Origin of the sequence: Helicobacter sp. 11S02629-2 (assembly GCF_002272875.1) — a bacterium.
Classification (GTDB): Bacteria; Campylobacterota; Campylobacteria; order Campylobacterales; family Helicobacteraceae; genus Helicobacter_I.
The window spans coordinates 115343-172001 of record NZ_MLAN01000002.1; the positions used below are offsets into that span (position 1 = coordinate 115343).

The 56659-nt window shown below is 36.4% G+C and carries 62 protein-coding genes and 1 other RNA gene (2 of these 63 cut by a window edge); 35 read left to right on the top strand and 28 right to left on the bottom strand.

Annotation, left to right across the window (positions count from 1 at the left end; translation table 11 throughout):
- The 4 genes in view from BKH40_RS01860 to BKH40_RS01875 are tightly spaced (at most 10 nt apart) and all read left to right on the top strand, a layout consistent with a single transcriptional unit that may run on beyond the window.
- Window positions 1-345 carry the 3' portion of an ABC transporter ATP-binding protein gene (locus BKH40_RS01860; RefSeq protein ID WP_095276360.1) on the top strand. 327 nt of this gene lie to the left of the window's left edge, so only the last 345 of its 672 coding nucleotides appear in the window; its start codon lies beyond the left edge, outside the window; the stop codon is at window positions 343-345.
- Complete coding sequence (locus BKH40_RS01865) at window positions 332-1135, top strand: hypothetical protein (protein WP_095276363.1); 804 nt, start codon at window positions 332-334, stop codon at window positions 1133-1135. Before BKH40_RS01860 ends, BKH40_RS01865 begins: the two co-directional genes overlap by 14 nt.
- Window positions 1132-2577, top strand: coding sequence for a peptidoglycan DD-metalloendopeptidase family protein (locus BKH40_RS01870; RefSeq protein WP_257842474.1), 1446 nt, complete (start codon window positions 1132-1134; stop codon window positions 2575-2577). The genes BKH40_RS01865 and BKH40_RS01870 overlap by 4 nt, the downstream gene beginning before the upstream one ends.
- Window positions 2578-2587: 10 nt before the next feature.
- Entirely contained in the window at window positions 2588-3076 is a 489-nt protein-coding gene (locus BKH40_RS01875) for a YhcH/YjgK/YiaL family protein (RefSeq protein ID WP_095276365.1), read from the top strand.
- A gap of 159 nt (window positions 3077-3235) precedes the next feature.
- Here BKH40_RS01875 and rpsO read toward each other — a convergent pair whose 3' ends face one another.
- Window positions 3236-3511 (bottom strand): 30S ribosomal protein S15, encoded by a 276-nt coding sequence (gene rpsO, locus BKH40_RS01880; protein WP_095276368.1) that lies wholly within the window; start codon window positions 3509-3511, stop codon window positions 3236-3238.
- Window positions 3512-3608: 97 nt separating this feature from the next.
- On the opposite strand from rpsO, the gene flhA reads away from it, so the two are divergent.
- Window positions 3609-5825, top strand: a complete 2217-nt coding sequence (flhA, locus tag BKH40_RS01885) for a flagellar biosynthesis protein FlhA (protein WP_095276371.1) — start codon at window positions 3609-3611, stop codon at window positions 5823-5825.
- 248 nt (window positions 5826-6073) lie between these two features.
- On the opposite strand, the gene BKH40_RS01890 is transcribed toward flhA, so the two are convergent.
- The 9 genes from BKH40_RS01890 to BKH40_RS01925 all read right to left on the bottom strand — a co-directional run bounded on the left by BKH40_RS01890 (window position 6074) and on the right by BKH40_RS01925 (window position 13313).
- Window positions 6074-6604: an isochorismatase family protein gene (locus BKH40_RS01890; protein ID WP_095276374.1), complete on the bottom strand. Its 531-nt coding sequence runs from the start codon at window positions 6602-6604 to the stop codon at window positions 6074-6076.
- A 1-nt stretch (window position 6605) separates the two neighbouring features.
- Window positions 6606-7052, bottom strand: coding sequence for a phosphoribosyltransferase family protein (locus BKH40_RS01895; RefSeq protein ID WP_095276377.1), 447 nt, complete (start codon window positions 7050-7052; stop codon window positions 6606-6608).
- 78 nt (window positions 7053-7130) lie between these two features.
- A complete protein-coding gene (locus BKH40_RS08930) occupies window positions 7131-7253 on the bottom strand; it encodes a hypothetical protein (RefSeq protein ID WP_257842475.1) in 123 nt (40 codons plus the stop codon).
- Window positions 7250-8536, bottom strand: coding sequence for a GntP family permease (locus tag BKH40_RS01900; RefSeq protein ID WP_095276380.1), 1287 nt, complete (start codon window positions 8534-8536; stop codon window positions 7250-7252). Before BKH40_RS01900 ends, BKH40_RS08930 begins: the two co-directional genes overlap by 4 nt.
- Window positions 8537-8555: 19 nt before the next feature.
- Window positions 8556-9344, bottom strand: a complete 789-nt coding sequence (locus BKH40_RS01905; protein WP_095276383.1) for a 3-hydroxybutyrate dehydrogenase — start codon at window positions 9342-9344, stop codon at window positions 8556-8558.
- A 23-nt stretch (window positions 9345-9367) separates the two neighbouring features.
- A complete protein-coding gene (locus tag BKH40_RS01910; protein ID WP_095276386.1) occupies window positions 9368-10009 on the bottom strand; it encodes a 3-oxoacid CoA-transferase subunit B in 642 nt (213 codons plus the stop codon).
- A gap of 1 nt (window position 10010) precedes the next feature.
- The gene (locus BKH40_RS01915) at window positions 10011-10706 is read right to left on the bottom strand and encodes a CoA transferase subunit A (RefSeq protein WP_095276389.1); all 696 of its coding nucleotides are present in this window, start codon (window positions 10704-10706) and stop codon (window positions 10011-10013) included.
- Entirely contained in the window at window positions 10703-11887 is a 1185-nt protein-coding gene (locus tag BKH40_RS01920) for an acetyl-CoA C-acetyltransferase (protein WP_095276394.1), read from the bottom strand. The genes BKH40_RS01915 and BKH40_RS01920 overlap by 4 nt, the downstream gene beginning before the upstream one ends.
- A gap of 430 nt (window positions 11888-12317) precedes the next feature.
- Window positions 12318-13313 (bottom strand): transaldolase family protein, encoded by a 996-nt coding sequence (locus BKH40_RS01925; RefSeq protein WP_095276396.1) that lies wholly within the window; start codon window positions 13311-13313, stop codon window positions 12318-12320.
- Window positions 13314-13364: 51 nt separating this feature from the next.
- Between BKH40_RS01925 and BKH40_RS01930 the strand changes: the two genes are divergently transcribed.
- From BKH40_RS01930 to BKH40_RS01955, 6 genes are all read left to right on the top strand, one after another.
- Window positions 13365-14591, top strand: a complete 1227-nt coding sequence (locus BKH40_RS01930; protein ID WP_095276400.1) for a DegT/DnrJ/EryC1/StrS family aminotransferase — start codon at window positions 13365-13367, stop codon at window positions 14589-14591.
- 15 nt (window positions 14592-14606) lie between these two features.
- On the top strand, window positions 14607-15365 hold the full coding sequence (locus tag BKH40_RS01935) for an SDR family NAD(P)-dependent oxidoreductase (protein ID WP_095276403.1): 759 nt from the start codon (window positions 14607-14609) through the stop codon (window positions 15363-15365).
- Window positions 15366-15480: 115 nt separating this feature from the next.
- Window positions 15481-16083 (top strand): hypothetical protein, encoded by a 603-nt coding sequence (locus BKH40_RS01940; RefSeq protein WP_095276405.1) that lies wholly within the window; start codon window positions 15481-15483, stop codon window positions 16081-16083.
- Window positions 16084-16175: 92 nt separating this feature from the next.
- Window positions 16176-17660 (top strand): ribosome biogenesis GTPase Der, encoded by a 1485-nt coding sequence (der, locus tag BKH40_RS01945; protein WP_257842484.1) that lies wholly within the window; start codon window positions 16176-16178, stop codon window positions 17658-17660.
- A gap of 204 nt (window positions 17661-17864) precedes the next feature.
- Entirely contained in the window at window positions 17865-18647 is a 783-nt protein-coding gene (locus BKH40_RS01950; RefSeq protein WP_095276407.1) for a histidinol-phosphatase, read from the top strand.
- 19 nt (window positions 18648-18666) lie between these two features.
- Entirely contained in the window at window positions 18667-18894 is a 228-nt protein-coding gene (locus tag BKH40_RS01955) for a MoaD/ThiS family protein (RefSeq protein ID WP_095276410.1), read from the top strand.
- Window positions 18895-18973: 79 nt separating this feature from the next.
- Here BKH40_RS01955 and BKH40_RS01960 read toward each other — a convergent pair whose 3' ends face one another.
- From BKH40_RS01960 to BKH40_RS01975, 4 genes are all read right to left on the bottom strand, one after another.
- Window positions 18974-19963, bottom strand: coding sequence for an SAM-dependent methyltransferase (locus BKH40_RS01960; protein WP_095276413.1), 990 nt, complete (start codon window positions 19961-19963; stop codon window positions 18974-18976).
- A gap of 11 nt (window positions 19964-19974) precedes the next feature.
- Window positions 19975-22341, bottom strand: coding sequence for a ribonucleoside-diphosphate reductase subunit alpha (locus BKH40_RS01965; RefSeq protein ID WP_095276416.1), 2367 nt, complete (start codon window positions 22339-22341; stop codon window positions 19975-19977).
- Window positions 22341-22970, bottom strand: a complete 630-nt coding sequence (locus BKH40_RS01970; RefSeq protein ID WP_095276419.1) for an NAD(P)H-dependent oxidoreductase — start codon at window positions 22968-22970, stop codon at window positions 22341-22343. The genes BKH40_RS01965 and BKH40_RS01970 overlap by 1 nt, the downstream gene beginning before the upstream one ends.
- A 71-nt stretch (window positions 22971-23041) precedes the next feature.
- Window positions 23042-23872, bottom strand: coding sequence for a prephenate dehydrogenase (locus tag BKH40_RS01975; RefSeq protein ID WP_095276423.1), 831 nt, complete (start codon window positions 23870-23872; stop codon window positions 23042-23044).
- 96 nt (window positions 23873-23968) lie between these two features.
- On the opposite strand from BKH40_RS01975, the gene BKH40_RS01980 reads away from it, so the two are divergent.
- Complete coding sequence (locus BKH40_RS01980; protein ID WP_095276426.1) at window positions 23969-24265, top strand: hypothetical protein; 297 nt, start codon at window positions 23969-23971, stop codon at window positions 24263-24265.
- Between the two features lie 103 nt (window positions 24266-24368).
- Here the strand turns inward: BKH40_RS01980 and BKH40_RS01985 are convergent, their stop codons facing one another.
- From BKH40_RS01985 to BKH40_RS01995, 3 genes are read right to left on the bottom strand one after another with little or no spacing between them, the layout of a single operon-like run.
- The gene (locus tag BKH40_RS01985) at window positions 24369-25217 is read right to left on the bottom strand and encodes a site-specific DNA-methyltransferase (RefSeq protein ID WP_095276429.1); all 849 of its coding nucleotides are present in this window, start codon (window positions 25215-25217) and stop codon (window positions 24369-24371) included.
- A 3-nt stretch (window positions 25218-25220) separates the two neighbouring features.
- Entirely contained in the window at window positions 25221-26480 is a 1260-nt protein-coding gene (locus tag BKH40_RS01990) for a methyl-accepting chemotaxis protein (RefSeq protein ID WP_095276433.1), read from the bottom strand.
- 3 nt (window positions 26481-26483) lie between these two features.
- On the bottom strand, window positions 26484-26981 hold the full coding sequence (locus BKH40_RS01995; RefSeq protein WP_095276436.1) for a PAS domain-containing protein: 498 nt from the start codon (window positions 26979-26981) through the stop codon (window positions 26484-26486).
- A gap of 559 nt (window positions 26982-27540) precedes the next feature.
- Here BKH40_RS01995 and BKH40_RS02000 point away from each other — a divergent pair.
- The 4 genes from BKH40_RS02000 (at window position 27541) to BKH40_RS02015 (ending at window position 31825) form a co-directional block, all read left to right on the top strand.
- Window positions 27541-27891 carry a P-II family nitrogen regulator gene (locus tag BKH40_RS02000; RefSeq protein ID WP_095276439.1) on the top strand — a complete coding sequence of 117 codons (351 nt, stop codon included), beginning with the start codon at window positions 27541-27543 and terminating at the stop codon, window positions 27889-27891.
- A 31-nt stretch (window positions 27892-27922) separates the two neighbouring features.
- Window positions 27923-29158, top strand: coding sequence for an ammonium transporter (locus BKH40_RS02005; protein ID WP_180675084.1), 1236 nt, complete (start codon window positions 27923-27925; stop codon window positions 29156-29158).
- A gap of 344 nt (window positions 29159-29502) precedes the next feature.
- Window positions 29503-30921 (top strand): glycosyltransferase family 2 protein, encoded by a 1419-nt coding sequence (locus BKH40_RS02010; protein ID WP_095276445.1) that lies wholly within the window; start codon window positions 29503-29505, stop codon window positions 30919-30921.
- A 403-nt stretch (window positions 30922-31324) separates the two neighbouring features.
- Complete coding sequence (locus tag BKH40_RS02015) at window positions 31325-31825, top strand: flavodoxin family protein (protein WP_095276448.1); 501 nt, start codon at window positions 31325-31327, stop codon at window positions 31823-31825.
- A gap of 70 nt (window positions 31826-31895) precedes the next feature.
- Here the strand turns inward: BKH40_RS02015 and BKH40_RS02020 are convergent, their stop codons facing one another.
- The 3 genes from BKH40_RS02020 to BKH40_RS02030 are packed head-to-tail and all read right to left on the bottom strand — an operon-like array spanning window position 31896 to window position 34090.
- Entirely contained in the window at window positions 31896-32417 is a 522-nt protein-coding gene (locus BKH40_RS02020; protein ID WP_095276451.1) for a shikimate kinase, read from the bottom strand.
- Window positions 32386-33003, bottom strand: coding sequence for an AMIN domain-containing protein (locus BKH40_RS02025; RefSeq protein ID WP_143428444.1), 618 nt, complete (start codon window positions 33001-33003; stop codon window positions 32386-32388). Before BKH40_RS02025 ends, BKH40_RS02020 begins: the two co-directional genes overlap by 32 nt.
- A 19-nt stretch (window positions 33004-33022) precedes the next feature.
- Window positions 33023-34090, bottom strand: a complete 1068-nt coding sequence (locus tag BKH40_RS02030) for a GDP-L-fucose synthase (protein ID WP_095276456.1) — start codon at window positions 34088-34090, stop codon at window positions 33023-33025.
- A 152-nt stretch (window positions 34091-34242) separates the two neighbouring features.
- Here BKH40_RS02030 and flgE point away from each other — a divergent pair, with 152 nt between their 5' ends.
- A complete protein-coding gene (gene flgE / locus BKH40_RS02035) occupies window positions 34243-36396 on the top strand; it encodes a flagellar hook protein FlgE (RefSeq protein WP_095276459.1) in 2154 nt (717 codons plus the stop codon).
- 41 nt (window positions 36397-36437) lie between these two features.
- On the opposite strand, the gene BKH40_RS02040 is transcribed toward flgE, so the two are convergent.
- From BKH40_RS02040 to BKH40_RS02050, 3 genes are all read right to left on the bottom strand, one after another.
- Window positions 36438-36731, bottom strand: a complete 294-nt coding sequence (locus BKH40_RS02040; protein ID WP_095276462.1) for a type II toxin-antitoxin system RelE/ParE family toxin — start codon at window positions 36729-36731, stop codon at window positions 36438-36440.
- The gene (locus tag BKH40_RS02045) at window positions 36731-36976 is read right to left on the bottom strand and encodes a hypothetical protein (protein WP_095276464.1); all 246 of its coding nucleotides are present in this window, start codon (window positions 36974-36976) and stop codon (window positions 36731-36733) included. Before BKH40_RS02045 ends, BKH40_RS02040 begins: the two co-directional genes overlap by 1 nt.
- A gap of 344 nt (window positions 36977-37320) precedes the next feature.
- Complete coding sequence (locus BKH40_RS02050) at window positions 37321-37974, bottom strand: metallophosphoesterase (RefSeq protein ID WP_095276467.1); 654 nt, start codon at window positions 37972-37974, stop codon at window positions 37321-37323.
- Window positions 37975-38091: 117 nt separating this feature from the next.
- On the opposite strand from BKH40_RS02050, the gene rimO reads away from it, so the two are divergent.
- The 11 genes from rimO to BKH40_RS02105 are packed head-to-tail and all read left to right on the top strand — an operon-like array spanning window position 38092 to window position 45846.
- Window positions 38092-39381 carry a 30S ribosomal protein S12 methylthiotransferase RimO gene (gene rimO, locus BKH40_RS02055; RefSeq protein WP_095276470.1) on the top strand — a complete coding sequence of 430 codons (1290 nt, stop codon included), beginning with the start codon at window positions 38092-38094 and terminating at the stop codon, window positions 39379-39381.
- Between the two features lie 33 nt (window positions 39382-39414).
- On the top strand, window positions 39415-39969 hold the full coding sequence (locus BKH40_RS02060) for a prepilin peptidase (protein ID WP_143428445.1): 555 nt from the start codon (window positions 39415-39417) through the stop codon (window positions 39967-39969).
- Window positions 39970-39979: 10 nt separating this feature from the next.
- A complete protein-coding gene (locus tag BKH40_RS02065) occupies window positions 39980-40993 on the top strand; it encodes an LptF/LptG family permease (protein WP_095276474.1) in 1014 nt (337 codons plus the stop codon).
- A gap of 1 nt (window position 40994) precedes the next feature.
- Window positions 40995-41762 carry a tRNA pseudouridine(38-40) synthase TruA gene (locus tag BKH40_RS02070; RefSeq protein WP_095276476.1) on the top strand — a complete coding sequence of 256 codons (768 nt, stop codon included), beginning with the start codon at window positions 40995-40997 and terminating at the stop codon, window positions 41760-41762.
- A 30-nt stretch (window positions 41763-41792) separates the two neighbouring features.
- On the top strand, window positions 41793-42521 hold the full coding sequence (locus BKH40_RS02075; RefSeq protein ID WP_095276479.1) for a hypothetical protein: 729 nt from the start codon (window positions 41793-41795) through the stop codon (window positions 42519-42521).
- 18 nt (window positions 42522-42539) lie between these two features.
- Complete coding sequence (locus BKH40_RS02080) at window positions 42540-43034, top strand: flagellar basal body-associated FliL family protein (protein WP_095276482.1); 495 nt, start codon at window positions 42540-42542, stop codon at window positions 43032-43034.
- On the top strand, window positions 43027-43602 hold the full coding sequence (locus BKH40_RS02085) for an RsmD family RNA methyltransferase (RefSeq protein WP_095276484.1): 576 nt from the start codon (window positions 43027-43029) through the stop codon (window positions 43600-43602). Before BKH40_RS02080 ends, BKH40_RS02085 begins: the two co-directional genes overlap by 8 nt.
- Before the next feature lie 9 nt (window positions 43603-43611).
- Window positions 43612-44166: a flagellar basal body-associated FliL family protein gene (locus BKH40_RS02090; protein ID WP_095276486.1), complete on the top strand. Its 555-nt coding sequence runs from the start codon at window positions 43612-43614 to the stop codon at window positions 44164-44166.
- 21 nt (window positions 44167-44187) lie between these two features.
- Window positions 44188-44667: a pantetheine-phosphate adenylyltransferase gene (gene coaD, locus BKH40_RS02095; protein WP_095276489.1), complete on the top strand. Its 480-nt coding sequence runs from the start codon at window positions 44188-44190 to the stop codon at window positions 44665-44667.
- A 3-nt stretch (window positions 44668-44670) separates the two neighbouring features.
- Window positions 44671-45243 carry a dTMP kinase gene (tmk, locus tag BKH40_RS02100; RefSeq protein ID WP_095276492.1) on the top strand — a complete coding sequence of 191 codons (573 nt, stop codon included), beginning with the start codon at window positions 44671-44673 and terminating at the stop codon, window positions 45241-45243.
- Window positions 45244-45255: 12 nt separating this feature from the next.
- A complete protein-coding gene (locus BKH40_RS02105; RefSeq protein ID WP_095276495.1) occupies window positions 45256-45846 on the top strand; it encodes a phosphoribosyltransferase family protein in 591 nt (196 codons plus the stop codon).
- A gap of 91 nt (window positions 45847-45937) precedes the next feature.
- Here BKH40_RS02105 and BKH40_RS02110 read toward each other — a convergent pair whose 3' ends face one another.
- From BKH40_RS02110 to ssrA, 3 genes are all read right to left on the bottom strand, one after another.
- Window positions 45938-46318 carry a hypothetical protein gene (locus BKH40_RS02110; RefSeq protein WP_095276498.1) on the bottom strand — a complete coding sequence of 127 codons (381 nt, stop codon included), beginning with the start codon at window positions 46316-46318 and terminating at the stop codon, window positions 45938-45940.
- Between the two features lie 178 nt (window positions 46319-46496).
- Complete coding sequence (locus BKH40_RS02115) at window positions 46497-46700, bottom strand: hypothetical protein (protein WP_095276500.1); 204 nt, start codon at window positions 46698-46700, stop codon at window positions 46497-46499.
- A 197-nt stretch (window positions 46701-46897) separates the two neighbouring features.
- Window positions 46898-47279, bottom strand: a transfer-messenger RNA (tmRNA) gene (gene ssrA, locus BKH40_RS02120).
- A gap of 307 nt (window positions 47280-47586) precedes the next feature.
- Between ssrA and BKH40_RS02125 the strand changes: the two genes are divergently transcribed.
- Together BKH40_RS02125 and BKH40_RS02130 are read left to right on the top strand one after the other, a co-directional pair.
- Entirely contained in the window at window positions 47587-48081 is a 495-nt protein-coding gene (locus BKH40_RS02125) for a ferritin (protein WP_095276502.1), read from the top strand.
- Between the two features lie 222 nt (window positions 48082-48303).
- Window positions 48304-49473 (top strand): glutathionylspermidine synthase family protein, encoded by a 1170-nt coding sequence (locus BKH40_RS02130; protein ID WP_095276504.1) that lies wholly within the window; start codon window positions 48304-48306, stop codon window positions 49471-49473.
- 196 nt (window positions 49474-49669) lie between these two features.
- Here BKH40_RS02130 and BKH40_RS02135 read toward each other — a convergent pair whose 3' ends face one another.
- Window positions 49670-50653, bottom strand: a complete 984-nt coding sequence (locus tag BKH40_RS02135; RefSeq protein WP_143428446.1) for a HoxN/HupN/NixA family nickel/cobalt transporter — start codon at window positions 50651-50653, stop codon at window positions 49670-49672.
- A 576-nt stretch (window positions 50654-51229) separates the two neighbouring features.
- Window positions 51230-52528, bottom strand: coding sequence for an O-acetylhomoserine aminocarboxypropyltransferase/cysteine synthase family protein (locus BKH40_RS02140; RefSeq protein ID WP_095276509.1), 1299 nt, complete (start codon window positions 52526-52528; stop codon window positions 51230-51232).
- A 178-nt stretch (window positions 52529-52706) separates the two neighbouring features.
- On the opposite strand from BKH40_RS02140, the gene BKH40_RS02145 reads away from it, so the two are divergent.
- The 5 genes from BKH40_RS02145 to BKH40_RS02165 all read left to right on the top strand — a co-directional run.
- Window positions 52707-53624: a DnaJ C-terminal domain-containing protein gene (locus BKH40_RS02145; RefSeq protein ID WP_095276511.1), complete on the top strand. Its 918-nt coding sequence runs from the start codon at window positions 52707-52709 to the stop codon at window positions 53622-53624.
- 3 nt (window positions 53625-53627) lie between these two features.
- Window positions 53628-53987, top strand: coding sequence for a helix-turn-helix transcriptional regulator (locus BKH40_RS02150; RefSeq protein ID WP_095276514.1), 360 nt, complete (start codon window positions 53628-53630; stop codon window positions 53985-53987).
- Window positions 53988-54007: 20 nt separating this feature from the next.
- Entirely contained in the window at window positions 54008-55210 is a 1203-nt protein-coding gene (locus tag BKH40_RS02155; protein WP_095276516.1) for a replication-associated recombination protein A, read from the top strand.
- A gap of 100 nt (window positions 55211-55310) precedes the next feature.
- Window positions 55311-56045 carry a cytochrome c biogenesis protein CcdA gene (locus tag BKH40_RS02160; protein WP_257842476.1) on the top strand — a complete coding sequence of 245 codons (735 nt, stop codon included), beginning with the start codon at window positions 55311-55313 and terminating at the stop codon, window positions 56043-56045.
- A gap of 1 nt (window position 56046) precedes the next feature.
- Window positions 56047-56659: the 5' portion of an amidohydrolase family protein gene (locus BKH40_RS02165; protein ID WP_095276522.1), read on the top strand. Its footprint extends 587 nt past the window's final position; only the first 613 of its 1200 coding nucleotides appear in the window; its start codon is at window positions 56047-56049; its stop codon lies beyond the right edge, outside the window.

The following is a 56659-nucleotide window of genomic DNA, read 5'->3' on the forward strand; positions in this document are numbered from 1 at the left end:
AATGGCTTTTCAAAAAACGAAACTAAGCAAACTGTAGAGATGCTTCTTTCTCATATAAATCTTCTCCATAAAGCTAATAAGTACCCACCTGAATTAAGTGGAGGAGAGCAGCAGCGTATAGCACTTGCACGTGCACTTTCCCACCGCCCAAAACTTATACTTTGTGATGAACCAACAGGCAATCTTGATGACTACTCAAGTGATATGATTTGGGGACTACTAAAAAGCTCTAATGAGCAACTTGGCATAACTATAGTAGTAGTTACTCACAGACTACCAACCCACCTAAACATAAGACATAGAAAGATAGAAATCATTGAAGGAGAGGTCAATGAAAGAACTTAGATCACATATTTCATTACTTATACCACTTATCGCCCTACTATTTGGAATCCAAATAATAATGCTAGTGCAAAGAAGCCTAGACACCCAAGAAAGCCACCTAGTCCAAGACTACTCAATAATGATAGCTTCAAAGCAGCCTCTAACTATAGAATCTTTGCAAGATAAGATAGTAGAAGCTAAAAGCCTTGATACTATAGACCCAGAACCTCAGCTTGATAGATTAAAGCAAAGCATAGGCGATATCTCTATCTTTAAAAAAGACCTTCCCTACTTTTACTCACTTAACCTAGAGTACTTTCCTAATAAAGCAAGGCTTGATGCCATAACTTCTATACTTAAAAAAGTGCCTAATGTTATAAGGGTTGAAAGCTTTGCTAAAAGCTATACTCAAGTCTATGGGCTTTTAACTTTTATCAAGTTTAGTATAAGTATCTTTGCTGTTGTTGTGTTTATAGTAAGTGTGCTTTTAATGTTAAAACAAATTGCCATTTGGAAGTATCAGCATGCAGCTAAGATGGAAGTTATGGACATCTTAGGGGCAAGTGTTTGGATAAGAAATAGGCACCTTTTTAAACTAGCTTTTATAGATAGCTTCATAGCAAGTATCATTACCATCTTGATAGTTTACTACCTCTCAGATACAGACTTTATACGTACTATCTTAGAATCTCTAGGCATAGGTCAGGGTGTCTTTGAGGGCGTGCTTGACTTTATAAGACTAGTAGTTATAGCCTTGATAGTTAGTAATATCTGCGTTATCTTAGTCATCTTTTCAAAGAGCAAAAATTGAAACCATCTAGACTTATACTGCCACTAGCCTTGCTTGCTTTGATGCCTAGCTTGCTAAATGCAACTGATATTAGCGATATTAATAAAAATATAAATCAAAACAAAGCCAAGCTTAACTCAGTCTCTAAGCAAAAAGATTCCATAAACTCTAAGCTTGATAGTTTAGGGCTAAGGATAAATCAAAGATTAAAGCAGATAAAACTACTAGATAAAGAGATACTCTCGCTTAATCAAAACATACAAGATAATAGAAGCCAAAATCAAGATAAGATAGATGAGCTTTCTTCTTTAAAGGCAAGATTCCAAGATATGCAAGTTAGAGTTGCTAAGATACAAACTGAGTTAGCAAGTATCATCATGCAAGACCTCATCTTTTCTGATATCTTGCAAAGTCGCGAGTTTAACACTAAAGAAGATGTAGTTATACAAGAGACTTTTAAAGTCTTGCGTAAAAAAAGTCTAGGGCAGATAAAAGACTTAAAGCAACAAGCTAGCACGCTAGATAAGCAAATAGCTAGCACTCAAGCAAGCATCGCTAAAGTAAGTGCACTTATAAACACCCAAGTTACTAAGCAGCAAAACCTAACTAATATGCTTAAAAATCAAAAAACGCTAATTGCCAGTATGCAAAATGAAGTAGCAGACTATAACTCCCAGCTAAAAGACATAGATGCTAAACGTCAAAGCCTAGATGACTTATTAACTAAGCTAAATATTTTAAAGAAAAACAAGCAAGAAGAGCTAAAGCGTGAGGCTGAAAGAAAGCGTCTAGCAGAGCTTGAAAGACAAAGAATCTTAAAAGAGCAAAAAGAAAAAGAGCGTAAGTTAGCCTTAGAAAAAGCACGCCTTGCAAAACTTGAGGCTGAGAAAAAGGCACTTGAAGCAAAGGCAAAACAAGCCAATGGCAAAGATATAGATTCTATAAATAAAAACATAGCAAGGCAAAACGATAAGATCCTAACTCAAAACCTTATAGATAGTGCAAGTCAAAGGGACTTAAACGCACCAATAGATGTTAAGCAGATAGCCTCAAGCTATCAGATAGCCCAGACTATAAGATATAAAGGCCCTAAGACCATAGCCCCACTAACTAACTATACAGTAGAACAAAACTATGGCACTTACTATGACCCAGTCTATAAACTAAAAGTCTTTAATGAAGGTGTCATACTAAAAAGCAAAGAAAATGACGCTATGGTTAGGGCTGTGATGGATGGAAAAGTTATCTATGCACAAGAGATGCCAGTGCTTAAAAAAGTAGTCATTATAGAGCATGCTAACTCGCTTCATACTATCTACTCTCAGCTTGATAAGATAGCCCCTACTTTAAGACCGGGCTTTATAGTGAAAAAAGGCTATGTCATAGGCAGGGTTAATAAGTCTTTAAGCTTTGAAGTCACACAAAAAGATAAGCACATAGACCCTATGGACTTAATCAAATAAAGGAGTAAATATGTTTAGTGCTAACTTGCAAGATATTGCCAATATGTTTAAAAAGACAAGTGAGCTAGAAGCGATGCTAGCTTTTTTTAATGAGTGCATAGATGGAATCTATAAGATAGAAGACTATGAGGCAAAGAGAAAAGTAGAGCTAGTTAATGGTCTTTTTGGCATCCTTCAAACTTATAGCTTAAAAGATGAAAAAGATGCCTACTTTGAAAGCCATAAGCGCTATATAGACTTTCAGCTAACCTTAAAAGGAAGTGAAAAGTTTTTGGTTGGGAATCTAAAAGACTTTGAAGTAAAAGCCCCTTATGATGAGACTAAAGACGTTATAGAGTATAAGCCTAATCTTAAAGTATCGCGTATAGTTTCAAAAGAGCTTGATTTAAATGTCTTTTTACCTTATGACGTACATGCTGGTGGAATCTATCATGAAGATAACACTATAGTAAAGGTTGTAGTAAAAGCCCCAAAAGAGCTTATAAAGCTAAAGTTTTAGAGTTTTGCTGCATTAGTCACTGTAAGATCTGGTTTAGTAGGTATAAATATTATGTGCCTATAAAATGTAGTTTATGATGTGTAGAAATATAAAATAAATAAAAGTTTAAAAAGAAGATATGGAATCTAAAAGATTCCATATTTAAAAAAGCATAAAAGACTATATCTTGTCTTTTATGCCTAAAGCTTTGATAGTTTCTATGTACTTAGGGTAGTTCACTCTTTTTAGGTATCTAAGTAAACTTTTTCTTTGACCGACTAGTTTTAAAAGACCTAGTCTGCTTGAGTGGTCTTTTTTGTTAGTTTTTAAGTGCTCTGTTAGAGTGCTTATCCTGTGACTTAAAAGTGCTATCTGCACCTCGCTGCTTCCTGTGTCTTGTTCATTTCTGCAAAATTTAGAGATTATCTCTTTCTTTTTCGCCAGATCCATAGCCATAATTGACTCCTTATTAGATTGGTATAAAGTGAGGGAGTATAACATATCTAGCTTTATTTTGTTAAAATAAGCCTTATCTTTCAAAGGCAAATCTAATATGGCAAAAAAGGACTTTATAAAAAGAACGCTCCCTTTCTTTAAGTTTATAGGGCGTTCAAGAGACTTAAGTGTGGTTGTATTCATCATAGCCATACTTGCTGTCATCATAGTACCCCTGCCTGCTAGTATCCTAGATCTGCTTTTAATAGTTTCGCTTGCTTTGTCCATACTTATCATCCTAATAGCTGTTTATATAAATAAGCCCATGGACTTTTCTACCTTCCCTACACTCTTGCTTTTTGTGACGGCATATAGACTAGCTTTAAATATCGCAACTACCAGGATGATACTAAGTGAGGGCTATAAAGGACCAGATTCTGTAAGTGGGATAATCGCTAGTTTTGGCCACTTCGTCGTGGGTAATAACTACGTGATAGGAACTATAGTTTTTATCATCTTAGTCATCATAAACTTGCTAGTTGTTACAAATGGCTCCACTCGTGTTACAGAAGTGCGTGCGAGGTTTGCCCTAGATGCTATGCCGGGTAAGCAGATGGCAATTGACGCTGATATGAACGCTGGGCTTATAGATGAAAAAGAAGCAAAAACTAGGCGTGAAAACCTAGCTGCTGAAGCTGACTTTTATGGTGCTATGGATGGTGCTTCTAAGTTTGTAAAAGGTGATGCTATCGCATCTATTATCATCACTATAGTAAACATCATAGGTGGTTTTTTAATAGGTGTCTTTCAGCAAAACCTAAGTATGGCAAGCTCAGCTTCAACCTTTACCATACTAACTATTGGTGATGGGCTAGTAGGTCAAATCCCTGCCCTTATCATAGCAACAGCTACTGGTATAGTTGCTACAAGAACTACTAAAGGCGAAGAAGAAAACTTTGCTAACTCTTTAGTCACCCAACTTACAGATAAGTCTAAGGTACTAGTAATAGTAGGCTTTATACTTATACTTTTTGCCTTAGTGCCCGGACTTCCTAACCTTGCCTTAGGCTTTGTGGGCTTAGTCTTTTTAGTCACAGCTTGGCTTATGAATAAAGATAATGAAAACTCTTTCTTTTATAAAATGACTGCTTTTATAACTAAGAAGTTTGCTGCTAAAAAGAAAAAAGAGCCTGATATAAAAACTGAGATAGACAAAAACTCTCGCCACTTCCAAGAGCTACCTAAAAGGCCAGTAAAAACCCAAGAAGAGATAAGGAAAGAAGAAGAGCAGGCTATTAACGAAGTACTTAAGGTTGAGTTTTTAGAGCTTCACTTAGGCTATCAGCTTATACGTCTTGCAGCTATTGATCAAGGTGGGGACTTGTTAGAACGTGTAAGGGGGATAAGGAAAAAGATAGCACGTGATTATGGCTTTTTGATGCCTCAGATTAGGATGACTGATGACCCGGGCATTGGCCCTACTACTTATCAGTTCTTTTTAAAAGGTGTGCTTATAGGTGAGGGCGAAGTTATGCCAGATAAGTTTTTAGCTATGAATACAGGCTTTGTAACTAAAGAGATAGATGGTATACATACTAAAGAGCCAGCTTTTGGGCTAGATGCTATATGGATAGATTCTTACCTTAAAGAAGAAGCCATCATACAAGGCTACACGGTTATAGACCCAAGCACAGTTATAGCCACTCATATGAGTGAGTTGGTGAAAAAGTACGCAGAAGAGTTCATTACCAAAGATGAGATTAAAAAGCTACTTGATAGACTAGAGATAGACTATCCAGCTGCAGTAGAAGAAGCCAAAAAAGTCCCAAGCAGCGTTATAAGGTCTGTGCTTCAAGCCTTGTTACATGAAGGCATACCTATAAAAGACATGCTAAGCATACTAGAGACTATAACTGATATAGCTCCACTAGTACAAAATGACGTACCTATAATAGTAGAGCAAGTAAGGGCTAAACTATCACGCGTTATAACTAATACCTTCAAGTCTGAGGATGGAAACATCAAGCTTCTAACGCTTTCTCATAACAGTGAGCAGTATCTTTTAAACAAACTTAAAGAGCAGCCTAGCGGCAGGCATTTATTGCTTAATGCAACTGAGATGCAAAAGCTTATAGATAGGATGAGTGAAGAGGCTATGAAGGTCATACAAAAAAATATCTCTCCAGTTATCTTAGTAGTTGACCCTCAGCTTAGAGCACCACTAGCAAGCAAGCTAGAGCAGTTTAAGCTTGATAATATAGTAGTACTAAGTCACGCAGAGATTGATCCTAATGCTTCTTTTGAAGTGCTAGGGACTATCGATCTAGGATTTTAGTAGGAAGTAGAATCTAAAACTAGGGAAAATTAGATTCTATAAATTTATAGAATCTAAAACTATATAACTACACCATGCCCGCTAAAGCACTCTAACATCAAGGCAATGTAAAGCCTATCATGCTAAAAGCAAAGCTTTTACTTAGGGCATGACATAATAAGCAGGCTGCTACAACTAAGGACTTTTATCCCTCCTAGCATCTAAAATATAAAATAAATCTACCCACAAGGCACATGATTTTAAAAAACTTACTTTATAAGCTTGCTTATATCTTTAAAGCTAGGATGTTTAGCGTCTTTTAAAATGCCAAATAAAAACTGTTCAGTGCTTAGTATCTCTACTCCATTACGCGCTAAAGCATGCAGGGCAGTTTTGTGATTTCTACTACTTCTAGATGAAGAAGCGTCTTCTATAAGTATGCACTTTGCGCCATGACGCTTAGCGTCTTTTATGGTTTGATAAACGCAGATATGAGTTTCTATCCCAAAAAAGACTAAGGTTTTATGAGGAGATTCTAATAAAAACTCTGACAAGTTGCCAAAGACACTAAAGCTAGTTTTTTCCACAGTTTTTACAACCTTAGCCTTATCTAAGTGTATGTCTTTATGAAACTCACCTAAGCCTTTTACGTACTGCTTGCTTACAAAGATATCAAGATCTAAGAGTTTGCTTGCTTCTAATAAGATATTAGCATTTTTGATAACGCCTTCTTTATCGCTCATAACTGGCAAAAGCTTTTCTTGTATGTCTATACATATTAATAGATAATGATTATGCATATTATTCCTTTAGTTCTATATCCCAGAAGAATCTTATCCATTCTTTTGCTTCATGCAGGCTAAAGTCAGGCGAAAAGTGTGCGTTTGGTTTAAAAAATATACTAACGGTGCTAATGTTTATATGAGGGGCTGTGCTAAGTACTTTTTCTTTTATAGCCTTCATGCTATCTCCACTATCTACTATGTCATCTACTAAAAGCACGTTCTTAGCGGCACTTAGGTCAGGTATATTCCATATTTTGATGTAGTCAAGTTTTTGAGTGTCATCATAGTGGATGGAGTTAAGAGTATAAAGACTTCGCAAGTTTAAGGCTATAGATAAAAAGTGTCCTATGGTAACACCACCTCTTGCTATGGCTAAGATACAGTCTATATCACATTCATTTTTTATCTTTCTTGCTAGTTCTAACATGTCTTTGTTGAACTCTTCATAACTGTAAAAATACATCCTTTTCCTTTTTTTGGTGAGATAAGCTAAAGTAGTATTTTACAGCTTACTATAATAGTTTGTAAAAAAGGTTTATCTTTAGAAGATGGATTCTAAGTCTGGGTTATAAGCTAGAGTAGCACTAGGAGTGCTAAGTGCTTTCTTGCTAGCTTGTGGGGGTAATATAGATTCCATATTATGGAATCTAAAAAGTCCTATCACACAACTCCCATGCTAGCTAGTAAAATAGAAATTATTGAAGCAATTATTGGTATGCCGCCTGCACATACAAAAACATCCATATAGCTATCTTTATGTCTCATCTTAGTTATAGCAAAAAGGGTAAGCACGGCACCATTATGAGGCATGACATCAAGTCCTGCTGAGGCAAGAGAAGTCACTCTATGTAAGTGATCTAGAGGTATGTTGTTTTCTAAAGCTAGCTCTTTATACTTATCAGCAAAGGTTGAAAGGGCTATAGCCATACCACCACTAGAGCTACCTACGATCCCAGAAAGTAAGTTTACGCTTATAGCTTGGGCTATAAGAGGGTTGGCTTTGATGGCTAAGAGTGAGTTAGCGAAGTGTTCAAAAGCAGGCACTGACTTTACTATAGCCCCAAAGCCTACTTCTGCACTTGTGTTAATGATAGCTATTAGTGAGCCTTTTGCCCCTTCATTAACCCCATGTACGAACTCTTTAAATCTATCCCAAGTTAAAACCATGATAAGCACTACAGCTATGGTAAGTGAAAGCACTATAGGGACTTTAAAAGCATTAATAGTAACTACTACAAAGACTAAAGGCAGTAAAGATAAAAAGAAGTTAGGTGGGGTTTTTTTAATCTTTTCTATGATGATATGAGAATCTGGCTCACTAAAGCCCTCCCCTTTTGCCTTAAGTCTTTTTTCTCTATATATCATATAAAGATAGCCACCTACTGCCATGATGATACTAGCTACTATACCCATCAAAGGTGCAGCCATAGGAGTGGTTCCAAAGTAAGGCATAGGAAGTAGGTTTTGTATCTGAGGAGTGCCGGGCATGGCTACCATAGTAAAGCTAAAAGCACCTAGTGCTATAACGCCCGGAATCAAGCGTCTTGATATGTTAGCTATCCTAAAAAGAGATAAGGCTAGGGGGTAAACTGCAAAGACAACCACAAAAAGACTAACTCCTCCATAAGTTAAGATAGCAGTAGAGACTAAAACACCAAGTATCGCCCTTTTAGCACCTATAACTTTACTTATAGTATTAGCTATTGAAGTTGCCATGCCAGTTAGTTCCATCATCTTGCCAAATATCGCACCAAGTAAGAAGATAGGAAACCACGCCTTTACAAAGCCAGCAAAGCCTTCCATATAAGCCCCTGTATAAGAATCAAGCAAGTCTAGTCCACCTCCATAGGCGACTACGCCTGCAGCTAAAGGCGCTACCCATATCATAGAGCATCCTAGATAGGCAAGTATGATGATGATGGCAAGACCTATTAGTATGCTAATCATTTTAAATCCTTTTTGCTACCTACTGTGCCGTGTAGCCAGCATCTATGATTAGGCTAGTGCCAGTTATATGCTTTGCACATGGGCTTGAAGCAAAGAGAGCAAGGCTTGCTATATCATCTATATCTATCAAAGTTTTTTGAGGGATAAGAGGGTAGAGTACTTCTTCTAAGACTTTTTCTACACTTACATTTCTAGTCTTAGCAAGATCTGCCATCTGGTTTAAGACTAAAGGCGTTGCTATATAGCCCGGGCATATGGCATTAACCGTGATGCCATCTTTTGCGCACTCTAGGGCTGCTACTTTTGTCACGCCTATGATTCCATGTTTGGCTGCGTTATAGGCTACTTTACCAGCAAAGCCTACAAGGCCATTAATTGAAGCTATATTTATGATGCGTCCAAACTTTTGTTCTTTCATGGTAGGAAAGCAGTGCTTTATGCTTAAAAAAGAAGCCCTTAACATGATGGCTATCATCTTATCAAAGGTCTCTGTTGGAAAAGATTCTATGGAATCTACGTGCTGAATCCCTGCGTTATTTATAAAGATATCTACACGCCCAAAGTGTTTTTTGGTTTTTGCTATCAAGTCTTCTATCTCTTCTTCTTCTGTTACGTCTGCTTTTATAGACATGACATTAGGACTTTTAAGCTCTTTTACTTTTTGATGTAAGCTTCCGGCATTTAGGTCACTTAAGACTACTTTTGCACCATATGCTAGATACTTTTTAGCTAGTTCAAATCCTATCCCGCTAGCTGAACCTGTGATAATTACTACTTTGTCTTTTACGTCTATGATGTTATGTTTCATGATTTATCCTTATCTATTAAGCGTTATTGCTTCAAATCCACACTAAAGACTGCTTCACTTTTTTCTCTTACTTCTTCTAAAGTAACCTCAGGCTGAAGTTCTATAAGCCTTGCTTTGCCATCTATAAAGTCAAAAACTCCAAGCTCTGTTATAAGTAGATGTACTACGCCTTTGCCTGTTAAAGGGAGAGAGCAGATCTTTTTAAACTTAGATTCTCCATTTTTAGATACATGATCCATGATGATGACTACTTTTTTAGCACCATTTACTAAATCCATAGCCCCTCCCATACCTTTTACTAACTTACCCGGAATCATATAGTTTGCTAGATCCCCACTTTGGCTAACTTCCATAGCCCCTAAGATTGAAAGGTCTATATGCCCTCCTCTAATCATGGCAAAACTCTCACTACTATCAAAAAAGCTAGCTCCTTTAGCTATAGTGATAGTTTCTTTGCCCGCGTTTATTAAATCAGGGTCAACTTCATCTTTAGTTGGATAAGGCCCTATACCAAGAAGGCCATTTTCACTTTGGAAGTAGACGTTATGCACATCTTTTGGTAAGGCGTTAGCCACTAAAGTTGGCATGCCTATGCCTAGGTTTATGTTCATATTGCTTTTTATCTCACGTGCAGCGCGCGCTATAATCTTTTCTCTTGCAGTCATCTTAGTTCCCTTCTCTTGTTACTATTTTTTCTATATGTTTTTCAAAGCTACCCTTATAGATATAGTTCACATAGATTCCAGATAAGTGGATGAAGTTAGGATCTAAGCTTCCAACTTCAACTATCTCTTCAACTTCAACTACTGTGATATTTCCAGCCTTTGCACAGAGGGGATTAAAGTTCATAGCAGTTTCATGAAAGACTAGATTCCCAAAAGTGTCTGCTTTTTTAGCTTTTACTATGGCAAAGTCACCTTTTATCGCTCTTTCCATCAAGTACTCTTTACCATCAAAGATCTTAGTTTCTTTGCCCTCTGCTATCAAAGTGCCTACTCCTGTAGGAGTGTAAAAAGCAGGTATCCCAGCCCCACCAGCACGAAGCTGTTCAGCCAAAGTACCTTGAGGGGTAAGGATGACTTCAAGCTCACCAGTTAAAAATTGCCTTTCAAACTCCTTATTCTCACCTACGTAAGAAGCTATCATCTTTTTTATCTGCTTATTTCTTAAAAGTTTGCCAAGACCGATGTCATCTATGCCACAGTTATTGCTAACTACAGTTAGGTTTTTAACCCCAAGACTAGCTATGGCAGCTATGCTATTTTCTGGTATACCGCAAAGTCCAAAGCCTCCAGCAAGGATGCTCATGCCATCTTTTAGATTCTTAAATGCTTCATTTATATCAGTTATTACTTTGCTCATTTCTCTCTCTCCACTACACAAGCTATACCTTGACCGCCACCTATACATAAAGCCGCAAGCCCATATTTAGAATCTCTTTTTTCCATCTCATAAAGTAAGCTTACTAGTATCCTAGCCCCGCTAGCCCCTATAGGATGTCCTAAGGCTATAGCCCCTCCATTTACATTTAATATGTCGTGGTTAAAGTTTAGCTCTCTATCTACTGCTATGGTTTGGGCTGCAAAGGCTTCATTGGCTTCTATTAGGTCTATGTCTTTTAGAGTTAAGCTAGCTTTTTTAAGTGCAGTTTTTATGGCTTCTACTGGACCTAGACCATAGTCTTTTGGATGCACTCCTGCTTTGCCAAAGCTTTTTATCTTTGCCATAGGTTTAAGCCCTAGCTTTTTAGCTTTTGAAGCACTCATTAAAACTAGCATGGCCGCGCCGTCATTTATCCCACTTGAGTTGCCTGCAGTTATAAAGCCATCTTTTTTAAAAGCTGGTTTTAGCTTTGCTAATACATCTTTGTTTGTGTCTTTTACAAACTCATCTGCATCAAAAACTATCTCTTCTTTTTTGTTTTGTATCTTTATAGGCACTATCTCATCTACAAAACGATTAGCCCTTATAGCCCTCAAAGCCTTAGCGTGCGAGCTAGCACTAAAGCCATCTAACTCATCACGACTTATATTGTAAGTAGCACAAACTTCTTCTATAAGCACTCCCATGTGAGTATCGCAGTTACCACATACAAGACCATCTTTAAGTATGCTATCTAGTAATATAGAATCTCCTAGCCTTTTGCCCTGCCTCATATCCATAGATAAAAAAGGGGCATTACTCATAGATTCTATGCCTCCTGCTACCACTACTTCACTATCTCCTAAGGCTAGGCTTTGATAGCCAAGCTCTACTGCTTTTAGCCCACTTCCACAGACTTTATTTATAGAGTAAGCAGTGCTGCTTTTTGGGATATCACTTCTTAGTGAGACCTGCCTTGCACTAGACTGCCCACAGCCTGCTTGTAGTACGTGCCCTAAGATCACTTCTTCAACTAGCCTAGAATCTAGCTTTATAGAATCTAGCACTCCTTTTAAGACCTTTTCACCTAAGTCTACTGCGCTTAAGCTTTTTAAGCTCCCCCCAAAACTTCCTATAGCGCTTCTTTTGGCTCCAACGATAACTACTTCGTTTAATCGCATTTTTTATCCTTTCTTGTTTTAGCTTGATTTTTGCTGTTTGTTTTTGAGCCTTTTTGTGCCGCCATGTTTTTCATGGTACTTGATATTGATTATCAGAGGTTAGATTTCATATAGGCGAATAGTTTTTTTCTTGCCTTATGATACTTATAGTAACTTTATGTATATTTTTATGTATAAAATATAACTATATTACATAATGTATCTTTGAAATACATATTTTTATGCTTGTAATTTTAAAAGTATAGATAAAAGTTGATATATATGTTTAGTAAAGTAATGTTTAGCTTATAGATATAGGTTTTATTTGTGATGATTTAGAATGTGATGAAGTTAGTTAGAAAATGGTTGTTTTTGTATTTTGCTTAAGGGGGCTAGAGTAGAAGTATTAAGGGCTTGTTAAAGCCCCTAATTAGTGTGAAGATAAAAGCTATTATCCTTGCATCATCTTAAAGATATCTTTGAAGGCTAGCTTAAAAGCACTTAGACCATCTTCTAAAAGCTTAGATTCTGTAGCTTTTATATTTATGTATTCTAAGTCTAAAAGAAGTCTATTAAATCTATCACTTGAGATTTGATTAGTCCCTTTTGAGAAGTACTCTTCTTTTGTGGTAGTAGGCTCATTTTCTAGGCGGTAAAAGTCAGTAGCCTTAATGGTATCTAGTGGCAAGGTGTTAACACAGTCGCTTAGATTTAGCGTATAGACATAGTGGGCGGGATCGATATAGGTGCTATCAAGTGCTTTTACTCCCGTGCTTGCAAAGAGGATTCTAAAGTTAGGATTGGTATTTAAGATCTTAAATATGTCATAGATATCAAGGGCGTTTAAGATTCCAAAAAGGCCTCTTTCACCTGCATTTAGCATAGGGTCTAATACTCTATCATACCTACTTACAAAGACGCTTATAACGCCTTGGGTATTTTTGCTCTTAGATAGTTTAAAAGCTTTTAGAGTTTCTAAGGCTTGCTCTTTACCAAAGACTAAGGTTGCATTAACATGCACGCCTTCACTCATCAAAGCTTGCATGACTTTATAGCCTGCTTTGGTTGCTGGAACTTTTATCATGACATTAGGCCTATTTATTAATTCAAAAAGCTTTAAGCCTTCATTAATGCTAGCTTCTGCGTCCTCACTTAAAGTCGGATCTATCTCTATACTTACTAAGCCCTCACTTTGCTTTGCCTCATAAAGACCTCTAAAAGCATCACAAGCAAGCTGTATGTCTTTTATAGCTAGGCTTTCATAGATGTCTTTAGGAGAAAGACCTTTAAGGCTAGCTTTTTCTTCTTTATAGCTTTCGCTTTTAAAGGCGTTTGCAAAAATGCTTGGATTAGAAGTGGCACCTTTAACTTTGCCTTCTTTTATAAGCTTTGGAAGTTGCTCTTTTATAAAGTTTCTCTCCAAGAAGTCGCACCATATGTTTATCATGTAAGTTCCTTTGTGTTATATTAGATCTTATTGTAATTATAAAGGTTTATCATGAAAGAAATCACTCCTTTTACAAGCTTTACACCTTATAGTAGGCAAAGTATAAGTGATGAGGATAAAGCTTGTGTATTAGAAGCACTAAGCAACCCTTTAATAACCCAAGGCGAGATTAATGAAAGCTTTGAAAAAGCCCTTGCAAACTACGCTGGCACAAAGCACGCCTTAAGCTTTAACTCCGCTACTTCTGCCCTTTATGCCCTCTATGCTTCTTTGCGTGCTTTAGACTTAGGTGACTTAGAATCTTTTTTCTACTCTCTACCTTCTACAGATTCTAACTATAAGACTAAAAGCATCATAACTACTCCTATAACTTTTAGTGCCACGGCTAATATGATGCTAGCTTGTGGCTTCAAGCCTATCTTTGCAGATGTAACCTTTGATGGCAACTTAGATCCTCTAAAGTGCGAAGAGATTCTAGAAGAAAAAAAAGCAAGAGGAGAAGATGACGTCATAGCCATCATGTCAGTTGACTATGCGGGTAATAGCGTCGATGCAGAGGCTTTTAAAACACTAGCTAAGAAGTATGATATAAAGTGGCTAAGTGATAGCTCTCACGCACTAGGAGCTAGCTTTAAGGGAAGTAAGGTAGGAAGCCTAGCTTATGCAAGTATCTTTAGCTTTCATGCTTTAAAGTCTATAACTACAGCCGAAGGTGGGGCTTTGCTAACTAATGATTCTAAGCTTTATGAGATAGCAAAGCTTATAAGAAGTCATGGCATGGTAAAAAAAGAGCTTTATCACTGCGACCAAGTAAATCTTGGCTTTAACTTTAGGCTAAGTGAGATAAACGCTGCCCTTGGACTTAGCCAACTTCAAAGACTAGATTCTTTCATAGATACAAGAAATGAGCTTTCAAATATCTATGATGCTGCTTTTAAAGATAGCAGCTACTTTTATCCTCTTAAAGTTAAAAAAGAAGATGACACTAGAAGTAGTCGCCATCTTTACCCTATCCTTTTAGACCCAAAGTATCACTGTGCTAAAGAAAGTATAGTAAGACGTCTTTTAGAGCTTAATGTCGGCACACAAGTGCACTATAAGCCACTTTATAACTTTAGTTTTTTCAAAGACTATAAGCCAAAAAATGAACATGGGTTGCTTAGAAATGCAGAAGATTTTTATAGAGCAACCCTTAGTTTGCCACTTCATTGTAATCTAGACAAGGAAGATATAGGTAAGATAGCTTCCATAGTAATAGATGTATTTGATGAGATTTAAGTAAGGAGTAAATATATGAATGTATTAATAACAGGTGCAAGTGTGGGTTTTGGGAAAGAGATAGCAAAAGTAGTATGTGAAAAGATAAAAGATTCTAACTTTATACTACTTGCAAGAAGAGGCGAGCTACTTAAAGAAGTAGAAAGCGAACTAAAAGCTATAAGAAGTGATGTAAAAGTAGAGCTTATAGTCTCTGATGTTTTAGACTTTGCAAATTTAGAATCTAAGCTAAAAGATAAAACTATAGATGTGTTAGTTAATAACGCAGGCCTAGCCTTAGGACAAGACTTAGCACAAGAGTGTAGCTTTAAAGACTGGGAGAGGATGATAGATGTAAATGTAAAAGGGCTTAGTTTTATGACTAACTTAGTATTACCCGGTATGGTTAAAAGAAATAATGGCCATATCATAAATCTAGGTTCTACAGCTGGAAGCTATTCTTACGCTGGGGGTAATGTCTATGGAGGAACTAAGGCTTTTGTAGAGCAGTTTAGTAAGAATCTAAGAGCGGACTTGCTAGGAACTAAGATAAGGGTTACTAATATAAAACCGGGACTTTGTGAAGGTAGTGAGTTTTCTTTAGTTAGATTTAAGGGTGATAAAAGTAGGGTTAAAGATACTTATAATAATGCTAATGCTTTAACTCCAAAAGATATAGCAGAGGCAATCTACTTTGCCTTATCACAACCAGCAAGGGTTAATATAAACAGCATAGAACTTATGCCAGTTACCCAAGCAAGTGCAGGCCTAAAAGTAATAAAAAATGAACTTTAAGGCCAAAAAGTTAAATATTTTAAACACAAACTATAGATTTAGCACCAAAAGGTCGATACTGGATTAATGCTTTAATGCTAGGATTAATGTTATTAAATATAAAAAAGGATGGCTCATGTTTAAAAAAGTTGTAGGTTCAGTTGTACTTGTAGGGTTACTAAGCAGTAGTGCTAGTGCATTAGGTTTTGTAAACTTTGATGTAGGTGGTGTTCTAGGTGGTGCTGCTATTGGCGATTCTTATAATGGGGTAGTTAATGGTGGGGCTGCAGCAGCAAGAGAAGCGGCATTAAAACTTGCAAGTGGGCAAGAAGGCGGCTTTAAGTTCACTTATGGAGGTTATGCAAGACTTTGGTTAGGTGGTATGTTTAGAGTAGCACCTTTTTTCAAGTATGAAAGAACTTCAACTTATAACTCAACATTTGCCCTAGGTGGAAACGCTGTAAAAGATGGCTTTAGTAACTGGCAGTATGGCGGTCTTTTTGGTGTTAAAGTACCACTAATTGGCCTTACTCCATATATTGGTGCTAGCTACTCTCAGTTTACTGGCATAGACCTAAAGGGCACTTATGCGATAAACTACGGTGTGAAATGGGACATACCTCTTTTACCTTTGGTAAATGTAGGGCTTGATGCATCTTGGCAAAGACCACAGTCTAGCGTTGATGGCTCATACACTAATATCAACAAGATCATGCTTACTTTAGGCGTTGAGATCTAAACGAAAAGGTTTAAGTGAAACAGCTTAAAAAACAATATTTAAAAAATGGAGTTTTTAAACTCCAAGACTTGGAATCTAAACCTACAGCTAAGCTGACACGGGCAGATTCTAAACTTCCTATAGTTAGCATCATGGGTATACCAAATGTCGGTAAAAGCTCCCTTTTTAACCGCATAGCTAGGCTTAACATCGCTATAACTTCTCACATAAGCTCTACTACTAGAGATATTAATGCACGTATCATCAAGCTAAATAATACTGAGCTTATCTTACAAGATACAGGTGGGCTTGATGATAAAGTCTCAGTTATAGGCGAAGATATAACAGCCAACTCTTTGGAAGCAGGCCTTAAAAGCGATCTAATCTTATATGTGGTAGATGGTCAAAAGATAGCCCTTGATGAAGATATAAAGACTTTTAGAAAGCTTTCACAAAAAGTGCCTACCATCTTAGTTTTAAACAAAGTAGATTCTGATAAGATAGCTATGAGTGCGTTAAATGAAGGCGGTTTTGCTTCCTTTGGCGTTGAAGCACTAAACGTCTCAGTCGCACATAATAGAGGCATAAGTAAGCTTTTAGACTTAATAGAATCTAAACTAGCTAAATTTGAGATAGCAAAAGATTTTAAAAAAGACAAAGACTTAAAGCTAAAAACCCCTTCTATCACAGAAACACAAACTACTTTAGATGAGTTAGACTTTTTAGACTACTTAAAAGAAGATGAAGCCTTAGAAGATGATAAGCAAAATGTTAAAAGCTTCATAGAGCCTAGCGAGATAAAAATAGCCATCATTGGCAAAGTAAACGTTGGTAAAAGCTCTTTGCTTAATGCCCTAACTCTTAAAAACAGATCTCTAGTATCTCCTATGGCTGGTACTACTATAGACCCAGTAGATGAGGTTATAAGCTATGAAGATAAAACTATACGCTTTATAGACACAGCTGGCATTAGACGTAAGGGCAAGATTGAGGGTATAGAAAAGTATGCTTTGATGCGTACTAAAGAGATGCTAAAAGATGCACATATAGCTCTTTTAGTGCTTGATGGAAGTGAGCCTTTAAGCGAGCAAGACGAAAAGATAAGCTCTCTAGCAAGTGAGGCTATGCTAGGAGTTATAGTAGTTATAAATAAGTGGGATAAAAGGGCTTATGAGTATGAAGACTTTATGAAAGAGTATAGATATAAGTTTAAGTTTTTAGAATACGCCCCAGTTATAACACTAAGTGCTTTAACGCATAAAAGAGTAGATAACTTAAAGCCTTTAATCTTAGAAGTGTTTAAAAACTTCTGTTTTAGATTTAAAACTTCAGCTTTAAATGAGATCATAAGAAAAGCCCTTATAAAGCACCCTCTTCCAAGTGATCATGGACGTATGGTTAAAATCTATTACGCGACGCAATATGACGTCATGCCCCCACGGATCTCACTAAGCATGAACATCCCTGAAAGTCTTCACTTTAGCTATAAACGCTATCTTGTTAACACACTAAGGCGTGAAGCCTCTTTTGAAGGTGTACCTATCATCATAGAATCTAGATCGAGAAATAAGCCTTTAAACGAAGATGAAAAGTCTTAAAGAGGTTTTTATAAGTTATAGATAGATGAAAACTAAAAGGTTAGTCTATAACCTTAAAGCTATCTTTAGATCCTTGCGATTATAACGCCAATCAAACACAGCCCTTAACATCATTAGATGAAAAAGGCTAGAAAATATTAGGCTAGAATCTACACAACTACATGAATATAAGATTATAAAAAATGAGTAGCAGGAAGTCTTAAGATGATAGATTTACACAATCATACAACGCGTTGCAACCACGCAACTGGATCTATGCAAGACTATGTAAAAGCAGCCATTGCACAGGGTATAAAGTACTATGGTTTTAGCTGTCATGCACCTATGGACTTTGATAGTAAGTATAGGATGGCAAAGGCTGAACTAAAAGACTACCTAGCTGATATAGAAGCCCTAAAGATGGCAAATCCTGATATAGATATAAAATCTGGCCTTGAAGTAGACTTTATCCTTGGCAAGCCTCATCTTATGGAAAAAGAAGTACTAGAAGCTAGGGTTGATCATCTTATAGGGTCGGTTCACTTTTTAGATTCTTGGGGCTTTGATAATCCGGAGTTTTTAGATGAGTGGGCTAAGAGGGATGTTAAAGAGTGCTGGGAGCTTTACTTAGATTCCATTCAAGCTATGGCAAAAAGTGGCTACTTTCAGATAGTTGGACATCTTGACTTGCTAAAGGTCTTTGGTGCTACCCCACCTAAAGAAATGGATTCTAAGATAGAAAAAACCTTGCAGATAATAAAAGATAACAACATGGTCTTAGAGATAAACACTGCTGGCTTAAGAAAGCCCATAAAAGAGTGCTATCCAAGTCCAAGCATACTAAAGCTAGCAAAGAAGTTAGGTTTAGACATAACTTTTAGCAGCGATGCCCACGCCCTTAGCCAAGTAGGGGCTGGCTTAAAAGAATGTATAGCCCTAGCTAAAGATATAGGCTTTAAAGCTGGCGTAGTTTTTGATAAAAAGATACCCTTTCACGTAGCACTTTAATACAGTATAAGGAGAAAAAATGATACATGTTACTTTCTTAGGACCTATAGAAGAGCAAGTTTTAGAGCTAGATGTTAAGAACTTGCGTGAGTTAAAAGAGGCTTTAGAAAAGATACCAGCAGTTAAAAAGTGGCTTCATATCTCAGCAGTTGCACTCAATGATACTATATGTGAGAATCTAGACACTCCTTTAAAAAGTGGTGATAAGGTAGTGATACTCCCTCCAGTGTGTGGTGGAGAAAAGTAGCTAGTTGCAAATAGATTATTTTTACATTTAAGTATTTCCTTGCAAACTGCAAGGAAAGAGTAGTAAAAGTCTTGAAAGGCTAGTGCTTAACCCCAAAGGCTTTGAAGCGTTCACCCATGAGATTTGGCATGATAAGTTCATTAATGGCATTAGTGTGGCGTAAGATATTAGCAGGGCTTAGATGAGGCTTAAAGCTTTCAAATATCTCTAGTATCTCACACTCTTCAACCAGCATCTTACTTTGGGTGTGATAAAAGCAAGGAGTGGCACCATGACTTTTAAACTCAGTCTCTAAGTTTTTAAAGTTGATATCATAAGTCACATCACTTTTGGCATAAAACTCACCCAAGTTATCTTTTTCTTCTAAAAAGTTATAGACTTTATGGTCTTTATAGATTCTAAGACTTATATCTCTTTCTTCCATCTGACCATAATCAAAGGTTAGGAAAAACCAAGACTTAAGCTTGCAAAGAGATTCTATAAATCTAGAAAGGCTTAGGCTTATCTCTCCACTATCAGTCTTATAAAGTGCTAGTTTTTCTTTTACATCACTAGTTATAGCATCAAAAACAAGACTATATTTACCATCATCATGCTTTATATAGCCTTGCTTTCCTTTATAGACTAACTCACAAGGGAAGGCATCAAGCAGCTCATTAGAGATAAAAAATATAGAATCTAGTGCTTTTAACTCCTCTATATCTCTATAGACTTTTAAGCCTTTATCAAACTTGCCTATCCTTTCATTAAAGTTAGTTTCTTGCAAGCTAGCTAGAGGGTCTAGGGGCTCTAAAGTAGCAAAGCTTATATCTTTAAAGGCAAACTTATCAAAGGCGTGCAAAAACTCGGCTATATCGCTTATCAAAGTACCATCATGAGAGCCTATCTCAACTATAGTAAGAGGAAGTTTTAAGTCCTCATCTAAAAGCCTTAAAGTGTAGTTAGCAAGTGCACCCCCAAAAAACTTAGTCCTACTAACTGCTGTGTAAAAGTCACCCTTAAAGCCAACTTTCGCATTAGCGTAGTAGTCTTTAAGCCAAGTGGTTAAAAAAGATTCTAAGTTTTTCATAGCACTAAAATCTACTGGCAGTTAAAGCACTCAAAGCTTCTATCCATAACCTCTTCAGCGTTAGGACTTTCACTTCTTAGATAGTAAGTGCTTTTTAGCCCTAGCTTCCAAGCTAGCGTATAGATGTCGTTTAGCACTTTTCCACTTGCCTTTTCTAGACGCATAAAGATATTTGTACTGATACCTTGGTCTATCCACTTTTGACGCACACTTGTAGCCCTTATAATGTCTAGCTGGTTTATGTCATAGGCTGATTTGTAGTACTCAAATGTTTCGATGGTCAAGTTAGGGACTACTACTTTTATAAGCCCGCTTAGGTTTTCTTCAAACCACTTTTTTTGATAGATTGGCTCTATGGTCTGGGTTGTGCCAACTAGGATGGATATAGAGCTAGTTGGTGCTACTGCCATTAAGTAGCCATTACGCATGCCTTGTTTTTTAACTAGCTTTCTTAAACTATCCCAATCATAGGTATTAGCAAAGAGGTCAACTTCACGCTTTATAAGATTAAGTGCATTTTTATTAGCCACATCTATTGGGAAGATGCCTTTACTCCAGTTGCTTCCTTCATAGTCTGGATAAGTGCCTTTTTTAAGTGCTAGGTTTGAGCTAGCTTTGATGGCATTAAAGCTTATAGTCTCTAATATCTCATCAATCTTAAGTAGGTGTTCTTCACTCCCCCACACTATCTTAGAAGTCGCAAGCATCTCAGCCTCACCCATGACGCCTAGTCCTATAGCCCTATTTTTTATATTAGTCTTTTTGACTTTATAGCCCGGATAGAAGTTAAGGTCGATTACATTATCAAGCATGTTTATGGCAATTGGCACTACTCTTTCTAAGTCTTCTTTTGTATTAACCCGGCTTAGATTTATGCTTGCAAGGTTACAAACTGCTGTTGCACCACCTTTTTGGATTCTTTCTGTACAAAAAATCTTTTTGCCTTTTATGGAATCTATGCTTGTTAGTTTATTAGCCTTTTTGCTAACACCTGAATCAAGAGTTACTAACTCAGATTCTTCAAACTCTTCCATACTGTCATCTTCATAGATCACTTCTACTACATAGTGGCTAGGCTCGGTGTTTTGAAAGATCTCAGTACAGAGGTTAGAGCTTCTAATAATCCCTTTGTGTGCATTTGGATTAGCCTTATTGGCACTATCTTTAAAGCAAAGAAAAGGCATGCCGCTTTCAAAACAGCTTGTAAGGATTTTTTTCCATAGGTCTTTAGCTTTTATAGTCTTTCTTGATATGCTTGTATTATTTTCATAAGCTAGATAAGCAGCCCTAAACTCATCACCATAGATATTAGGAAGGTTGCTTACTTCATATGGGTCAAATAAACTCCATTCACCATTGCTTTCAACACGCTCCATAAAGAGGTCACAGATCCAAAGTGCAGGAAAGAGGTCATGTGCCCTCCTTCGTTCTTCGCCACTATTTTTTCTTAGGTCAATAAAGTCTTCTACGTCTTTATGCCACACTTCTATATAAGTGGCTATAGCACCTTTTCTAGTGCCAAGTTGATCAACGGCTATGGCTACGTCATTTGCTATCTTTAAGAAAGGTATGATGCCGCCTGCTGCGTTTTTGTGTCCATCTATAAAGCTTCCTATACTTCTTACTTTAGAGAAGTCCCAGCCTATACCACCTCCATACTTACTTAGAAGTGCCATCTCTTTATAAGAGTCAAAGATACCTTCTATGTTATCTGGTGTGCTTCCTATGTAGCAAGAGCTTAGTTGGTGGCGAGTAGTTCTTGCATTAGAAAGAGTTGGGGTTGCTGGCATAACTTCAAACTTAGACATAACTTCATAGAATCTAAAAGCTGCCTCGTTTGGGTTGTCTTCATTTTGTGCTAAAAACATAGCTATAGCCATAAACATATGTTGTGGTAACTCTATAGGGTTGTTTTTAGAATCTTTTAAAAGATATCTATCATAAAGTGTTTTAACACCAAGATAGTTAAAACTATAATCTCTACTTGGGTCGATTTTGGAATCCAAAAAGTCTAGGTCAAACTTTTCTTTTATGCCCTTTAAAAGCTTGCCTTCTTTTTCACCTCTTTCATAGTACTCTTTTAAGTGAAGGTAGCCACTATGTCTACTTACTCTATGATATAAGTCATATAAAAAAAGCCTTGCTGCCACAAAGGTCCAATTTGGCGTATCTACATCTATCTTATCAACTGCGGTTTTTATTAAGGTTTGTTGTATCTGTTCAGTTGTGATTCCATCTTTAAAGTGGATTTGTGCATCAACTTCTAGCTCGCTTTGACTTACACCAGCTAGTCCTTTTACAGAATCCTTTGTGTACTTTTGGATCTTAGTCACATCTAAAGGCTCAAGCATCCCATTTCTTTTAACTACATTTATCATTATAAAGTCTTTACTAACTCATCTAAAGAGATTCTAAGCTTAGGGGTTGCTTCATTTTTCCTATAGCCAAAGGCTACCATAAGGCTTACTTGCTCTTTAAAAGTATCAATATTAAGTATCTCTTCTACTTCTTTTTTCATAAAGCCCTCCAAGTAACAAGTATCTATTTTTAAAAATGCAGCGTAATTTACCATAGTTGAAGCCATGATATAAGCCTGCCTTGCCGTCCAGTTTTTTATATCATCATCTACATAGTTATTAGCTTCTAAAAAGCCTTTATAGACTTTTTCAAAGTAGGCAAACTTTTCTTTATCACCCTTTACTCTCCTCATGCCTTGTTTTAGTATATAGTTACTATCTGGCTGCATGTCACACTTTAAAGACTTAAATATCACTAGCTTTGAAGCATCAGTTATCTGAGGCTGATCCCAGCAAGCCTTTCTTAAAGTGACCCTCAAAGCCTTATCTTCTATAACTAAAAGTCTAGTAGGCTCTAGTCCAAGTGAGCTAGGGCTTAAGCGCCCGCCTTCAAGTATCTTATAAAAATCTTCATCTGGAATCTGCCTTGTGCTATCAAATACCTTGCAAGCATGTCTGAAGTTCAAAGCCTTCATAAAACCATCTTTCATCTTTAACTCCTTAAGCTATTACGGGTGAGATTTTATAAAATTAATTTTTATAGAATCCTTTAATGCCCTCTTTACAGAAAATTACTTATATTATTAGCATTGCTTATCCACGCTTTTAAGCCCTCATAGTCGTCTTTTTCTAAAAAGCCTTTTAGTTTTGCCAACTCTTTTTCAAAGACATTTACTGACTTGGTTAAAAAATCTTTATTTTGTTTAAAGATATCACTCCAAGTCACTGGGCTTGATTTTGAAAGTCTACTCATACTTACAAACCCTCCCCCTGCAAGCATCAATATATCTTCTGGCTTTTCTTGAGAAAGCACGGCATTAACCAAAGCAAAGCTTAAAACATGCGGTAGATGCGAGATAAAAGCTACATGTTTATCATGGCTTACACTATCCATGCTAACTATTTGCATGCCTATGGCTAAAAAGATCTCTTTGGCAAAGGCTTCTTGAAAGGCTGAGGCTTTATCAAGGTTAGTAAGGATTGCAATTTTATGTTTATAGAGGTCTTTTACACTAGCACTTGGCCCACTATTCTCAGTGCCACACATTGGATGGGCGCCTATGTAGTACTTTTGTAGTTTGGGAGATAGGCTTTTTGCTATCTTATCTTTTACACTTCCTAAGTCGACTATAGTAAAGTTTGGTCTTTCTACATTTTCAAAGTGTTTTAAGACTTCTAAAGTAGATTCTAAAGGAACTGCCACATAGACTATATCGCACTCTTGCAAGTCTTTTAAGCTTACTAGCTCATCTACTAGCCCTAAAGTTAAAGCCTGTCTTCCATGAAGTAAGCTTTCATCATAGCCAACTACACTTTTAAACATCTTAGTTTCTTTTAGTGCTAGTCCAAGCGAGCCACCCATTAGCCCAAGACCGATAATACCTGCTTGCATAAGTCAACCTTAAGAGGGGAGATTTGATATGTATCAATTTCAAAGTATAACATTTAGCTAGAATAATCTCTATATTAAGATTAATAAGGATAAAAAATGATTAAATGGTTAGAAGCAGATTTCAGCAAAAAAGTACAGTTTAACAAGTTAGTAACTAGCCCTTCAAGCGATGAGATGCAAATAGTAATACCAGCAAATGAAGAGATAAAAGCACACAAGTCCCCTTCTATGATAGCTATCCAAGTGCTTAAAGGTGAGATAGAGCTAAAAGTGCTTTGCAGTATATTTACACTAAAAGAAGGCGATATGAAAGTTATCGATGAAGCTGGGGTTGAACATGCTTTAAAAGCAAAAGTAGATTCTATAGTAAGACTTAGCATATATAAAAAGTAAGCTTTTAGATACACACTAGGTTTATGTACTAAGCTAGGCTTATGCCTTTTTAGTTTATGACTTAGATAAAAAGTAGATTTTGCATTCTATGAGATTAGATTATCTAAGATAGTTGATCTTTATAAAGACCTTGTTTTTTTAGTAGCATCAAGTCTTTGAGTTTAGATTCTATCTTTAGTCTACTTTCATCTAACTCTAGCTTTCTTCTTATGGAGAGATCAAAAAAGGCACTATCTTTTTCTATACCTATAAACTTACGCTCTAAGAGATTAGCAGCTATGCCAGTTGTAGAGCTTCCACTAAAAGGGTCACATATCAGGCTTTCTTCATTACTAGCCATTAAGAGTAGACGCACTAAAAGAGGTAAAGGCTTTTGGGTTGGGTGCTTGCCTTGGAGTTTCTCCCAAGGGGCTATTGATGGGAAGTTCCAAACATCTTTCATCTGCTTGTTATCATTTATGCACTTTAAAAGATCGTAGTTAAAGATGTGCTTGTGCTTTTCACTTTTTCTAGCCCAGATTATCTGTTCTGTTGAGTGGGTTAGGTAGCGGCAGCTAAAGTTTGGAGGAGGGTTGCTTTTTTGCCAAGTTATGATGTTTAGTATCTTAAAGTTTAGCTCTTGTAAGATTCTACCTAGTGAAAAAACATTGTGATAGGTTCCACTTACAAGTATGCTTCCATTATCTTTTAAAGCAAGATGGGCGTTTTTTAGCCAAACTCTATTAAAGTTATCTATCTCATCTATAGCAGCACCTTTATCCCACTCTCCTTTATTTACACTTACTATCTTGCCACTACTTATAGTAAAGCCATCGCTTGAGAGAAAGTAGGGCGGGTCAGCAAAGATTAGATCAAAGACTTCTTTGTAGCAGGGTAAGATCTTATTGCAGTCAGTGTTATAAAGTAAAAATTTACTATCAGCTGAAGTAAAGCCCGGCTTTCTTGCATCCATGGCTTAATGTTTTTTAAGATTTAAAGGAACACTATTCATCTGCGAGGCATCATTTATGATATTAAAGATAGCCTTATTCGTGGATTCTAAGGTTTCAAAGTCACCTGCTATATCATCAATTTGCCTTATATCAAACTCTTTGCCTATGTGCTTATTTACTATGCCATACATCTCTTTTAGGTATCTAAGTACTTCTTCTTTAGTATAAGAGTCTCCAAAGTACTTTAAAAACTCACTCTCTAGCATATTTTGTTGTTGGTCTAGTTTTAGTCTATCTGGAGTGTTTAGTGCGTAGTTATAAGCTAGTATTTTGTATATGACTAGATTTATCTTAGTTAGTATCCCAGCGGTTTTAGTTTGTGCAAGGGCTGAGACACTAGCAGTATTGCTTGCATCTAGGCTAAAGCGTTCTAAAGATATCTTTAGATTCTTAGTATTTTCTTTAGCTTCTGCTATGGCGTGGCTGGTGGAGTCACTATTTGAGTTTAGTTCTTTTGCTTCTTTTAAAAGGAGGTTTATACTAGCACTAGCATTATTAAGTGCGTTTGCAGTGTGCTCTGCAAGCTTTCTTATCTCATCAGCCACTACCGCAAAACCCCGTCCATGTTGACCAGCCCTAGCTGCTTCTATAGCTGCATTTAGCGCTAAGAGGTTGGTTTGGTCAGCTATGTCTTTTATCATGTTTATAACGCGACTTATCTCATTGGCACGTAAGTCTAAGGTTTCAAGAGCTTTTGTTGAAGTATTACCCAAGTCGTTTAAGTTACCGCATAAGACATCTACTTGGTTTATGCTTTCTTTTGCTTGCTGGGCAGTTTTTTGCGAGGTTTGTTTTATGATATCTAGTTCTTGCATATTTATCTGAAGGTCATTTTGTACGCAGCCTATGCCCTTATTACCATTATCTAGCTCTGAGAACTTTTCATTGATAGCAGCCCTTACTCTACCTTTTTGCCCTTCTAGTATGCCTTTTACACCTTCACTCATAGCTATAGCGTTAACCTTAAAAAGCCCCTTAAAGCCTTCAGTAAAAAGATTCCTATAAGCTATGCCATTAGTCGCTGCTTCTATACAGGTAGTGCTTTCTCTCATAAAGGCTTCTACTTGGTCTAGTAGGTTGTTTATACCTATGGCTATATCATTAAGCTTAGGGTCACTTTCTACATCTATGATCCTAGTTTCTAAGTCACCATGCTGAACCTTTGAGATAGTAGATAGTATCTCTTCATAAACGCTGCTTTTCTTTCTTCCAAATAGTCCCATACCCTACCCCCTCATCCTCTGTAAAGAGTTTACTAAGGCGTCATAGCTCACATCTTTTTGCTTTAGATACTCATCTAAAAATCTCATAGAAGCTTCTAAGCTACTTCTTTTTTCAACGTCTTTCATACCTCTGTATAAAGATTCTATGGCGTTTAGGGCTAGTGGGTTGGCTTTACGTCTAACTGAGTAGTAGCCTATAATCTTTCCACTTTCATCAACTGAAGCTGTGACATTTGCAAAAACCCAGTAGTAGTTGCCATCAAAAGTCTTATTTTTAACATAAGCAAAGACTTCTTGCTTGGCTTTTATCCTATCCCATAGCAGTTTGAAGATACCTCGCGGCATATCTTTGTGTCTAACTATGCTTTGAGGCTTGTTTATCACTTCGCTATTTTTGGCGTTTATCATTTTTAAAAATACTTGATTGCAATAAGTTATATTTCCCTTTAAGTCTGTTTTGGAGACTATGAAACTTTCACTATCTAGAATCTTTTCTCCCATTAACCTTCCTTATAAAACACCAATCTAACAACACGCACAGACATGGTTAAAGGCTATGCAAGATGGTAAAAATAATGTTACTTTGCTTGGATCCTACTATCATTTTTTTGTTATAAGGTGATCCAATGGGTGCCCATATATAAAAAATAAAAATATTGCACTAATGATCGTTGTAAACTAGTATTTGATCGTTGTTTATTTAACACTTATCCTTAAAAAGTAAAAAATATATAAACTTTAAAGCCTATCATCATTATGTGATAAAAATTTAGTTAACTTAAATCTTTCTTAAATACTACTTCTGAAGCAGTTTAGATTCTATATTTACACACCTTAAGCTCTCGCTAAGTACCCAAATAGGCTTTATCTTAGTTTAAGCTCAATATATTATAATTCTACTTAACACAATATGTGTTTATATTAATTAACCATTGATATATTGCATATTTAGAAGGCTTAAAAACCTCACTTAAACTCCACTAGGCTTAATAGTCTCCATAGGTGATACTCTATAATGCTAGAGTTTATCTAACATCAAAAACCACAAGGAGTATTTCACATGAGCAATCAAATCTATAAGATAGAAATCACAACTAAACACAACAAGATAGGCATGCTAAGAGATGCTTACTTTAAAGAGGGCATAACTGGCATGACTATTATTAACGTAAGTGGCCAGGGTAACCAAAAAGGCAAGGTTGAGATCTATAGGGGCTCTCAGATAACAGCTAACTTAATGCCGCGCATAAGAGTTGAGATAATAGCCAAAGAAGAAGACGTAGAAAGGATAAAAGACATAGCACTTAAAACGCTAGCAAGCGGGCAAGTAGGAGATGGCAAGATAGTCATCTTACCTGTTGCAGATGTTATACGCATACGCACAGGGCAAAGTGGCTATGAGGCTATTTAGGATTCTAAATACAAAAAAAGGATAGATGATGATAGATGGGGCAAATACAGTTTTTATACTCTTATGTACTATGTTAGTACTTCTTATGACACCAGCACTGGCTATGTTTTACTCTGGGATGACTAAGTCTAAGAACGCACTAAGTACGATTATGAACAGTTTTGTAGTCTTTGGAGTTGTCGCTATAGAGTGGGCTCTCATAGGCTTTACTTTAAGCTTTGGACACGACACTGGCATAGGTATCATAGGAGGTTTTAACTTCTTTGCTTTAGAGAATCTAAAAGGCGTTAATGAAAATGGCGTGCCTAATCTCTTATTTATGCTATTTCAGATGATGTTTGCCATCATCAGCACAGCCATCATCGGCGGCTCGCTAGTTGGGCGTGTGCGATTTAGCGTTATCATCATCTTTACTACGCTTTGGAGTTTGATAGTTTATAACATCCTAGCACACGCTACATGGAGTGAAAATGGCTTTTTACTTCATAGAGGTGGGCTAGACTTTGCAGGTGGAGGCGTGGTGCATATAAGTGCTGGTATCGCAGGGCTTGTGGGTGCTTTAGTCATAGGCTGTAGAAAAAGCCATATGATAGAAGGCAATATGCCTCATAACCTCCCTTTTAGCTTTTTAGGTGCCATGCTACTTTTCTTTGGCTGGCTTGGCTTTAACGCAGGGAGTAGTGGGGCTATAGATGAAGTAGCAGTTCATGCCCTAGTAGCCACTATACTAGCAGCAGCTGCTGGACTGCTTGGCTGGCTAAGTATAGAGTGGATAAAGTATAAAAAGCCTACTTTACTAGGTGGGACTACGGGGCTTATAGCAGGTCTTGTCGCCATCACTCCAGCTGCTGGCTATGTCAGTCCCATACCTGCTGTGATAATAGGCTTTCTAGCCTCTCCACTTTGCTTTTTTGGTATAAGCTATGTAAAGGCTAAGCTAAAGTATGACGATACACTTGATGCCTTTGGCTTGCACGGTATAGGTGGTATCTGGGGTGGTATAGCTACGGGTCTTTTTGCAAGCTCAGGCATTAATGACGCAGTAGGCAAGATAGCATCAGAAGGGCTTTTTTACAGTGGTAGCTTTCACCTTTTAGGAGAGCAAGTCTTTGGAGTGCTTTTTAGCATCATACTTTCTGGTGTGGTTAGCTTTGTGATATTTAAGATTCTATCTTTGTTTATGAGGCTACGTGTGGAGGATAGGGCAGAAGATGATGGCTTAGATGTAAGCTTGCATGGTGAAGAAGCCTATAATATCTTAGAGTAGGGCAAGGGCTTTTTAAGAAGGGACTAAAAACTTGTAAGGTTAATGTTTCTTGAGAAACACTGACTATCTAAGAGATCTTTTTCTTTCTTAATAATGATGGGAAGTAAAACTAATATAAATGCATAAAAACATTTTTTATAGAATCTAAAAATACATAATTGCCATGCTATCTTTTAGTCTCCTAGCACAATGACATGTTATGTGATAAGCCATATAGCCTTTTTAGCGCTTCTATTTACGTTAACCTGAACTTTAATCTAAATTTGAACTTTTAAAAACATCCTCTATAAGCTAAAATCACAAAATGATATTTTAAAAAAGGAGGCACTTAGTGATAGAAGGCAGTGATCGCTTCAAGGGGGGGGGGGGGGGGAAATCTCTCACCTAGAGAGATGAACTTAGATAATCTAGATAATAGTAGTGCAAGCAGCACATTAAAGCAGGCATCTTTATTGGATAAGGCTAGATTAGAAGAAAGCAAGATTGAAAGTGGTGTTAAAAGCAAGGCTAAAGAGATAAGATTTAAAAACTTAGATCTAGCTAGTCCTAGCTTTATAGAATCTTGTAAAGAAGCCTTGCTAGAGTATAACAAAGCCTTAGAGCATCCAAGTGCCTTAGTTTCTCTAATAGTCTCAAACTATAATAATAAAGCCTATATAGATGAGTGTATAAATAGTCTAAGAGAGCAAAGCTTTAAGGAGCTAGAAATCATCATAGTTGATGATGCTTCAAGTGATGATAGTTTGACACTATTAAAAAAGCACGCAGATGAAGATAAGCGTATAAGACTTTTTGAAAGCAAGCAAAGAAGTGGCCATCCAAGTCTTGCTAGAAACTATGGTGTAAGCATAGCTAAGGGTGAGTATATAGCCTTTGTAGATAGTGATGACTACCTTGCACTAGACTGCGTTGAAAGCCATCTTAAAGCTATAGAATCTAGTGATGCAGATATGGCTTACTGTGTTAATAATATCTATAATGAAGCTAAAGATGAATACACTCACAGTCCTTTTAGAGCAAGACATGCTAGCAAAACAGGTGCTTTAGTATTTAAAGCTAGTGAGGCTAACTCTAACTTTTGGCGCCACTTTAACGCGGGTGCTTGCTTTAAGATGTATAAAAAAGAGTTTTTTCTAAAAGAAGGACTTTGCTTTCAAGACTGTGACTTTGAAGATACAGATGTTTCTTTTATAGCCTTTGCTTGTGCTAAAAAGATCTGCTTTGTGCCTAGACTTCTCTACACAGCTAGGATGAATAAGCGTTATGGGGTAAATAGAGGCAATATGGATAGCACCATAGCTAAGCTTTCAAATCCACTAGATGGCATAAGGATCATAACTAGGTCTTATGAAGTCATAAAACAAAGAGGTATAAAGGGACTAGAAGAGGGTTTGCTTTATGCTTACTTTGATGTTTGTACTTACTATCTAAACTTTTTTACAGAGGAATCTAATCTTTTTGATAGTCTAAGGGAAGCTAGGGAGCTACTAGCTAGTGTGCTTAGAGATAACCCAGATATAAGATACATCTACTTTAAGTCAGGTGAGAAGAAGCTTTTATTTATGCTTTTAGATGCAACGCCTTTAAAGTTTATAGTAGAGTGCATGGTGTCTATAAGATGTGGTGCTTATGGGAGTTTAAAGGAACGCTTGCTTAATGGCATAGATAAAAGTAAATATCAAAACTATCCTAAGCCAATGAAGCTAATTATATATTCATATAAGATTTTTATTAGACTATTAAGGCGTAAGTCTTGCTTTTAGTAAGTCTATTGCTACATGCTTGCTATGGCTTGATCGCATAAGCTAGCGTTAAGATGTCGAAGTTAAGATTACTGCACTAGGCTAGATGCCTTCTAGTTAAAATTAATACTTAATTTACATCATATTTTTATTTGACTACTACATTAAGGCTGTATTGAACTACGGATTACCATAGGGTTAAAGTAGTCTTGTAATTACTATGTGGAGATTTCCACGTTGTGCGTACCATACTCCTAATGTTAAGGCATAAGAATCTAAAAATTTAATATTTGAGATTGACTGACACTTTAATGTTTCTCAAGAAACATTCTAGCCTTGCAAATGCGAAGTCACTCCTTTTAGTTATCATTTAGTCACTGCATCGCATTAGTGTAAGCATCTAGATAAGACAAAAAGGAGAAGTATGAAAAACATAGTAGTTTATGACAGCCTAACGGGTAATACAAAAAAGCTAGCAGAGGCTATCGCTAAAAATCTTAACTGTGAGCTTAAGTGTGTAGGAGACTGTGAGGGGGAAAGCTTTGAAAACTATAAGCAAATCATCTTTGGATTCTATATAGATAAGGGGTTTATGGGAGTTGATGCAGAAAGGTTTACACAAAAGATTAGAGGTAAAAAAGTTGGCATATTTTATACGCTTGGAGGGGATCCAAAAAGTGATCGAGCTAGCGCTTTGAAAGAAAGGATAAAAGAGTTTTTTAAGGCTAATGATAATGAGATAGTTAAGGTTTTTTACTGTCAAGGAGCTATAAGTGATATACAACTTGAAGCTGCAAGAAAGAGGGCACTTGCTGAAGGAAGTCCTATAACGCCTCAAAGGGAGGTCTTTTGGAAGGAAGGTAAAAAACATCCTAATGACAAGGATGTGCAAGAAGCAGTAGCTGCTTTTAAAGACTTTAAGTAAGATTAATAGAATCTTTTAGTAGCTAAGTGATGACTTTGGCAGCCTTAAGCAAAGGCTTTAAAAAAGGCTTTTAAGGGAGTTTGTAGCTGCTTAAAAGCTTTAATATGCAATCTTTAACTACTAAGGGTTCTAAGTTGCCATCTACTATAAACTTAGCTTTCCTATATATAGAATCTCTTTTTTTAAAAAGCTCTAAAGCTATGGCTTCGTTTTTAAATAAAGGTCTTGAAGCATCACTCCTTAGTCTTTCTTTTATGACTTCAAAACTAGTGTCTAGGTAGATGTTTACACCTAAGGGTTTTGTGTCATTAAAACAGGGCATGCCACCTCCTGTAGCTATGACTAGTGAGTGGTCATTAGAGTGTGCATCTATAAACATCTTTTCTAGACCTCTAAAGTAGCTTTCACTTCTTGCGGCAAAGATCTCTTTTACACTCATATTAAGCTTAGATTCTATCCAAGCATCACTATCTAGAAAGGTGTAGTTTAACTCACTTGCTAGGAGCTTTCCTACCGTGCTTTTTCCACTTCCCATAAAACCTATAAGTACTATATTTTCTTTACTGAAGTGTGATTTTGTAGGTGTTGGCATTTCTTGCTACCTTATACTTATATTGTCCATCTAAAGTGAGGGTAACTCTATAAAAGGTAGCATGCGTTTCAACGCTTACAGCACTAAAGTACTGTAAGTTAGTTTTGACTTGGCTACTAAACTCATCTCTAGATTCCCTCTTATAATCCATAATTATACGCATAGGAGAGGCAAGAAGGAAGCTTCTTTCTAGTTTAAGTGGGCTTAGGATCTCAAGTGAGTTTTTTAGTATGTAAAAGTCAAATTTGTAGAGATTAAAGTAACGTTTATTTATATCTTTTAGTGCTTCATCTTGTGAGATCTTTATAGGGTAGTGCCAGTCTATGCTTGTATCTAGCTTGATAGTTTTAGTGGCAGTTGAGCCATCTATGTTTTTATAGTTTATGATTATGGAATCTAACTCCCTAGCAGTACTTGGTAACTTTACATTTAAAGAATCTAAAAAAGGCTTAGGTGCTTTATCTTGCATATCTATAAAGTCTCTTTGATTAAGCTTGGACTGGAAGGGATTATCCCTAGCTTGAAGGCTTAAGGCTAGTGAGGAAGCAAGGACTAAGAATATAAGTTTTGATGCAAGAGAGTTCATACTTTTCCTTTTTTGTGCTTTATTGTTTGCTTTCAAAGCTTTCTAGATAGCTAGCTATAACTTGGCTAACTCCTTCTTTTAGCCCAACTTGTGGCTTAAAGCCTAGCTTTTCTAGCTTGCTTACATCCATAACTTTTTGCATAACGCCATCTGGCTTTGATATATCATGCACTAAAGAGCCCTTAAAGCCAACTATGTCTTTTATCATCCCTGCGAGTTCAGCTATGCTTATATCTTTGCCATAGCCTACATTTATGTGAGTGTTTCTTATCTCTTTTTTATCAGCTATCAAGTCTTTAAAGTTTACATTTTTAGCTACAAATACGCAGGCTTTGGCTAAGTCACTACTATGTAAAAACTCCCTTCTTGGACGCCCACTTCCCCAAATTATTACACTATCTTTAGTAATGCCAAAGTTTTTGAGATAAGCCTTGATGTCTTTTATATCACTTGGGCACTCATCTTTAAGATTGTTTTTTACTAAGTCTAGCTTGCCTTCTTCTAGCCACTTAGCAAGCACTATCTTTCTAATGAGTGCTGGCATGACGTGCGAGCTAGCTAGGTTATAGTTGTCATTAGGCCCATACATATTAGTAGGCATAAGGCTTATAAAGTTAGTTTTATACTGAAGGTTATAGCTTTCACAGAGTTTAAGACCGGCGATTTTGGCTATAGCGTAGGGTTCGTTAGTGTACTCTAGTGGAGCAGTAAGGAGACTATCTTCTTTTATAGGGCAGGGTGCATTTTTAGGATAGATACAACTACTTCCTAGAAAGATTAGCTTTTTAACGCCACTTAGGTAGGCAGAGTGGATGACATTATTTTGTATAGTTAGGTTTTCATACAAAAAGTCAGCCCTATAAGTGTTATTAGCCAAGATTCCACCAACTTTAGCAGCTGCTAGGAAGACTACATCAGGCTTTTGTTCTTCAAAAAACTTTTTAACTGCGACTGTGTCTAGCAAGTCAAGCTCTGATTTATTTCTTACTAAAAGATTACTAAAATCTTGATCGCTTAGCTCTTTATGTATGCTAGAGCCTACAAGACCTCTATGGCCAGCTATAAAAATCTTAGAATCTTTATGCATGAAAGTCCTCACTTACTTGAAAATAGATGCGTTTTTTAAATTATACCCTTCATATGAAAGTTTAAAAAATTAAAGTGGATTCTATCACAAGCATTATAAAGGAACTATTTTTGCTTTTATGAGTTAAATATTTCAATACCAAAAGGATTACTATGCTGCGTTCATTGTGGTCAGGTGTGAGTGGTATGCAAGCTCACCAAGTAGCATTAGATGTAGAAAGCAATAATATAGCAAACGTCAATACAGTGGGCTTTAAGTACTCAAGGGCATCTTTTGTGGACATGCTTTCCCAAGTTAAGCAAATCGCCACTAGCCCTTATCAAAATGGCCTAGGTGGGCAAAATGACTTCTCAGTAGGTCTAGGAGTTGGCGTAAACTCTACTTCTAAGGTCTTCTCACAAGGAAACATCCAAAACACAGATGTTAAAACTGACCTTGCTATAGAAGGTGATGGCTTTTTTGTTATAAGTCCTGATAGGGGTATAACTAAAGACTTTACAAGAGATGGCTCTTTTATGTTTGATGCTAATGGGAATCTTGTCACTGCTGGAGGCTATGTAGTGCAAGGTTGGAACAGAGACCCACTTGATAAAGGCAGTGGCAATATGAGTGATGCTGACTTTTTTAAAGTTGATAACACTGGTCCTTTGCAAAATATACAAATAGACCCGGGCATGGTTATGCCAGCTAGGTCAACTACTGCTATATCTATGAGGGCTAACCTAAACGCAGGGCGTCACGTAGCACAGACCCAAAATGTAGCAGCACTAGATTCTACAACTAGAACTTTGGCTAATGGAGTAAATCCACAGTATGACTCTAAGATGAACATAACCCAAGTCGGTGAAGACTTAGGTGCACTTTTTAATGAAAATGGTGACTCTTTAGGGCTTAGTGAAAACCAAGGTATATGGATGAGTTATAAGACTGCTACTCTTACTAATAATATAGTAGCTAGTAAAGAGCCAAGCACAGTTTCAATAAATGGCACTAAGATTAATGTAAGTAATGACTCAGCCCTCTCAGGTCTTAGCTCTCTAAGTGCAGCCCAGCTTGCTATAAACTCTGTTAAAAATAAAACTGGTGTTGAAGCTTATGTGGATAATGGCCAGCTAAGACTAGAAAATAAAAATGAACTAGATGGTGATGCTAGTACTAAAAATATCATCATTACTGATAGTGGGACAGGTGTCTTTTCTAACTTTGTAAAAGGTGATAGAGATATAACTGCTTTTAGATATCGCTACACTAATAATGTAGATGCAGATTCCACAACTGGGCAGTTTAGGACTACTGAAGACTTAAGAGAGCTTATGCAGTATGATGCTAATATGATAAAACATCCTGATAGAGCTTATGCAGATTCTACAGCTAGTGTTAGTGTAACTTTAAATAAGTACGGCATGTTTGAGATACATAATAAAGACGATAACGATGGTAAGCAGCAAAACTTAAACATAGTCTCAAGTGCTTATAGCTCTAAGTCAGTTAGTACTAATGTACTTTTTAGAGACGCTATGAGAGGGCTTAATACTGCTAGCCTTGTAGAAGGTGGAGTGTCATCTACTTCTAGTAAGTTCTCCCACGCGATACATGGCACAAGTATAGATGTAGTAGATAGCCTAGGAAGCAAGCACACTGTTAGATTTGAGTTTTATAAGACTGGGACTAAAGAGTGGGGCTTTAGGGCTATAGTACCTGAGCCAAGTGAGTTTGTAGGTGGGTCTGCAAGCCATCCTAACATCTTTGAAGGTGGAAAAGTTACTTTTAATGATGATGGAAGTTTAGCTGGGATGAACCCTCCTATGCTTCAGTTTGATCCAAAAAATGGTGCTGATAGTCCTCAAAGACTAGAGCTTAACTTTGGAAGTGGTGCTACTTTTAATGGACTAACAAGTGTGGATAAGATCTCAGAAACCTATACTATTAATCAAAATGGTTATGGTGCGGGGGACTTGATGGATGTTAGGTTTGATTCTAATGGATCTCTTTTAGGTGCTTTTAGTAACGGTAAGACTTTAGCCTTAGCTCAAGTAGCCCTAGCTAACTTTGCTAATGACGCAGGTCTTCAAGCCAAAGGCGGTAATATCTTCTCTCAAACTGGCAATAGTGGCGAACCTTCAATCGGCGCTGCTAATACTGGGCGAAGAGGTGGAGTAAGTGGGTCTAAGCTAGAGATGAGTAACGTGGATCTTAGTCGTGCTTTAACTCAACTTATAGTTGTGCAAAGAGGCTTTCAAGCAAACTCAAAAGCTGTTACTACCTCAGATCAGATTCTAAATACACTTTTAAACCTAAAGCAGTAAGTTTTAGCTTCTAGCTTTCTTTTTCTAAGAAGGCTAGAAGGTTAAAACTCATCTTCTAAAAGGCTAGGGAGGTTGTATCTGTATATAGATAGGATTTTGATAGTTGTATCATCAATCCTAAATACCACGACATAGCCTTTAAAAACTAAATCCCTTATATTTTCTTCATTTGCACTTTTATTCTTTCTAAAACGATAGGGCATGTAAGGGATACTTTCAATCTTTGCAAATAAGTCATTGCGGAATTTTATTGATGCTTGCTCACTCCTAGCCAAATAAAAATTTAATATAGCTTTTAACTCCGCTGTAAACTGTCTGCTAGATGTAATCTTCATTAAGCGCCTAAAGTCTTTGACTTTAAGTAAGCATCTATCTCTGCTTCACACTCTTCCAAGCTTATGTATTCTATCTCTCCTCTATCATCTGCTTCTAAAAGCTCTTTGAGATTTTTCTGGTCTTCTTTGCTTAGATAGTTTGTTTCATCATAGCTTTCAAAAGTCGCATCAGGGTCAACTTTTAAAAGCATGTCTTTTACTGCTTGAAGCGTGCTTGCATCTGCTTGAGTAATAATTCTAGTCATAGCTTTTAACCTCCTTAGTTAATCTACTAGCATGATAGCTAAAGGACTAAAAATTTTAGATTAATGCCATTTTTATCTCTACCACACATTAGGTATAGCTAGCTGTGACTAGCATCATGGTCTTATAATATGAGAGTGATTAAAAAACTAGATTCTAAGAAAAGCTAAAAAAGTTTTTTAAGATTTGATACTTTTTCATAACTAAGGCTCTTTTTAATTCATAACAAAAAATATTAGCCATGTGCGAGGAGTGATTAAAAGTTATGGCGTGGTAATTATGTATTTATTACCCCTGTGATGATTGCTATACAAACTAATGCTTACTTGTAGTGGTGTAAGAACCCTTAAAACCCTCTATGCTTAGCTAGCAAGTCTCCAAGTCTAGTTGGAGTGAAGTTAAGCTTTTCAGTGCTGGCATTTATGCAGCGTGCATCTTCTGGGTCTCTAGAGTGGATATGTCCGTGTACGTTGATAGTACAACCACTTATAGTAAAAAGATAGTCTATGATGTCTCTAGCGTTAGAAAAGCGTTCATTCTTTTTTCGTTCAAAAACTGGAAAGTGGCTAAACATAATAGTCTCGCCTGCTACTTTTGTAACTAAAGCATTAGCATAGATATCTTTTAGCTTTTTGCCAAACTTAGACTTTAGCTTTTCTTTTAGGTTGGCTTTAGTATCAAGCTTAATCTTAAGCTTATTTATCACTTCCCAGTCTTTTAGTGGGGCAAGTTTGCCTATGTCGTTATTCCCCACTATAAGCGTCTTTCTCCCATTAAGCAGCTTTATGTACTTCATGCCCTCGCTATAGTAAAGATCGCCTAAGTGAAGCACTTTATCATTTGTGCTAACTGCTTCATTCCACCTAGAAACGCTTAGCTCATCAAAGTTAGCAAAGCCACTAGCTTGTAACTCCTTCATGCGTAAGGGCTCTTTTTTAAGTACTTGCTTATGGGAAAAGTGGGTATCTGATATCACAAAAGTATCTAGGGTTATCTTCAAGCTTGCTTCCTTGAAAGGCGATATGGTGAACTAAAAAACAGGTTTGCAATTATAACTCTTTAAAAACCTAAGATGATATATAATTAAAGCTTATTTCTATGCTTGAAGGTCACCACTATGCAAAAGCTTCATATCATCTCCCTAGGATGCTCTAAAAATCTAGTAGATTCCCAAGTGATGCTTGGAAGGTTAAGAGACTATGAACTTACACAAGACCTAAGTGAGGCAGATGTGATTATCATTAATACTTGTGGGTTTTTGCAAGCTGCTAAAGAAGAAAGTCTGGGGCATATCTTTGAGGCTTTAGAATCTAGAAAGAGTGGGGCTTTGCTAGTTGCAAGTGGTTGCTTAGTCGCAAGGTATGAAAAAGAGCTTAGAGAACTTATACCTGAGATAGACATACTAACTGGAGTAGGGGACTTTGATAAGATAGATTCCATGATAGCAACCAAGAAAAGTATAAGTAGTGATAAGGTTTATCTAAGTGAAGATTCTAGACTTATAACAGATTCTAATGTGCACACTTATATCAAGATCTCAGAAGGTTGTAATCAGACTTGTAGTTTTTGTGCCATACCTAGCTTTAAAGGCAAGCTTCAAAGTAGGAGTATAGATTCTATCCTTAAAGAGATAGAAAGCTTAGCAAGACTTGGCTATCAAGATTTTAGTTTTATAGCTCAAGATAGCTCTAGCTATCTACTTGATAAGGGCATTAAAGATGGCCTTATCAAGCTTATAAATGCAGTCCACGCACAAGGTATAGTAAGGAGTGCTAGGATACTTTATCTTTATCCAAGTTCAACTAGCTTTGCACTTTTAGATTCCATAGCTAAAAGCGATATCTTTGCATCTTACTTTGATATGCCCTTGCAGCATATAAGCACTAGTGTATTAAGTCATATGCAGCGAAGCTCTAAAGACGTAAAAGCCCTCTTAAGTCACATGAAGCAAGTGCCTAATGCCTTTATAAGAAGTAGCATCATAGTTGGCTATCCAACTGAGAGTGATGCTGACTTTAGTGAGCTTTGCAAGTTTGTAGAAGACTATAGGTTTGATAGGCTTAATATCTTTGAATACTCAAGTGAAGAGGGCACTAAGGCTGGAAGCTTAGAAGTACTGCCAAAGCCAGTTATAACAAAGCGTATAAAGACTTTAAATAAGATCTTAAGCAAGCAGCAAAAGGCACTTTATAAAAGCATGGTCAATAAGAAGTATGAAGCTATCATAGAAGGCAAAAGTGAGGTAAGTGAGTACTTTTATAGTGCTAGACTTAAAGCGTGGGCACCAGAGATTGACGGAGAGATACTTATAAATGATGGCGATATAAAAGGGGCAGGCTACTATGAAGTAGAAGTACTAGAATCTAAAGATGGTATATTAGTGGGCAAGGCACTTAGTGCACTTTAAAAAAGCTTAAGCAAGGAAAGATAAAGCAAGATGATGTATATCTTATATATAGGGGTTAGTTTTATTATGGTTAGTCTAGCTACTAAGTACTATCATAGCTTATTAGATTCTAAACCTAGCTTATTTACCTATGTATTAAACGCCTTAGTTTGCATAGTCTTTTTTGATCTTTTTGGACATAGCCTTGCTTTGTATGCTTTGTTTTGTCTTTTTTATGTGCTTTTTGTGTTTGACTATAAATTCTTACTTGTGCCTAGTGTTTTAACCTATACAGTTTTTATCTTGGCTTTGAGCTATAGCTATATAGAAAGTGGTCTTAGCACACTTTATCTCCCACTAGCTATACTAGCAGCTGGGCTTTTGCTAAAAGTCTTATTTGAACAAGTGCTTCAAAGAAAGCTTTTAGGTAGCGCTGATATAGTAGTTATGGCTAGTCTTATGTCCTTGCTTTCTTTGCAAAGCTTTTTTTACGCCCTTATAATCGCTAGTTTACTTGGCTTAGCAAGCTTTTTACTACCTTGCTTTAGGGCTAAGAAAAAAGCACCTTTTATAAGTGCACTTTTTGTATCAACACTGATGGTTTTTTAAAAGAGGAAGCATGCTTAGACACTATGTTTTAAAGTCCATATCTCAGATGTTTTTCCCCTTCTTTTTTGTGCTATTTTTTATCTCAGTCATCATCTCGCTTATAACCATAGCAACTATTACTAATAATATTAAGATGGACTTACTTAGTCTTTTAACTCTACTTTACTACAGCCTTCCGGGTAGTCTTTTTTTTGTGGTATCTATCACTTTTGTGGCAGCTTGTATCTTAGGGCTTAGCAGGCTTAGCTATGATTCTGAGATGCTAGTTTTTTTCTCACTTGGCATAGGGGCTAAGCGGATAGTTTATATCATCCTTCCTATCTGCTTGCTTGCAACGGCTGTGCTTTTTATGTTTAGCTTTATCATGACGCCTCTTTCAAAAAACGCTTATAGGGACTTTTTGGTGCAAAAAAGCACTAGTGTTAATATCAACATAAAGCCCGGAGACACAGGTCAAAGCCTTGGAGACTGGCTAGTTTACGTAGATAGTAAAAATGATTCTAAATATAATGGCTTAGTGCTTTACTCCAACAAAGAAGCAGGCAAGCAAAGCTTCATCATAGCTAATAGTGGAGAAGCGCTTAATAAAAACGCAGTCTTTGAGTTAGAGCTTCAAAATGGAGAAGCTTACTTTAATGAAAACAAAAAAGCCCAAAAGATAGGCTTTGAACAAATGAACATAAGAAGCCCTATAGCTACAGGCTCACTTAGCAGTTATGACCTAGTTAGCTACTGGGTTAAGGCATTTAAGGGTGATAGCTCACAAGCTAGGCGTTTTTCTCAAGGCTTTGTAACTTCCCTCTTTCCTATAGCCAGCCTTTTTTTAATCCCCTTTTTTGGTATAAGGAATCCAAGATTTCATAAAAATCGCTCTTATCTTTACGTGCTAGGAAGCACTATAGTTTACTTCTTGCTTATGTATGGGCTATCTATGGAGTTACCCTTTGTGGGGCTAGCTTTACCTTTTGTGTGGTTTTTTGCAGGGCTTTTTTTATATATAAAATATATTAGGAAGGTCTACTAAGATGCACTATCTAAGATGTATCTTAAGTATAGATGGTTCAGAGTTTTTAGGCTCAAGCAAGCAGCCAAACCTTAAAGGTGCCCTAAACTACATAGAATCTAAGCTTAAAACACTAGGTATAAACACTCCTAATATCATAGCTTCTTCAAGGACTGATAAGGGAGTGCATGCCTTTTACCAAGTCTTGCGTTTTGAAGTAAGTAGGCTATATAAAGACTTAGACACTTTGAAATCTTTGCTAAATAAAAAGCTTTATCCTTATATGCTTATACATAGCTTAGATGAGGTAGCTAGTAGCTTTCATCCAAGGTTTGATGCAAGTGCACGCACTTATCGCTATGTCTTTAGTTCTAAGCTAATAGAGCCTTTTTATAACCGCTATATATCTATACTAGACTTTGGTGACTTAGAGTTAGCAAGAAAGGCTTGTAAGATATTTAAAGGTAGACATGACTTTCAAAGCTTTTCTAAAAGTGGCAGTGAGGTTAAAAACTATGAAAGAGAGATTTATCAAATCTTTATCTATAAAAGAAAGCTTTTTAATATGGAGCTTTTTATACTAAGCATCACTGCTAATGCCTTTTTAAGATCCCAAGTTAGACTTATAGCTAAGGCTATATCACTAGTAAGTCTAAAAAGACTAGACTTAGAATCTTTAAAGCTACAGCTTGATAATAAAGCAGCACTTAAAGACTGCATAAGAGTGTTAGCACCGCCAAATGGTCTATATTTGACTAGAATACACTTTAAAAACAAGCCTTTACTTTAAACATGCCTCTTATACAGCAAGGATAAAACTGTGACTTATAAAAATGACTTAGACTTTTTAAACGAAGAAGATCTTAAAGTGCACCTAATATGCAAGGATCCTTTTTTGTCTATAAGCTTTAGTTTTTATCTAAAAAGCATCTTAGCAACACTTGAAGACGCAGACTTAATCATCTCTGATATGCAAAAAGAAGAGCTAGAAAAAGAGCTAAGTAAAGATATAGAAAAAACTTTAGAGCAGTCTTTAAGCAGGCAAGATACTTCTTACTTACAAGAAGATAGTGACTTAAAAAAGCCACTGCCAGTTTGCTTTATTGGCAAAGATATATTAATCCCTTGTAGCGTTTATGGAATCTATATGCAGCTTCATGAGTTTTATATCAAGCATCAAGAAAGCTTTGCCAAAAAAGAAGGCCTTTTACAAGATAAAAGATCTTATGGTTATGCACTTGAAGGAAGGGCCAGTGCTAAAAGGTCTAATGATAGGGAACTTAAGCAGTGGCATAGACTTGATTCTAAGCTAGAAGATAGAGTGGATTCTAAAGTTAGGCAGACTAAAAAGTCAGGCTTTGAGCTAGGTGAAGTTGGCAGTTTTAATAAGGAACAAAAAAAGCTTGATATAGAAAAGTTAAAAGATATTGAAAGCTTGCTTGAAAATGCAAAAGGTGAAAAAAGCGATCATGTAAACAGACTTGTAGAAGAGTTTATAGAAAAGCTAGCTAGTATCGCCAAAGAAGATACAAAGCCTAAAAAGAACTAAGCGTAAGAAAGATTTGTAATGAATAAAAGACCTATCATAGTTTTGGTGATATTCATCATCGTTTTAATCATCATCCTAGTCTTGCTGTTTCTTTTTTATAAGCCTGCAAAAAATATAAGTGGGAATCTAAAAGCACAAACCTCTCAAACTAGCATGGAAACTAAGTCTCCTAGCAAGATAGATATACTAAAAACTGCTAAGTACTTATATGTTTTTAAAACGCCTTTTGTAGTTGACTTAAGAGCTAGCTTGCCAAATACAGCGCCTTTAAAGCTTAGATTAAAGCTATCTTTTGTATTAGAAAATAAGCAGTTAGCAAATGAGCTAGATACAAAAGAAGCCATCATAAGAGAGATAGTAAGTGATACTGCAAGCACTTTTACTCCAAGTGAAGTAGAAGGCGTTATAAATAGAGACAATCTTAGAAATGCCCTTAAAGCTAAGATTAACCAAGTATTAGAAGATGGCAAAGTGGAGTATGTAGTCTTTGAAGGTTTTAATATAGATGCATAGTTTTGTGATAAGACAAGGAAGCCTTAAGGGACTAAAACTTTTTTTTGAAGCAAATCTTACCACAAGGCCTACTAAGTCGCGCGTTAAAACCTCTCTTATGGACAAGCTTAGGAATCTTGAAGCTAGAGATAAGATGTGTTTTATAGAGTGCTTTAGTGGGAGTGGGCAGATAGGTTTTGAAGCCTTATCAGTTGGCTTTGGAGAATGTGTCTTTTTTGAAGTAGATAAGCTTGCTTATGCAAACTTAACTAATAATATAAAGCTTTGCAAGACACGCTTCCCAAAAGTTGCCATAACTAGCTTTCAGACTTCTTTTTTAGAATCTAGAAATATTTTAAAGACTATAAAAAAGCCTTGTTTACTCTATCTTGATCCACCTTTTAGTATAAGGGAGGGCTTTAGTGATATCTATGAAAGCACGGCTAAGTTTTTAGATACATTAAAGCAAGATATAAACGTAACTTTATGTATCTTAGAGTTTAATACCGATATTGACATAGAGCAGTTTTTTAATATAGAGAGTAAAGCTAGCTTTGGAAAAACAAGCCTTGCTTTTATAAAACCTTAAGGAGAAGATATGGCAGATGAAGTGAAAAAGAACTCAAAGAAGGGAACTACTGTACTGTTTGCAGTACTTGGCGTGCTTATAGTTATATTAATAATAATAGGCATAGTGGCATTTTTCTTCATGGGCAGTAGTGATAAGGATGAAAGCACAGCACCTCAAAACGTAGTAGTTTTACCTTCTCCCAACGTAGCAACACAGATTAATGCAAGCACTGAGTACTATAAAAACCCAGCAGCCATCTACAGCATGAAGGCAAAAGATGGAATCATCGTTAACTTAAAGCCTTCAAGAAGTGATGAGCAAGTAGGGGGCTATCTAAAAGTGCAAGTCCAATTAGTTCTAGATAACACTAAGGGGATGAATGAAGTTAGCAGTAAAGATGGAATCATAAGTGACTATATAAACAGCATCCTTTCTCAATACACCGCAGCAGAGATACAAGAAAGTAAGAATAAGCTAAAAGCAAGGGCACAAATCATAGCTAATGTAAACACCATACTAACTACCACTAGGGTACAAGCAGTTATCTTTGAAAGCTTCACTGTTCAGCCAGCAGGCTATTAAAAAAACTAAGAGGCTAGCAATATGAAAAATGCCATCTATCCGGGGACTTTTGACCCTTTAACTAACGGGCACGTAGATATCATCAAACGAAGTATAAGCATGTTTGATAAAGTAGTTTTAGCTATAGCAAAAAGTGAAAGCAAAAGTCCGCTTTTTAGTCTAGAGCAAAGACTAGAGATGGCACAGGCTGTAACTAAAGACATGCCAAAAGTTGAGTGCATAGTCTTTGATGAACTGCTAGCAAGCCTAGCTAAACATAGAGGCATAAACATCATTATAAGAGGCTTAAGGGTAGTAAGTGACTTTGAGTATGAACTCCAGATGGGCTATGCTAATAACTCTCTTAATCCAAGTCTTGATACTATCTATTTTATGCCTACTTTACAAAACGCCTTTATAAGCTCTTCTATCGTAAGAAGCATCATAACGCATGGGGGCAATGCTAATCATTTACTACCAAGTGAAGTTGCCACTTATATACAACAACATCTAAAGAAGTAGACAGTGACTTATTATGTCTTAGAAGGTATAGACTGTGTGGGCAAGTCTACTCAGATAGGCTTACTAAAAAAAGATGAAGCTTTTAAAGAGGCTACTTTTATAAGTGAGCCAGATAGCTCTCCACTAGGAAGCATGGTAAGAAAAGAAATAGAATCTAAGTTAGATCACAAAACTATGTTTTTACTCTTTCTAGCTAGTAGGGCGGCTTTGTTTGCAAAGCTTAGAGATAGCAACCCAAGTCTTGTCATAAGTGATAGAAGCCTAATCTCAGGTATAGCCTACTCAGAACTACCGCTAAAAGAAGCCCTAAGCCTGAATCTTTTTGCTACAAGTGATGTGCTACCTTCAAAAGTGGTTTTTTTAAAGGCTTCAAAAGAAGTACTGGAAGCTAGGCTTAGTGGCAAGAAACAAGATTCTATAGAATCTAAAGGCTTAATGTTTTTACTAGATGTGCAAGCTAGGATAGAAGAAACACTAAGACTTATAGAATCTAAAGGCGTTGCTATAAAAATACTAGATGCTAGTCAAACACAAGCTGCCCTTAGTGCTAGTATAAAAGAGTTTTTTAAGCCCTGAGGCATAGGACTGATGAGATGTATTGGCTGTTCTAAAGTTAGCTTAGCACTGCTTTGTAGGACATGCATCGCTAATCTTTCTATACTTCACTCCCAAAGGAATCTTGATTCAACTAGGATTATAAGTAGCTTTGCTTACTCTGAAGCAAGGGAGTTTTTGCTAAGTAAGTACTCCTTACTTGGATCTAGAATCTACAAAAAGCTAAGCGAAGTAGCACTTAGTGCTTTTTTTAAAACTTATAGCGATTTGCTAGATATAGATAGAAGACATACTGCCATTATCGCTGTTGATTCTACGCTTAAGGGTGCTTACTCTCACTCAAGCATCATCGCTCAAGGCTTTAAGCGCTATGGCTTTAAAGTCGCAGCTAGTGCTTTAGAATCTAAGGCAAAAAATGCTAACTTTTTTCATCTTCTAAGTGCTAATGAAAGGGCAATGGCTAAGCGTGAGTTTAAGCTAAGGGAAGATTTTAAGTTTGATTCTTGCATACTAGTAGATGACATCATAACTACAGGGGCTACTTTAAAAGAAGCTATAAGTGTAGTTAAAGCAAGTGGAGTAAAGGTGCTTTTTGCTTACACACTAAGTGATGCAAGGTATTAAGAAGTTTGCATGGATAAAAACTAGTCTGCTATTAAACATATAAAGTAGTGGCATGTTTTTTATGCAGCTCATCTAATCTAAGAGTGCGTTGCTATATCACTATCCCTAAAGTCTCAGCGTACTTTGTAGGCAAAGGGATAGGCTTATCTTTAAAGTAGAGTTTTATGACTGTGTCTATCCACTCTCTTGAAGTTTGTATACTCTCATAGTAAAGTAAGGACTTTTGGCTATCTAGCTTTTCTATCCTATATCCTGTTACTCTAACTTTTAAAGGCTCACTTTCACCTTTTAACTTTACTTCTAAGTCTATGGTTTTAGCTGTGCTATCTAGATTTAGCTTTAACATCTTTTCTATCACTCCTTTAAGTTTAGATTCTATTAGCATGCGTGTGATTTTTTCTAAAGCACTGTCTTTTATACTAGTTGGTATTATGGCAACACCAGCTTTAAGACAAAAGTTTACAAATCCCATTTTTTAATCCTTCCATCTATATAATCTTTTAAGGTGAAATTTTCACATAAAGCACCTCTTCTTCATAAGCCGTATTAGTAAAAAGTGCTAGCTTAAGAAATATTTATAAATTTTAAAAACTAGCACTAGAAGTAGGGTGCTTCTAGTTTAAAGGAGGACTACTTAAAAGGAGGCTTGCTTAGTGTCTAGCTTTGCTAAAAAGTGCATCTACTAAGTCAAAGACTTTAGTTTTGATACTACTATCTTTTTCTAGTTTAGTGCCACACTTTGGGCAAGTTGCATGTTCCATCACACTAGCTTTGGTAAGATGGCGAGGGTGTACCATCTTTTTATAGCCACACTTTGGGCATCTTCCTTTATACGCTTTTTCTTTATTTGACATAAGATATCCTTGTTAAGAAAGCCTAGTTATTAGACTTAAAAATATAAAAGGCAAAAATATCACTTGAAATCTTAGTGGTTTTTGCATGGCAAAGTGTTATCTTTTATCTTAAAGATAAGTTTTTATATAGATTTGAGTAGTTTTGTGTGCTAAAAAGAAAGTGCAAAAAATAAGGTAGTTAAAGCTTTGCTTTATAATGGTGGAGCTGTGGGGAATTGAACCCCAGTCCGAAAATCTTCCCTTATATAAACCTCTACATACTTAGGATAGTTTTTAAAGTTACTACCTTTAAGTTTTAAAAACTGCCCGAAAAAGAAGGACTTAAAAGTAGGACAAGTAGTCTTAGCTTCTTAGCTTTTGTCTGATCTAAGAAGAGCCGCTAAGCTAAGGTTATGGTCTTTAGGTCACACTTAGCAGATGAGATAAAGACCAGCTCCGGGTGTTAGTTAAACCTAGGCTACTTTTGCGTAGGCTGGAGCGTAGTTTGCATTGTTTGCATTTATGTTTGGTGATAGTGACAGATATCAGCTGGTATGCAATTTATATTAAAAAATTCCCGTCGAAAGCCAAGACAGCCCCATGAAGTAGATGGCTTTTAGAATCTGCTACTTAAAGCAGTCTCTCTCTTTTTTAAAAAGCCTTTTATTCTAGCACAAGATTCTAAGATTTAGCGGTTATCCTAAAATGAGAATATTATTAGCACTTGATGACATCATCTTATTGTCATTATTAAATGAAGTATGATTTTTATAATATTTGGAAAAAATTTCTTACTTTATAAAAAAAATAAGAAAATAATAATAAAAGTATTGACTTATTATTATTTTATGACCTATAATGAGACAACCTTTTAAAGGGTGCTATCCAAAAATATAAAGGACACATTATGTTACAAAAAGAAGTTATAAAAGCTCTAAATGACCAAATCGCTAAAGAAATGTTTGCCTCAAACCTATATCTAAGCATGTCTTCATGGTGCTATACAAACAAACTTGAAGGTGCTGGTAAGTTCTTATTTGAACACGCTCAAGATGAAAGTGAACACGCTAAAAAACTAATGAAGTACCTCAATGAAACTGATACAGAAGTTGAGATTCAACAAATCGAAAAACCAGAAAACAAATTTAAATCTTTACTAGATGTATTTGAAAAAACTTATGAACATGAACTAAAAGTTACAGCTTCAATTAATGCTTTAGTTGATTTAACTCTTGCTAAAAAAGACCACTCAACTTTCAACTTCTTACAATGGTATGTTGCTGAACAACACGAAGAAGAAGCACTATTTAGAGGTATAGTTGATAAAATCAAACTAATAGGTGAAGCAGGCGATAGCATGTACTTTGCTGACCAATACCTTGGCTCACTAAACGCTCACTAAGCCTTTAGAATCCTTAAGTCTAAAAGTGGCTTAACCCACTTAAGCTAAGGCATAAACTAGATTCTAGTCAAGAATCTAGACTTATAGCCTAGCTTTTATCTACTAAAACATTTTTACTTTTTTACTTTCTAACTTACCTTTTTTAAATCCATCCAACTTGCAGTTATAAACTTAAGTTTTAGATAAAATTTTCATCAAAACTACAAAGTAAGGACTTAAAGCATGGATATAAGCAAGATAAAGCTTTTTACTAAAAGCGAGATGGAAAGCTTAGGGCTTAGCTGGCATACTGATATCGATGGAAGCGACTATATAAGTGATGAGCTAATACATGTTAGTCAAAAAGAAGCAGATTCTTACTATGACGCTTGTGAGGAACTTTACTCCATGTATGTAGAAGGTGCAGAGCATGTTATAGCTAATAATCTTTTTCACGACCTTGATATACCAAACGCACTTATAGCCCCTATCATTCAAAGCTTTGAAGAAGATATACACTGGCATATCTATGGGCGGTTTGATCTTGCCGGTGGGCTTGATGGTAAGCCTATAAAGCTTTTAGAGTTTAACGCTGATACTCCTACTAGTTTGTATGAGACTTCAAGTCTTCAGTGGGGGCTTTTAAAGTTTAATGGCATGGATGAAAGCTTGCAGTTTAATAATATCTACCAAGCAATTAGCGATAACTTTAAAAGACTTATAACGCTAGATTCTGACTTAGAAGAGTTTGAAAGGCTTTATGAAGGCTGGCGTATGCTTTTTTCAAGCATAAGGGGCAGTGATGAAGAAGAGATAACTGTGAAGTTTTTGCAAGACTGTGCAAGGCACGCTGGCTTTGAGACAAACTTCTGCTATGTGGATGAGGTGCAGTTAGATTCTGCAGAGGGGACTTTTTTTAACGATGAAAACTATGAGTTTTGGTTTAAACTCATCCCTTGGGAAAATATAGCCATAGATGAGCCAGAGCTAGCAGCAATAATGGCAAACATGATGGATAATAAAAATACGATTTTTATAAATCCAGCCTACACAGTGCTTTTTCAAAGCAAGCGTATGCTTAAAATCTTATGGGATCTTTTTCCTAATCACCCGCTTTTACTTCCTGCAAGCTATGAGCCTTTATCAACTAAGCAGGTTTTAAAACCTAGCTTTGGCAGAGAGGGTAATAATGTCCAGATTTTAGATGCTAATAAAAGCGTGATAAAAGCAAATGATGGAATCTATGCTAATCATAAGCCTTTATATCAAGAGTTCTATGAGCTTAATGAAAGTGGTGGTAACTTTTATCAACCTCAAGTTTTTTATGCCTATGAGCCTTGTGGACTAGGCTTTAGAAAAGGATCTCTTATAATGGATAATTACGCTAAGTTTGTAAGTCATATCATAAAGTAGTCTATGTTAGTCTAAGAGAGAAGATTAACTCTTCTAGGCAAACTTGTTATGCTATTTTAGTTTTTGTGATTGCTACTTTGTTATACGCTAGGCCGCTAAAGCACTCTAGTGTATAACTAGCAAGTCGCCTTAAAGGCGATCTTATCTAAGCTAGGATTCTTAGATACTAGATCTAGCTTAATTTTTGGCTTGCTTTTTAGTTTGCCCTTTTTGCCCTCATCCTCCTTGCAAAAAACATCCATATCAAAACAAAGAGTATCAAGATACCTATGCCCATAGGTGCCATGACATTACCCACTATATCCATAGTCCTTGCAAAAGCATCATCTCCAGTAAAGAGTGAGATTAGATTAAAGATTTGCATTATCCCAACTACAAAAGCTAAAGTCACTGACACGCTAAGCATGCTAATGTTGTATTTCATACGTTTTAAAGTACCTATAGTACCCCAGCTGTAAATCCCAACCATCAAAAGATTATCTATAGTATCTAGTAATGTCATACCAGCAACAAAAAGAAATGGGAAAATCATAATAGCCCAAACTGACATATGGCTTTGTGCCCCTGCAAAAGAGATTCCAAGCAGTCCAACTTCAGTAGCTGTATCAAAGCCTAGTCCAAACAAAAAGCCAACTATATACATCTTATAAGACTTATCTATCTTGCTAAAAAGTCTATATATAGCCCTTGATATGAAACTCCTCCCTTGATAGGGCATATGCACTTCAAGTGGCTTACCAGCTTTGCACTCTTTGTACTGATGTACTGTATTTTTAAGTGTGTAGAGGTTTACAAAGCCAAGTCCAAGTAAAACTACTGCAGAAGTAAGTGTACCTATGATGCCGCCAACATCTGAAAAAGCCATAACTTTATCTTTTAAGGCAAGACCAGAAAGGGCAAGTAAAAAGCTAGCTACTACAACTATAGTTGAGTGTCCCATGGAAAACATAAGACCTAAATACCTTGGATTCTTATTTTGTGATATAAACTTTCTAGTCATATTATCAATTGCTGTTATATGGTCTATATCAAAAGCGTGCCTTAGACCGTAGCTATAAGCTAAAGCACAAGTTGCCAAAATCGTCCAGTTACCAGCAAATACTATAAATGCAAGCACTAGCATCACTATGTTAAAGATTATAAGTCCTGCGACTTGTGGAGTTTTAAAAAGCTTTCCCATGGTATGTATCTCACCTCTTTCTTGTATTAAGTAAGCAATCAATGCTTAATGTATTATTGTTTATTGAACATTTGCCTTTTTTTGCATAGGTTTACGCGTTGACATTGTAATATAAAACGACATGCATTCTTATTATTAAGATTATTTTTTTATGAGATTTTGAATAAAAATTTTACGCATAAAAGATGATATTAAGTCTAAAATCATCACAAGGTTTATTTAGGGGCTTTTAAGTTTAAAAAAGCACCATTTTTTTGCATCATGTGCTTTGAGTGTAAAAGTGTGATGTGGCGTAGTAGATATTAAAAAACTTTTCTAGCTACATAGAATCTAGTTTTTTATGATTCTATATTCCAACATTTTCTTTTTTGTAAAATATTATTTGCAAGCTCTTTTTAAGCAAAATAAGACTTTGGACACGCAGCTTCTTTGAAAAAGGGGGATTAATACCCCTCTTTTTTTTGCACCAAGAAACAAGCAAGAATGCACTTTAGTTTAGAAGACATGCTTACTTATAAGTTGTTATCTTATTGATAGCTGTATGCAAAAAATAATAGCTTTTAAATTGATACAAGACTATTTTCCTAAAGCTTCTTCTAAGTCCTCTTTTAAGTCTTTAAAGTCTTCTATGCCTATGCTTAGTCTTATGAGATTAGGCAAGATTCCAACTTCTTTAAGTTCAGATTCACTAAGTTGAGAGTGCGTAGTTGAAGCAGGATGGACTATTAAAGATTTTGTATCGCCTATGTTTACTACTATACTAAAGATAGAAGTGCTATCAACTACTTTTCTTGTCTCTTCTTCACTTCCTTTATATACAAAGCTTACAAGACCACTTGAGTAGCTTTTATAAAAGTACTTTTTAGCTAAGGCATGGTATCTATCAGATTCTAAAGCAGGGTAGCTTACACTTTCTACTTTTGGATGGGAGGCTAAAAACTTAGCGATTTTTAGGGCATTTTTAGAGTGCTTTTTTATCCTTAAAGCTAAGGTCTCAAGTCCTTGTATCACAAGCCAAGCGTTAAAAGCACTTAGTGTTGCTCCTATGTCGCGAAGTAAGGCTATGCGGATTCTAAGTGTGTAGTTTGGCAATGGCACGCTTGTATAAACTAGTCCGTGATAGCTAGAATCTGGCTCATTAAAATGTGCATATCTAGGGTTGTCTTTTATAAGTTCATTTAGCCCTTCCCTTTCTATCACAGCACCTGCTAGGACGCTTCCTTGACCGCTTATATACTTACTTAGTGAATGAGTTATAACATCTACTCCATGCTTGAAAGGATTACAAAGTATAGGAGTTGCTACGGTGTTATCAGCTATGGTTATGACTTTATGCTTTTTAGCTATGGAGGTTAAGGCTTCTATGTCAGCAACGGCTATTTGTGGGTTGCTTAGGGTTTCAAAAAAGATAGCCTTAGTCTTAGAATCTATCTTAGATTCCAAAGTGCTTAAGTCATCTATATCAAACTCTATGGCTTTTATGCCAAAGCGTTTTAGCGTGTGAAAAAGAAGCGTTGTGCTTCCTCCATAGATCTTATTAGCCACTAAGACATTATCCCCACTGCCAGCTAAGTTAGTTATTGCATAAAATAAAGCAGCCGACCCACTAGCAGTAACTATACTTGCAGCCCCACCTTCAAGGACGCTTAGACGCTTTTCTAGCACATCACAAGTTGGGTTAGTAAGACGCGAGTAGATGTTACCTAGCTCTTGTAAAGAGAAGCGATTACTTGCTTGAAGGCTAGAATCAAAAGCATAAGCAGTTGTTTGATAGATAGGCACACTCATAGTTTGCTGGCTATCTTTGTCATAGCCAAAGTGGATGGCGTTAGTTTGTTTTCCTAGTTTTTTATTACTTGATTGGTTAGTACTCATGCTTTGTCTCCTTGTGGTTGTGATATGAAAACATTATATATAAAAAAGTATAATTACAATATGTGTTTTTATAAATATGCTTAAAATTTTTAAAATTGATACCTAAAGACTAACTAAAGTTACTAAGCTTACGCTAAACTTTCATCATAAAAATGACTAAAAATCTAAAGGTGAATGAATGGCTAAGAGTTTATATGAGACACTAGAAGTAAGTGAAAATGCAAGCAGTGATGAGATAAAAAAAGCCTATAGAAAGCTTGCACGTAAGTATCACCCAGATGTTAACAAAGACAAAGATGCTGAAGAAAAGTTCAAAGAGGTTAATGCTGCTTATGAGATCTTAGGCGATGAGGAAAAAAAGAAACAGTATGACGCTTATGGAGATTCCATGTTTGGGAATCAAAGCTTCCAAGACTTTTCAAGAAGCCAAGGAGGAGCAGGGTCTGCAAGCTTTGATGACATATTAAACAACCTCTTTTCAGGTGGCTTTGAAAGGGGAGGAAGAGGAGGAAGAAGTAGCTTTAGCTTTGGAGGAAGTGGCTTTGACTTTGGTGGGGGCGGCTTTGGTGGGGGCGGCTTTAGTGCGCAAAATATGGAGCGTTTAAATGTAAATGCTGAGCTTTTTATAGATATACAAAGAGCCCTTGTTGGTGGTAAAGAGACTATACAAGTAGGCGAGCATAGATTTGATATAAAAATACCTACTGGGGCGATGGAGGGCACTAAGCTTCGTGCAAAAGGCAAGGGTAGAACTAGCAATGGCATGACAGGAGATGCCATCCTTACTTTGAAGTTTAATCCAAGTGATAAGTATAGGGTTGATGGACTAGATGTTTATATGAACTTTGATCTAAGCTTAAAAACTGCCCTCTTTGGTGGCAAGATAGAAATAGAGCTTCCAACAAAGTCAGTCAAAATGAAGATTCCAGAAAACACAAAAAATGGCCAAAAGTTTAAGATGAAAGGGCTTGGTTTTGTTAACTCAAAAATAGCCCAAACTGGTAATATATACCTAGTAGCAAACGTACTTTTGCCAGATATAAACTCTTTAAGCCTAGAACTAAAAGAACTTTTAGAAGCTGAATTAAAGGATTAAGCCATGCAATCATATGAAGAACCAGTCTATCTAATAAGTGTCGTTGCTAAGATTTTAAAAATACACCCTCAAACTTTAAGACAGTATGAAAAAGAAGGGCTTGTCTTACCTTCAAGAACACAAGGCAAGATGAGACTTTATAGTCAAAAAGATATGGATAAGATAAAAACTGTCCTTAGACTAACGCGTGACATGGGCGTTAACCTAGCAGGGGTTGATATAATCCTACGCCTTAAAGATAGGCTAGATGAGCTAGATGCACTAAACTCAGAGCTTAAGGCTAAAGGCTTTAGTGAAGGCACTAAAGGCATAGAAAATAACATGAGTTCTTATGAGCTAATAGTTATTAATAAAAAATCTTAACCTCCTTAGTTATAAAGCCTATGAACCTAGCCCTAGACCTAAGACCTAAAAACTTAGAATCTTTTATAGGGCAAGAGCATTTACTTGGTAAAGATAAGCCCTTAAGACTGATTATAGAATCTAAAAATATCCCTCATATGATATTTTTTGGGCCGCCCGGGGTTGGTAAAACTAGCCTAGCTAAGATTATAGCTAGGGAGTTAGATGTACCTTTTTTAAGCCACAATGCAACTAATTTTAAGCTTGATGCTTTAAAAAAAGACTTATCTTCATTTGAACTTGGGCTTTTTAAGCCTTTAGTTTTTATAGATGAGATCCATAGGCTTAATATTACTCAGCAAGAGTTTTTACTTCCTCTTTTAGAAAATAATGAAATCCATCTACTAGCTGCAAGCACGCAAAATCCCTACTTTGCTTTATCCGCTGCCCTTAGGTCAAGAAGCCTACTTTTTGAGTTAAAGCCGCTAAGTTCTAAAAATATAGAATCTATATTAGAAAATGCACTTTTGCAGCAAGATGCTAAGTTTGCAAACCTAGAAGGGATAAAGCACTGGATAGCAGAGCATGCAAATGCTGATGCTAGGTTTGCTTTAAATCTTTTGGAAGTAGCTATAAATATGAAAGAACATGCAAGTGTAGAATCCTTACAAGAGATAACTAGTAATATGCTAGGAGTTAGGGAAGATAATGTCCACTATGATCTAATTAGTGCTTTGATAAAGTCTATTAGAGGGAGTGATATAGATGCTAGTATCTATTATCTTTCACGCATAATTAATGCTGGAGAAAATCCTGAGTTTATAGCAAGACGACTAGTAATACTTGCTAGTGAAGATGTGGGTAATGCCAATCCAAATGCACTTAATCTTGCCAACTCAACCATGCAAGCAGTAAGTAAGATAGGCTATCCTGAAGCTAGGATCATCCTCTCTCAGTGCGTCATCTACCTAGCTAGCTCACCTAAGTCTAATACTGCTTATAAAGCCATAGACTTAGCACTAAGTGATACTAAAAAAGATTCCACTCCTGTGCCACTTCACATAAGAACTAATCCCATAAACTATAAATACCCACATAACTTTGGTGGCTATGTCAAACAAAACTATCATAATGGCAAACACTATGTTAGTCTTAGTAATATAGGCTTTGAAAAGACCTTGCAAGACTGGCTAAGCAGTATAAAAAATAATTCAATTGAGCAAAAATCTAAAAAAAATAAGTGATAATGGTAATTAAATAATGACGCATTAAGTGTGTTTAACTTTTAAATATCTTTAAAAGTTAAACTCTAAAGTTTGTAATAAAATATCACGGAGTGTCCACTTGCAACAAGTATTAAGCCAAATGTTTGAGCATTTACCAGTATTAGCTAGTTTTTTGGGTGGGATATTAATGTTTTTAAGCCCTTGCATCCTGCCTCTTATCCCTTCGTATATGTCTTATATATCTGGTGTTGGACTAAGTGATACTAAGCACTACTCTCATAAGAAGACCTTAACCTCTGCTATCTTATTTGTCATAGGTTTTAGCATAGTGTTTTTCTTCCTTGGCCTTGCTATGATAAACCTCTTTGAAAACATTTTTAGCTACCACATAGTGCGCTATATATCTGGTGCTATCGTTATACTTTTTGGACTTCACTTCTTAGGACTTTTTAAGTTTAAGTTCTTATACAAAACTAAACAGCTTAATCTTTCAAAGCTTGAAAACAACAAAGCACTCCATATCATCATGCCTTTAATTTTTGGCATAGGCTTTGCGGCTGGCTGGACTCCTTGTACTGGACCAATCATAGCTGCTATTACATTTTTAGCTGCGGCTAATCAAGCAGTGGCTATAGTTTCACTTGTAGCTTTTATCATAGGTCTTGCTATACCATTTTTAGTACTAGCACTCTTTTTGGATAAGGGCTTGCAGGTTGTAAGAAGACTAAAAACTTACATGAAGGTTATAGAGATAGTTGCAGCGATATTTTTAATAGTTGTTGGAATCTTAATCATACTAGGCAAGATAGAAGTCCTAGTAGCATTGATAGAAGAAGGTATTGGAGGATTTTAAAATGCTTTTTAAAGGTGCAAACGTCCTAGGTAAAGAGGGCTTTAAGACACAAGATGTCTTGGTTGAAGAAGGCAAGATAGTTGAAGTTAGCACTAATATAGAATCTAAAGGAGAAGTACTTGAGTGTAAGGGCTTAGCCCTTTTGCCAGCCTTGCTTGATGTTAATATCTTGCCAAAAGATTCTACTTTGAACTCTAAAAGTCTTCTTCGCACTTCGCAAAAAGCACTAAAAGGAGGAGTAGGGAGTATATTTTTAAGTCCAAATACAAGCCCAAGAAATGACACAGAAGCTATTAACGCTTTAGTTAGTAACGTCAGTCAAAGCGAAGCTATAAACATCTTTTCTTTAATCCCAGCCTTTAATGAAGAAGACAATCTAAACGATATAAGTATCCTCTACTCAGGCAATCCAAAAAGTGCCATCTATGTAGAAAGCGATGTGGAATCTAACCTCTTATATCAAGCTTTTTTATATGCTAAGATGCTGGATTTACCGCTAATAGTTAATGCTTATGATACTCACATGGAAGTAGGGCTTGCTTATGAAAGTCCTTTTATAAGAAGTCTAGGGCTTGGAGAGATAAGCTTTTTAGGGCAACTAAAAGAGATAGCAA

Excerpts from the sequence above, each read along its gene's own strand:
- BKH40_RS02045 (WP_095276464.1), bottom strand. The coding sequence starts at position 36,976 with ATGACTAGAATTATTACTCAAGCAGATGCAAGCACGCTTCAAGCAGTA.
- BKH40_RS01875 (WP_095276365.1), top strand. The coding sequence starts at position 2,588 with ATGTTTAGTGCTAACTTGCAAGATATTGCCAATATGTTTAAAAAGACA.
- flhA (WP_095276371.1), top strand. The coding sequence starts at position 3,609 with ATGGCAAAAAAGGACTTTATAAAAAGAACGCTCCCTTTCTTTAAGTTT.
- BKH40_RS01970 (WP_095276419.1), bottom strand. The coding sequence starts at position 22,970 with ATGAAAGATGGTTTTATGAAGGCTTTGAACTTCAGACATGCTTGCAAG.
- BKH40_RS02105 (WP_095276495.1), top strand. The coding sequence starts at position 45,256 with ATGAGATGTATTGGCTGTTCTAAAGTTAGCTTAGCACTGCTTTGTAGG.
- BKH40_RS01905 (WP_095276383.1), bottom strand. The coding sequence starts at position 9,344 with ATGAAACATAACATCATAGACGTAAAAGACAAAGTAGTAATTATCACA.
- flgE (WP_095276459.1), top strand. The coding sequence starts at position 34,243 with ATGCTGCGTTCATTGTGGTCAGGTGTGAGTGGTATGCAAGCTCACCAA.
- BKH40_RS01865 (WP_095276363.1), top strand. The coding sequence starts at position 332 with ATGAAAGAACTTAGATCACATATTTCATTACTTATACCACTTATCGCC.
- BKH40_RS02145 (WP_095276511.1), top strand. The coding sequence starts at position 52,707 with ATGGCTAAGAGTTTATATGAGACACTAGAAGTAAGTGAAAATGCAAGC.
- BKH40_RS02020 (WP_095276451.1), bottom strand. The coding sequence starts at position 32,417 with ATGCCAACACCTACAAAATCACACTTCAGTAAAGAAAATATAGTACTT.
- BKH40_RS02085 (WP_095276484.1), top strand. The coding sequence starts at position 43,027 with ATGCATAGTTTTGTGATAAGACAAGGAAGCCTTAAGGGACTAAAACTT.
- BKH40_RS02110 (WP_095276498.1), bottom strand. The coding sequence starts at position 46,318 with ATGGGATTTGTAAACTTTTGTCTTAAAGCTGGTGTTGCCATAATACCA.
- BKH40_RS01890 (WP_095276374.1), bottom strand. The coding sequence starts at position 6,604 with ATGCATAATCATTATCTATTAATATGTATAGACATACAAGAAAAGCTT.
- BKH40_RS01915 (WP_095276389.1), bottom strand. The coding sequence starts at position 10,706 with ATGAGCAAAGTAATAACTGATATAAATGAAGCATTTAAGAATCTAAAA.
- BKH40_RS02000 (WP_095276439.1), top strand. The coding sequence starts at position 27,541 with ATGAGCAATCAAATCTATAAGATAGAAATCACAACTAAACACAACAAG.
- BKH40_RS02150 (WP_095276514.1), top strand. The coding sequence starts at position 53,628 with ATGCAATCATATGAAGAACCAGTCTATCTAATAAGTGTCGTTGCTAAG.
- BKH40_RS01990 (WP_095276433.1), bottom strand. The coding sequence starts at position 26,480 with ATGGGACTATTTGGAAGAAAGAAAAGCAGCGTTTATGAAGAGATACTA.
- BKH40_RS01960 (WP_095276413.1), bottom strand. The coding sequence starts at position 19,963 with ATGAAAAACTTAGAATCTTTTTTAACCACTTGGCTTAAAGACTACTAC.
- BKH40_RS01985 (WP_095276429.1), bottom strand. The coding sequence starts at position 25,217 with ATGGATGCAAGAAAGCCGGGCTTTACTTCAGCTGATAGTAAATTTTTA.
- BKH40_RS01975 (WP_095276423.1), bottom strand. The coding sequence starts at position 23,872 with ATGCAAGCAGGTATTATCGGTCTTGGGCTAATGGGTGGCTCGCTTGGA.
- BKH40_RS02155 (WP_095276516.1), top strand. The coding sequence starts at position 54,008 with ATGAACCTAGCCCTAGACCTAAGACCTAAAAACTTAGAATCTTTTATA.
- BKH40_RS01940 (WP_095276405.1), top strand. The coding sequence starts at position 15,481 with ATGTTTAAAAAAGTTGTAGGTTCAGTTGTACTTGTAGGGTTACTAAGC.
- BKH40_RS02115 (WP_095276500.1), bottom strand. The coding sequence starts at position 46,700 with ATGTCAAATAAAGAAAAAGCGTATAAAGGAAGATGCCCAAAGTGTGGC.
- coaD (WP_095276489.1), top strand. The coding sequence starts at position 44,188 with ATGAAAAATGCCATCTATCCGGGGACTTTTGACCCTTTAACTAACGGG.
- BKH40_RS02125 (WP_095276502.1), top strand. The coding sequence starts at position 47,587 with ATGTTACAAAAAGAAGTTATAAAAGCTCTAAATGACCAAATCGCTAAA.
- BKH40_RS01950 (WP_095276407.1), top strand. The coding sequence starts at position 17,865 with ATGATAGATTTACACAATCATACAACGCGTTGCAACCACGCAACTGGA.
- BKH40_RS01920 (WP_095276394.1), bottom strand. The coding sequence starts at position 11,887 with ATGCGATTAAACGAAGTAGTTATCGTTGGAGCCAAAAGAAGCGCTATA.
- BKH40_RS01910 (WP_095276386.1), bottom strand. The coding sequence starts at position 10,009 with ATGACTGCAAGAGAAAAGATTATAGCGCGCGCTGCACGTGAGATAAAA.
- BKH40_RS01930 (WP_095276400.1), top strand. The coding sequence starts at position 13,365 with ATGAAAGAAATCACTCCTTTTACAAGCTTTACACCTTATAGTAGGCAA.
- BKH40_RS02080 (WP_095276482.1), top strand. The coding sequence starts at position 42,540 with ATGAATAAAAGACCTATCATAGTTTTGGTGATATTCATCATCGTTTTA.
- BKH40_RS02030 (WP_095276456.1), bottom strand. The coding sequence starts at position 34,090 with ATGCATAAAGATTCTAAGATTTTTATAGCTGGCCATAGAGGTCTTGTA.
- BKH40_RS02065 (WP_095276474.1), top strand. The coding sequence starts at position 39,980 with ATGCTTAGACACTATGTTTTAAAGTCCATATCTCAGATGTTTTTCCCC.
- BKH40_RS01980 (WP_095276426.1), top strand. The coding sequence starts at position 23,969 with ATGATTAAATGGTTAGAAGCAGATTTCAGCAAAAAAGTACAGTTTAAC.
- BKH40_RS02040 (WP_095276462.1), bottom strand. The coding sequence starts at position 36,731 with ATGAAGATTACATCTAGCAGACAGTTTACAGCGGAGTTAAAAGCTATA.
- BKH40_RS02130 (WP_095276504.1), top strand. The coding sequence starts at position 48,304 with ATGGATATAAGCAAGATAAAGCTTTTTACTAAAAGCGAGATGGAAAGC.
- BKH40_RS02060 (WP_143428445.1), top strand. The coding sequence starts at position 39,415 with ATGTATATCTTATATATAGGGGTTAGTTTTATTATGGTTAGTCTAGCT.
- BKH40_RS01900 (WP_095276380.1), bottom strand. The coding sequence starts at position 8,536 with ATGATTAGCATACTAATAGGTCTTGCCATCATCATCATACTTGCCTAT.
- rimO (WP_095276470.1), top strand. The coding sequence starts at position 38,092 with ATGCAAAAGCTTCATATCATCTCCCTAGGATGCTCTAAAAATCTAGTA.
- rpsO (WP_095276368.1), bottom strand. The coding sequence starts at position 3,511 with ATGGCTATGGATCTGGCGAAAAAGAAAGAGATAATCTCTAAATTTTGC.
- BKH40_RS02015 (WP_095276448.1), top strand. The coding sequence starts at position 31,325 with ATGAAAAACATAGTAGTTTATGACAGCCTAACGGGTAATACAAAAAAG.
- BKH40_RS02070 (WP_095276476.1), top strand. The coding sequence starts at position 40,995 with ATGCACTATCTAAGATGTATCTTAAGTATAGATGGTTCAGAGTTTTTA.
- BKH40_RS01925 (WP_095276396.1), bottom strand. The coding sequence starts at position 13,313 with ATGATAAACATATGGTGCGACTTCTTGGAGAGAAACTTTATAAAAGAG.
- BKH40_RS02090 (WP_095276486.1), top strand. The coding sequence starts at position 43,612 with ATGGCAGATGAAGTGAAAAAGAACTCAAAGAAGGGAACTACTGTACTG.
- BKH40_RS01995 (WP_095276436.1), bottom strand. The coding sequence starts at position 26,981 with ATGGGAGAAAAGATTCTAGATAGTGAAAGTTTCATAGTCTCCAAAACA.
- BKH40_RS01965 (WP_095276416.1), bottom strand. The coding sequence starts at position 22,341 with ATGATAAATGTAGTTAAAAGAAATGGGATGCTTGAGCCTTTAGATGTG.
- BKH40_RS02140 (WP_095276509.1), bottom strand. The coding sequence starts at position 52,528 with ATGAGTACTAACCAATCAAGTAATAAAAAACTAGGAAAACAAACTAAC.
- BKH40_RS02025 (WP_143428444.1), bottom strand. The coding sequence starts at position 33,003 with ATGAACTCTCTTGCATCAAAACTTATATTCTTAGTCCTTGCTTCCTCA.
- BKH40_RS01955 (WP_095276410.1), top strand. The coding sequence starts at position 18,667 with ATGATACATGTTACTTTCTTAGGACCTATAGAAGAGCAAGTTTTAGAG.
- BKH40_RS01895 (WP_095276377.1), bottom strand. The coding sequence starts at position 7,052 with ATGTATTTTTACAGTTATGAAGAGTTCAACAAAGACATGTTAGAACTA.
- BKH40_RS01935 (WP_095276403.1), top strand. The coding sequence starts at position 14,607 with ATGAATGTATTAATAACAGGTGCAAGTGTGGGTTTTGGGAAAGAGATA.
- BKH40_RS02135 (WP_143428446.1), bottom strand. The coding sequence starts at position 50,653 with ATGGGAAAGCTTTTTAAAACTCCACAAGTCGCAGGACTTATAATCTTT.